Raw genomic sequence first — 44,702 nt, 5'->3', positions numbered from 1 at the left:
AAATTGGGATGTAATCATAATTGGTGGTGGCGCTTCTGGATTAGGAACTGCCGTAGATTCGGCAAGCAGAGGTTACAAAACAATTTTAGTTGAAGCAATGGATTTTGCCAAAGGAACTTCTAGCCGAAGCACAAAATTAGTCCACGGAGGTGTGCGCTATTTGGAACAAGGCAATATTTCCTTGGTTATAGAAGCGTTAAAAGAACGTGGTCTAATGGAACAAAACGCTAAGCATTTAGTTCGAAACCAATCTTTTGTTATTCCAAATTATAATTGGTGGGGAGGTTATTTTTACACCATAGGTCTTACCATTTATGACATACTAGCTGGGCGATTAAGTTTAGGTAAATCTAAATATATTTCGAAGAAAAAAACCATAGAATTACTTCCTACTGTCGAAGAAAAAGGCCTGCGAAGTGGAGTTATTTACCACGATGGTCAATTTGACGATTCCAGAATGGCAATTAATTTAGCACAAACAGCTATCGAAAATGGAGCTTGTATTTTAAATTACACCAAAGTAATTCATCTTTTAAAAGACAAAAATCATCAAGTCATTGGTGTTATTGTAGAAGATCAGGAATCGGGTGAAAAACATGAAGTAAAAGGAAAGGCAGTTATTAACGCTACAGGTATTTTTACTAATTCGATTATGAAAATGAATGACAAAGTATATAAGAAATACATTGTTCCGAGTCAAGGAATTCATTTGGTTTTTGACAAATCATTTTTACCAAGCGAAAACGCATTAATGATTCCAAAAACAAGTGACGGAAGAGTACTATTTGTTGTTCCTTGGCATGATAAAGTCGTGGTAGGAACTACCGATACTTTGATAAAAAGCCATAGTTTAGAACCCATAGCTTTAGAAAAAGAAATCCAATTTGTACTAGAAACCGCCCAAAGATTTCTGTCCAAAAAACCAACAAGATCCGATGTGCTTTCTGTTTTTGCTGGATTAAGACCATTGGCTGCACCCGAAGAAAAAGGGCAAAGCACCAAAGAAGTTTCTAGAACTCACAAAATCATTGTTTCCGAAACCGGATTGATTACGATTACAGGAGGAAAATGGACCACCTACCGAAAAATTGCCGAAGACATTGTAGACAAAGCTATTACAGTACATAATTTACCCAAGTCAAAATGCAAAACAGAACACATTTCTATTCATGGTAACAAAATAACCACTACATTAGACCGAGAAAATCACCTTTATATTTATGGAACTGATATTGATGGGATTTTGAAATTACAAGAAAACGAACCGGAGTTAAAAGAAAAATTACATCCAAATTACAACTATACCATGTCCGAAGTAGCTTGGGCAATCCGTTATGAAATGGCGAGAACGATTGAAGATGTTTTGGCAAGACGCGTGCGACTATTATTTTTGGATGCCCTAGCAGCAATAGATTCTTGCGAAAAAGTAGGTGTGTTAATATCTAAAGAATTAGGACATGATGAAACTTGGAAACAAAATCAAATTGCTCAATTTAAAACACTTGCTAATGGATTTCTTTTAAAGGAATTCCGAGTATAATAAAGTATAAAACTAACCAATCTATGCAAAACAAATTAATCTTAGCCCTTGACCAAGGCACCACTTCTTCCAGAGCAATTCTGTTTAACCACAAAGGAGAAATTATAAATGTATCCCAAAAAGATTTCGAACAAATTTTCCCAAAACCCGGTTGGGTCGAACACAATCCGAACGAAATATGGTCTTCGCAAATTAGTGTTGTTGCAGAAGTAATTGCAAAAACTGGCATTACTTTTAAAGAAATTGCCGCAATAGGCATTACCAATCAACGCGAAACCACCATTGTTTGGGACAAAGAAACGGGCGAACCTATTTACAACGCGATAGTTTGGCAAGACCGCAGAACATCAAAATATTGTGATGAATTAAAAGCGCAAGGGCATATTGACTTAATTAAACAAAAAACAGGCTTAGTTTTAGACGCTTATTTTTCGGCGACAAAATTAAAATGGATTTTAGACAATGTCAAAGGTGCTCGCGAAAAAGCTGAACAAGGAAAGCTCTGTTTTGGAACCGTTGACACTTGGCTCATCTGGAAACTAACAAACGGCAAATCATTTATGACCGATGTTTCGAATGCCAGCCGGACGATGTTATTGAACATACATACTTTAGAATGGGATGATGAATTATTGCAATTGTTTTCTATTCCAAAAGCAATGTTGCCCGAAGTGAAACAAAGTAGCGAAATATATGGAGAAACTTCTCCTACCCTATTTACCACACAAATACCCATTGCCGGAGTTGCCGGAGACCAGCAAGCAGCACTTTTTGGACAATTATGCACCGAACCTGGAATGGTAAAAAACACCTATGGAACCGGTTGTTTTATGCTGATGAATACTGGCGAAAAACCGGTTTATTCCAAAAACAATTTGCTCACCACAATTGCTTGGAAAATCAATGGCGTAACAACTTATGCCCTAGAAGGAAGCGTTTTTGTTGGTGGAGCAGCCGTACAATGGTTGCGTGATGGAGCAAAAATGATTAATTCTGCTGATGAAATAGAAGAATTAGCAGCAAGCGTTCCCGACAATGGCGGTGTTTATTTTGTCCCTGCTTTAACTGGTATGGGCGCGCCGTATTGGGATCAATATGCTCGAGGAGCTATTTTTGGAATTACAAGAGGAACAACAAACGCCCATATTGCAAGAGCAACTTTAGAAGGAATTGCCTACCAAGTGTACGATTTGGTTAAAGCGATGGAAGCCGATTCTGGTACAAAAGGAAAAGAACTTCGCGTTGATGGTGGTGCTGTTGCCAATAATTTATTGATGCAATTTCAATCGGATATTTTTGGATTTAAAGTTATCCGACCAAAAACACTAGAAACAACCGCGCTTGGCGCAGCCTATTTGGCAGGATTGGCTGTTGGTTATTGGGAAAGCGTTGACGATTTACAAGAACAATGGTCTATCGACCGTGTATTTTCGCCAGAAATGGACAAAGAAACAGTTGATGAATTAATTCAAAACTGGGAAAAAGCAGTAGGAAGAACTAAAAATTGGATTGAATAGATTTCAATGGCAATTTCAAAAATCTAAAATCAAATATCTTAAATCGCAAATCATTATGACTCCATTTATAGCAGAAATTATTGGCACAATGCTTCTTCTTTTATTAGGTAACGGCGTTGTTGCCAACGTAGTTTTATCAGGAACAAAAGGAAACAATTCAGGTTGGATTGTTATTACAGCTGGTTGGGCATTTGGCGTTTTTGTTGGTGTCACAGTTGCTGGGCCAGTAAGCGGCGCACACTTAAATCCCGCTGTCACAATTGCTTTGGCGATTGCAGGAAAATTTGCTTGGAGCCAAGTTGGGATTTATATTCTTGCCCAATTAATAGGCGCAATGATCGGTTCGTTTTTGGTTTGGTTGTTTCACAAAGACCATTTTGCCATTACCGAAGATGAAGGCGGAAAACTCGCTTGTTTTTGTACTGGTCCAGCTATTAGAAACACTTTCTCCAATTTAACCAGCGAAATCATTGGGACATTTATCTTGATTTTCGTGATATTTTATATCGCCGGCCCTGAACTTACTTTGAGTGCTGATGCAACGGCAAAAATTGGTCTTGGCACCATTGGAGCATTGCCAGTGGCAATTTTGGTTTGGGCACTTGGATTGTCTTTGGGCGGAACGACAGGCTATGCCATTAATCCTGCAAGGGATTTAGGCCCACGAATTATGCACGCAATTTTGCCTGTAAAAGGAAGCAGCGATTGGAGTTACGCTTGGATTCCTATTGTTGGGCCAATTATTGGAGCGGCATTGGCGGCTGGATTGTATTTGGTTTTACAGTAATTACAAATTAATTTAAAATCTACATAACCTTTAAGGGACTAAACCCTAAAAGGTTTTTTTGTTATAAAACAATGTTAATTCTTCGGCTGACATCTTGTCATATTCATTCAAATAATTGTAACTTTGCATTCTTATTAAACACACTTTTGAAAGTGACTATGGAAAAGATTATTGAAGAAAGCAAGCAAGGCGAAAGTCTTGTTTTAGAACATAAACCTCAGAATACGAAGAAACTTTTCATAGAAAGTTACGGCTGTGCGATGAATTTTTCGGATAGCGAAATAGTGGCTTCCATCCTATCGTCAAACGGATATAATACCACACAAATCCTTGAAGAAGCGGATTTAGTTTTGGTAAATACCTGCTCGATTCGGGACAAGGCGGAACAAACTATTCGCAAACGTTTGGAAAAATACAATGCGGTGAAACGGATTAATCCGAAGATGAAAGTGGGCGTTTTGGGTTGTATGGCAGAGCGATTGAAAGACAAATTTTTGGAAGAAGAAAAAATCGTGGATTTGGTTGTAGGACCTGATGCATATAAGGATTTGCCGAATTTATTAAGCGAAGTTGAGGAAGGTCGTGATGCAATTAACGTGATTTTGTCGAAAGATGAAACGTACGGCGATATTTCACCCGTTCGATTGATGAGCAACGGAATTACGGCTTTAGTTTCAATTACGAGAGGTTGCGATAACATGTGCACTTTTTGCGTAGTTCCTTTTACGAGAGGTCGTGAACGCAGCCGAGAGCCGCAAAGTATTATGAAAGAAATTCAAGATTTATGGGACAAAGGTTATAAAGAAATTACGCTTTTGGGTCAGAATGTGGATAGCTTTCTTTGGTATGGCGGCGGTTTGAAAAAAGATTTTATCAACGCCACCGAAATGCAAAAAGCAACTGCGGTAGATTTTGATCAATTATTAGAAATGGTAGCCGTTGGTTTTCCAAAAATGCGTATTCGGTTTTCGACATCCAATCCTCAAGATATGCACGAAAGTATTTTACATATTATTGCGAAATACGATAATATTTGCAAGCACATTCACCTTCCCGTTCAGTCTGGAAGCAATCGCATTTTAAAGGAAATGAATCGTTTGCATACTCGCGAAGAATATATGACTTTGATTGATAAAATCAGAACTATTATTCCGAATAGCTCGATTTCCCAAGATATGATTACGGGTTTTCCAACAGAAACGGAGCAAGATCATCAAGATACTTTGAGTTTGATGGACTATGTAAAATATAATTTTGGTTATATGTATTCGTATTCGGAACGCCCAGGAACATTAGCAGGACGAAAAATGGAAGATGATGTTTCGGAAGAAATAAAAGCTCGAAGATTACAAGAAATTGTGGATTTACAACAAAAACACGCTTGGTTTCGTTCTGAAGAATTCATTGGAAAAACCGTAGAGGTTTTGGTTGAGAAAGTTTCAAAAAAATCAACTGAGGAATTTTCAGGTAGAAATTCACAAAGTATTACGGTGGTTTTTCCAAAAGAGAATTATAAAATAGGTGATTTTGTAAATGTAAAAATTACGAGTTGCACGAGTGGAACTTTGAAAGGAGTTGCGGTGGGTTTGGCTGAAATGAATTAAAAAAGTTTAAAGTTTTCCTTTATCGAGGAAATTTTAAACAAAAACAAAATGGAAACAAAAACAAAATGGAAACAGTTCAATCAATAAAACAACGATTCGAGATTATAGGGAATGACCCAAAACTAAATCGCTCGATAGAAAAAGCCATTCAGGTGGCTCCTACTGATATTTCAGTACTAGTAGTTGGAGAAAGTGGTGTCGGAAAAGAAAGTATTCCGAAAATTATTCATACGCTTTCGCACAGAAAACACGGAAAATACATCGCCGTAAACTGTGGGGCAATTCCAGAAGGAACGATTGACAGTGAGCTTTTTGGTCACGAAAAAGGATCTTTTACAGGAGCGACAAGCACTCGTGAAGGTTATTTTGAAGTCGCAAGTGGTGGAACCATTTTTTTAGACGAAGTGGGTGAATTGCCTTTGACAACACAAGTTCGATTGTTACGAATTCTAGAAAACGGAGAGTTTTTAAAAGTAGGTTCCTCACAAGTACAAAAAACAGACGTGCGAATTGTAGCCGCAACCAATGTCAATTTATTTGATGCCATAGAAAAGGGGAAATTCCGGGAAGACTTATATTATAGATTAAGCACAGTAGACATTACATTACCTCCTTTGCGCGATCGAAAAGACGATATTCATCTATTATTTAGAAAATTTGCTGCTGATTTTGCCCATAAGTACAAAATGCCTCCTATTAAACTAGACGATAATGCAGTACAACTATTGCAAAAATTTCGTTGGAGTGGAAACATTCGACAACTGCGAAATGTGGCCGAACAAATCTCGGTTTTAGAGACGGATCGAGATATTACGGCGACTACTTTGCAATCTTATTTACCCCAAGAAGGAAGCAATTTACCTTCAGTAATAAAAGATGAAAAAAGCAAAAATGATTTTAGCACTGAAAGAGAAATTTTATACAAAGTTCTTTTTGATATGAAAAGTGACTTACACGATTTGAAAAAACTCACTTTAGAATTGATGCAGAACGGAACTTCAAATGTGCAGGAAACAAATTCACATTTGATTAAAAAAATATACGGTTCAAAAGAAAATGACAGTGAAATAGATTTTGAGGAAGAACCTAGAACAGCTGTAATTACTACTCAAAACAAAGAAAACACATACGAAGAAGACCAAGAAGACAATTACCAATTTTCTGAAAGTGTTGAAGAAGAGGAAGTATTGAAATTAGAACAAAAAGAGGTTGAAATGATTAAAAAATCCTTGGAAAAAAATAAAGGAAAGCGAAAAATTGCGGCTGAGGAACTAGGCATTTCCGAAAGAACTTTGTATCGGAAAATAAAACAATTTGATTTGTAGTTTTAAAAAAAAACAGATTTCACGTATTAATACAGATTAATTTCTTTAAAATAATATCTTTGACACGAGTCTCAATAATTCTTTGAACAAACTGGCAAAGCAATTTTTAAAAAATAAAATGAAATACATTAAAAATATCTTAGTTATTGTAATCCTTTTTACCTTCAGCGGATGTTCCGTTTACAACTTTACCGGAACGGGAAAAATTGACGCAAAAACCTTTCAAGTAAATTATTTTCAAAACGATGCCCAATTAACTGAGCCCGGAATCGACAGAACATTTACTTTAACTCTACAGGATCTTATCCAGAATCAAACTAACTTAAATTTGGCTAAAAACGGTGCTGATTTGACCTATGAAGGAGAAATTGTAGATTACAGAATAAGCCCGATGACCGCCACAGCAGATCTTAAAGCCGCTCAAAATAGGTTGACGATACGGGTGAATGTCCGGTTTACCAATAAAAACAAAGAGGCCGATAACTTCGAAAAGACATTCGACTTTTTTTATGATTACCCTGCCACACAACAACTCACGGGATCGACACTGAGTAGCGCAATAAAAGTGATTTTTGAAAGAATAACTCAGGATGTATTTAATGAATCACTAGCAAAATGGTAAACTAATATACGATTTCTGATATTAGATCTAAAAAATCTATTTCTAATATCAAATACCATAAATTATAAATATTATGAACGTAGTCGATTATACTTATTTAATTAACAAACCAGAAGCAATAAACCAGAAGCAAACAGATGCATTGGGGAAAGTATTGGATGATTTTCCTTTTTTTCAAAGCGCGCGTTCTTTGCGATTGAAAGGGCTCTACAATCAAAACAGTTTCAAATATAATTATGCTTTAAAAGTTACCGCGGCACACACTACCGATAGAACTGTTTTATTCGATTTCATAACTTCTGATACTTTTGTTGCCATCCAAAAAGGATTGTACGATAAAAAAATACTCGAACTTCTTGACATTGATGTGGTTGACATAGAAGTAATCAAGCCTGAGATAAAGCTGGAGCCAAAAACAAACACTTTGGAACAATCCATTCTTACCACTATAAAAGGCGCTTCACAACCAGAAATTGAACAAACTACGAAAATCGCGGTTGACAAACTAGACATTGGTAAACCTTTAGACTTCTCTATAAACGAAAAACATTCGTTTCAAGAATGGCTCCAACTTTCCAGAATTCAACCCATCGAAAGAGATAAAGAAGTTCTCGATAATTCGAAAACTTACTTTACAAATGAAGAAAAAAAGAAAAAATTAGAATTGATTGACAAGTTTATTGAAGCAAGTCCGAAGATTTCACCAATAAATAAAGGGCTAGCATTACCAGTTTATTTTGAACCAAATAAGCACGATAATTCCTCTTTAATGACCGAAACTTTGGCCAGAGTATATTTAGAACAAAAAAAATACCAAAAAGCGATGCAAGCTTATGAGATATTAATTTTGAAATATCCAGAAAAAAGTAGTTTCTTTGCAGACCGAATCTCGGATATTAAGATTTTACAACAAAATAATAATTAAACAATGAGCACATTTTCAATTTTTTTAGTTTTAATAACAATAGTTTGTTTCCTCCTAGTTGTAGTAATAATGGTTCAAAACCCTAAAGGTGGTGGATTGTCATCTTCATTCGGAGGATCAGCTCAAATGGGAGGAGTGCAAAAAACATCTGACTTTCTTGACAAAAGTACATGGACTTTAGCGGCAATTTTAATTGTATTAATAATGCTTTCAAGTTTAAGTTTTGGGGGTTCATTAAGCGACACTGGCTCTAAAATTTTAGACAACACCGAAACTGTAGTTCCAAGCACTACAACTCCAGTAGCTCCAGTTCAAAACGCACCCACAGGTACGTCTCCAGCAAATTAATTTTTTTCAAAATATATAAAAGCGTTAGCAATTTGTTAACGCTTTTTTTGTATGTAAACGGCAAATTTTTAACTACTTTTGCAGAGTTAATTTATCATCAAAATAATATAAAAACAAACAATATGGCTTTAAATATTAAACCTCTTTCAGACCGCGTTCTTATTGAACCTCTGGCTGCCGAAACAAAAACAGCGTCAGGAATTTTTATTCCGGATAACGCAAAAGAAAAACCACAGAAAGGAACTGTTGTTGCTGTTGGAAAAGGAACGAAAGAATACGAAATGACTGTAAAAGTTGGAGATTCTGTTTTATACGGAAAATATGCAGGAACCGAATTGAAATTAGAAGGAAAAGATTATTTGATAATGCGTGAAGACGATATTTTAGCAATCATCTAAAATCAAATACACAAATAAACGAATCAACAAATAAACATTAAAATGGCAAAAGATATAAAATTTGATATTGAAGCACGTGACGGACTAAAACGGGGTGTTGACGCATTAGCAAATGCAGTAAAAGTAACTTTAGGGCCAAAGGGTCGTAATGTAATTATTGGAAAATCTTTTGGAGGACCAACCGTTACAAAAGATGGAGTTACTGTTGCAAAAGAAATAGAATTGAAAGACCCATTGGAAAATATGGGGGCTCAAATGGTAAAAGAAGTAGCGTCTAAGACCAACGATTTAGCTGGTGATGGAACTACAACTGCAACTGTATTGGCGCAAGCAATTGTAAAAGAAGGCTTGAAAAACGTTGCTGCTGGAGCTAACCCAATGGATTTGAAAAGAGGAATCGACAAAGCTGTTGAATGTATCGTTGCTGACTTAGCTAAACAAGCTAAAGTGGTGGGAAGTGATTCTGAAAAAATAAAACAAATTGCCTCTATTTCTGCAAATAACGATGAAGTTATTGGTGAATTAATCGCTAATGCTTTCGCAAAAGTTGGAAAAGAAGGTGTAATTACTGTTGAAGAAGCTAAAGGAACTGATACTTATGTTGATGTTGTAGAAGGAATGCAATTTGACAGAGGCTATTTATCGCCTTATTTTGTTACCAATCCTGAGAAAATGGAAGTGGAATTAGAAAATCCATACATTCTTTTATATGATAAAAAAGTATCTTCTTTAAAAGAATTATTACCAGTTTTAGAGCCTGTTGCGCAATCAGGAAAACCATTATTGATTATTGCAGAAGATGTTGATGGCGAAGCTTTATCGACATTGGTAGTAAATAAATTACGTGGTGCCTTGAAAATCGCAGCGGTAAAAGCACCTGGTTTTGGCGACAGAAGAAAAGCAATGTTGGAAGATATCGCTATTTTGACTGGTGGAATCGTAATCTCGGAAGAAAGAGGATATACTTTAGAAAATACAACAATTGAAATGTTGGGAACTGCAAAAAGAGTAACCATCGACAAAGATAATACTACAATTGTGAGTGGCGCTGGCGAAGCAGATATGATTAAAAATCGTGTCAACCAAATTAAAGGTCAAATGGAAGCGACAACTTCTGAATATGACAAAGAAAAATTGCAAGAACGTTTGGCTAAATTAGCTGGTGGAGTTGCTGTTCTTTATGTCGGTGCCGCTTCCGAAGTTGAAATGAAAGAGAAAAAAGACAGGGTTGACGATGCGCTTCACGCTACTCGTGCTGCAGTTGAAGAAGGAATTGTTGCTGGTGGCGGAGTGGCTTTGTTAAGAGCAAAAAACGCTCTTAAAGATATTAAAGCTGACAATGCTGACGAAGCAACAGGAATTCAAATCATCTCTCGTGCAGTGGAATCTCCATTGAGAACTATTGTTGAAAATGCCGGCCTTGAAGGTTCGGTTGTTGTGGCAAAAGTAGCTGAAGGAAAAGGAGATTTTGGTTATAATGCCAAAACTGACGAATATGTTGATATGCTAAAAGCTGGAATTATCGATCCTAAAAAAGTAACTCGTGTAGCACTAGAAAACGCTGCATCTGTTGCCGGAATGATATTAACTACAGAATGTGCATTGGTAGAAATCAAGGAAGAAAATGGCGGCGGAAATCCAATGGGTGGAGGTATGCCGGGAATGATGTAAAATAATTTTGAAATTTGAAATTTGAAATTTGAATAAAAAAATCCGAAGCTGACAGCTTCGGATTTTTTTTATGAATTATGTTCCTGTTTACAAATGAACTCTTTTTTTTAAAAGTTTGAATAAAACGGGAACGGTTGTTATAAGTACAATTATTATGACAATATATTCGATGTGACTTTTTAAGTCAATATTAAATTTTTCTAAGAATATAGCTGACAAATAATGTCCCGAAAGAATCATACTGAACGACCAAAGAATTGAACCAAGTATATTATTGAACATGAATTTTTTCTTATCCATAGATGCAATTCCGGCGACTATAGGCGCAAAAGTTCTAAAAATAGGTAAAAATCGCGCAAAAATAATTGCTTTTCCGCCATATTTATCGAAAAAATCTCTTGATTGCAAAAGGTATTTTTCCTTAAACCAAAAAGTATCCTCCTTGTTATAAAGATAGGTTCCGCCTTTTACCCCAAACCAATAACCAACCATATTACCAAAAATACCAGCAAAAGAAACAAACGAGGATAACAAAATCACATTAGCAAAATCGTTGCCTACTGAAATTTGTTTCATCAATAACTCACTGTAAATACCTGCCAAAAATAAAAGACTGTCTCCAGGAAGAAAAAAACCTGCAAACAAACCTGTTTCGGCAAAAATTATAAAGAGTATAACCAATAGCCCTATTTTTATCCCGCCTAGTTCCATTAAAATATAAAACTCAGGATTAATTAGTTGAGACCAATCAAAATTACTCATAAAATTATTTTAAATATTATTTTGATCGTGAAAGTAATTATAATTTGGCAAAACAGCACTATTGAGATAATTGATTTCCGGTTTTTTAATAAAAGTTTAATACAATCAAGTCTTGATTGTATTAAATAAAAAAATCTTGCCCCATCAAAGAAACACAACAATCAAAATGGTATCTTTCAGTGATTTTTATTCGAAGTTCATCGGCTGGTTGATTTTCTCAGTGAACCAAAAATACTTTTGTAAGTTTCTTTTCCAAAGCAGAAAGCCAATTAAACAATTTTTTTTGATTACCATGAGTAGACAACGCCCCTATTTTGAGAATATTAGCTAATATGGATGCTGTTTCACGTATGTTTTTATCTCTTTGGCACCTTCTAATAATTTTTTACCTCGCATTCCTTCTGCTTAGCAACCAACCAAAATGATCCAAATGACAGTGGGTGAGCAACCCGAAATCTATAGTTGAGGGCAAAATAGGCAAGGATTCCCAATTGAGTTCCCGCAAAGATTTAACACCTTGAAATTGTCAGCAATCTATCAATATCGGAACACCGTTACTTTCGACTAATGTTTTCGAACCGGTTACGGTTCAGGCTCCACCAATAAATATAATTTTCATTTGTGTTTTATTTTAAATAAACTACCTCGGGGCATAGCCCGCGAGGTATTAGAACGGTTTTAGTTGATTTGAATAGATTTTTTATAAACTTCTTTTGGTTTACCTTGATTTTCAACATACTTCCTTATCACTTCCTCATTAGCATATTGACCTACTGTGTTCAAGTAATAAGAACTTGTCCAAAATTTACCTCCCCATAATTTTAACTTTATTTCTGGAAATTTTTTAAAAGTTCTTTTGCTGTTATACTTTTTATCGTTCGGGTCATTTTCTAGACTGAATTTGAAGGAACGCTTTGAATCAAAAAATGAACGTGATCTTCCTCATAACCAATCTCTACAAAATTAATCTCATGTCTTTCGCTGATTTCAATACAGATTTCTTTTAAACCCTCTCCTATTTATCTTGTTATAACCTTTTCCTGTACTTTAAAGGAAAACCCAAATGATACAACAGCAAAGTCTTATTATGACTCTTATAAATAGGTTCCCCCATTTTACAAAGTTATGTTTTTTCAAAGCATATGAAAACCTAGAGTTTTCAAACTTTCCACTTTACGCAAGAGGCAGAGCCTCGGGAAATCCTTTTTGATTAAATTTATTTTGACAATTCGTTTTTCATATACTTAAAACCTTTTTTTTGGGTATTAATATTTAATAAAAATAAAATAGACCCTATTATGGATACCATATTTAGTTTATTTAGTAATATAAATAAGTTTGTCTACTTAAACTTTGTAACTTTGGATTTCAAAAAAATTAAATTTGATTTCACAAGCCACCATTGACACTGTTTTCGAAACTGCTCGAGTAGAGGAGGTTATTGGCGATTTTGTGCAATTGAAACGCGCTGGTAGCAACTTCAAGGGATTAAGCCCATTTTCAGATGAGCGCTCCCCATCGTTTATGGTTTCGCCTGTGAAACAAATTTGGAAAGATTTTAGTTCTGGAAAAGGTGGGAATTCTGTAGCTTTCTTGATGGAACACGAGCATTTTACATATCCTGAGGCCATTCGATATTTGGCAAAAAAGTACAATATAGAAATCGAAGAAACCATTCAAACTGACGAAGAAAAAATAAATACCGATGTTCGTGAAAGTATGTATTTAGTTTCTGAATTTGCAAAAGATTATTTTCATAACACACTTTTACATTCCGAAGAAGGTAAAGCTATCGGCCTTTCGTATTTCAAAGAAAGAGGCTTTAATGCTGAAACAATAAACAAATTTTCACTTGGATATTCTCCGGAAACTTGGGATGCATTTACCAAAGAAGCTTTGGGAAAAGGGTATAAATTAGAATTTCTTGAAAGTACAGGTTTAACAATCTCCAAAGAAGACAGACCATTCGACCGTTTCAAAGCACGCGTAATGTTTCCCATACAAAGTATGTCAGGAAGAGTTTTGGGTTTTGGTGGAAGAATTTTGTCAAATGATAAAAAAGCGGCAAAATACCTCAATTCACCCGAAAGTGATATTTACCATAAAAGCAAAGTTTTGTATGGAATCTTTCAAGCCAAACAATCAATAGCCAAACAAAATAATTGTTATTTAGTCGAAGGTTATACAGATGTCATCCAGTTTAATCAAGCTGGAATCGAAAACGTTGTGGCTTCTTCTGGAACCGCACTGACCCCAGACCAAATCCGTTTAATCAATAGATTAACAAAAAACATAACCGTTCTTTTTGATGGCGATGCCGCTGGACTTCGTGCTTCTATTCGAGGAATCGACTTGATTCTTGAGGAAGGAATGAATGTAAAAGTGTGTGCTTTTCCTGATGGCGAAGATCCAGATAGTTTTGCTAAGAAAACACCCTATGAAGAGTTGGTTTTGTATTTAGAAAATAATTCAAAAGATTTTATTCAATTCAAAGCATCACTTTTGATGAATGATGCAAAAAATGATCCAATTAAAAAAGCCGATTTAATTCGGGATATGGTCGTGAGTATTTCTAAAATTCCGGATAGAATTCAACGTGAAATCTACATTCAGGAATGCTCTCGAATTATGGATATTTCCGAGCAGGTTTTGATAAGCACATTGGCACAATTAGTCAAAAAAGACATTTCTGAAATTGGAAAAAAGCAAAAACAAGAACAAAAAGCTTTTGAAGTTGTAAAAAATGAAAATCCAATTCAAGTTGAAAAAATTGATATTCTCTATGGGTTAGAAAGAAAAATTATAGAAATTCTTTTGTTGTATGGAAATAAAATTGAAATATTTGAAGACGTTCTTTTAAAGACAAATGAAGAAGGAGAAATTGAGAATAGTTTCGAAAAGAAAGAGTATAAAGTCTATCAAAGAATATATTTGAGTTTGCAAGAAGATGAAGTAGAGTTGGCAAATCCTTTATTTAGGGATATATTCAATAATTTGATAAACTATTATCATCAAAATGAAAACTTTAGTATTGAGCAATATTTAATGCATTTACAGCCAGAATTTGCTCAAGAAGTTACGGATATTTTAATGGAAGATGAGAGGGTAGTTTTGCATAATTGGGTAGGTCAGAGTATTTTTCCGAAGACTAAAAACGATACTATTAGTCAATATGTGTCCGAAACTATTTTGACTTTGAGGTGGTTTCTTGTAGATAAAATTATCGAGGAAATAAAAAGCTCAATATCAACAGAACAAAATTCTGATAATATTGAACCTTTATCTATGGCAATGGATTACTACAAACTAATCAATTCTTTTTCGAAAAAACTAGGTAGAGTAATGTCTCGCAATAACTAAACTATTTCTAGGGTTTTAGCTTTGTTAACTAAATCTACTAAATTGGTAACGTTTAATTTCTGCAACAATCTTAATTTATAAGTACTTATTGTTTTTTCATTAAGACCAAGAATTTTAGAAATCTCTTTATTTTTCTTTCCATCGCTCAAGTATCGCAAAACTTCTACTTCGCGATTAGACAACTTTCTGTACAAACGCTCGCTTTTATTTTGCTTTGCAATTAAGGCAAGGTTTTTCTTGACAGTTTCGTCCATAATGACTTTGCCTTGGTTTACTTTCACAACTGCTTGACCTAAGGTTTCCAGTTTTTCTTTTTTGGAAACAAACCCTGAAACACCTGCTTTAATAGCATTTGGCGCATAAATTTGTTCCGAAATATTACTAAAGATAATCATCTTTGTTTTGGGAAAATTTTTCAAAATGTTTTTGATTTCAAAAATGCTAGAAAGACCTTCCAGTTCCAAGTCAATTATTAAAATATCAATTTCTTTTGTTAGAAGTACATCTCTTACCATCATAAAATTCCCAACATTGGCAACTATGGAAATGTCGTCATGGTCTTTAAAATAGGATTTTACGCCATAATGCACGACTGGATTATTATCCGCTAAACAAACTTTTATCATAATATTAAGTTTTAGAGTAGTTTTTTATTAGTAGGTTTTTTTATAGTAATGTAAATTTAGTAAAAAAAAACAGGAAAATCTAGCAAAAAAAGCAGAAAAACTACTTTAAATCATTAATTATCCAACAAACTGGTACTTTTTTCATTTTGTGTTGATTAATTGCGTTCAGTCTCTTGTATATTGCAAAAACCGTCTTTTCTCTACCTGTAAAATTCGAAGAAATACACCCTTTTTCATCTTCAAGCATAGCCCATTCTAACTCATCATAACTCGCTCCAAGCTGATCTTCATCGGTTCTGTCGTCTCCAAATAATCCATCAGTAGGAGAGGCGGCTAAAATTGTAACGGGAATTTTTAAATATTTTGCTAAGGCATAAACATCCGATTTCATTAAATCAGCTATTGGACTCAAATCAACTCCTCCATCACCATATTTGGTATAAAAACCAACCCCGAAATCCTCCACTTTATTTCCTGTTCCGGCAACTAATAATCCGTGAATACCAGCAAAATAGTATAAAGTTGTCATTCGTATACGGGCGCGTGTATTTGCTAAAGATAAATTGACCTTGTCTGAATTTACATTAGTTGGGACAACAGTTTTAAAAATTTCAAAAACAGAAGTCAAATCAGCTTCAATATTGGTTACATTAGAAAATCTTTTTTTCAACTGTTCAATATGTTCTCTGCCTCTAGATACTTGACTTGGGTCTTGATGAATAGGCATTTCTACACACAATGTTGGCAATCCAGTTTGTGCACAAAGTGTCGATGTGACGGCAGAATCCACTCCGCCAGAAATCCCCACAACAAAACCGTTTACTTTTGCGTTTTCAGCATACGCTTTTAACCAATTGACAATATGTGCATTTACTTTTTCGACTTGAATAGTGCTTTTTTTTGGCATAATAGATTGAGTTTTTAAAAAACAGGAATTGTATATTTGCAAAAATAATAATTTTCAGGAGCTATTCCCGCTATTCATTTCAATCTTTTACTTTTTGAAGAAAAAAGTAAAAGGATTTCCATTAGTATCGGGGCTAAAAAAAATAAAATGAGAAAAATCCTTTTTATAATTACTATAGTATTCACTTTGATTTCTTGCAACAAAAAATCTAAAGTCGAAAAAGAAGTCGAAAGAATTCCTGTTAAACTCAATGTAGAACGTTTTGATAAACTATTTTTCGAAAGCTCTCCAAAAGATTTAGACAAACTAAAAAAAGAATTTCCATTTTTTTTTCCGCCACAAAGCAACGATAGCGTATGGTTAAATAAAATAAAAGACCCACTTTGGCGTGAATTGTATACCGAAGTTCAAAAAAAATATTCAAATTTCGAACCCATTCACAATGAATTAGAAACGCTTTTTAAACACCTGAAATATTACTTTCCCCAAACTAAAAACCACAAAATAATCACCATAATATCAGAAATGGATTACAATAAAAAAGTGATTTACACAGATAGTTTGGTCATTATTTCCCTTGAATTATACCTGGGAAAAGATCATAAATTTTACCAATTTCCAAAATATTTAAAACAAAATTTCGAAGAAAAACAAATTATTCCAGATGTGGTTTCAAGTTTTTCGATTACAAAAATAGCCCCCGTTACGGATAATAATTTATTGAGCCAAATCATATATTTTGGCAAACAATTATACCTAAAAGACCTACTCTTGCCTGGTTATACCGACGCTGACAAAAATGGATATACACCGCAACAAATTATTTGGTGTCAGGAAAACGAAAGCTATATGTGGCGCTATTTTCTGGAAAGAGAAATGCTTTATAGCGACAATCAAAAATTGAATAATCGCTTTATCAATCCAGCTCCATTTTCTAAATTTTATTTGGAAATTGACAACGAATCTCCAGGAAGAGTGGGTACTTGGATCGGCTGGCAAATTGTTCGTTCTTTTATTAAAAATAATGAAGTAAGCGTTGACCAATTATTAAAAATGAATGCTAAAGAAATATTTGAAAAATCTAAATATAAACCAAAAAAAAATGTCGAATAACAACACATCAGAAATTAAAATTCAAATCCAATTAGATGAAAATCGAATTCCCGAAAAATTAGTGTGGTCTGCGGTTGAAGGTGGAGTAAATGCTGAAGAAGCAAAAGCTTTTATGCTTTCCGTTTGGGACAATAGCGATAAAGCTACAAAATGCATCGAATTATGGACAAAAGACATGCCTGTTGATGAGATGAAAATTTTCTTTCACCAAACACTATTGTCTATGACTGAAACTTTCGAACGTGCCACTAGTGATGAAAAAATGGCCGCAACAATGAAAGATTTTTGCGATTATTTTGCCGAGAAACTAGAGCTAAAATTGTAAGTTAATTTAATAAATAAACCCAAAAATAAAATAATTTAGTATTGAAATTTTAGTGTTTTGAAAGAAAAGAGATTCTTTAATATTAAGAATTATTCTTAAAAACTTCTTGGTTCACTTCGTCAATATAATTTAAAACGGCTTCTTTTCCTGTAGCTTCTGTAGCTGATGTCACGAAATAATGAGGCATTTCGGCCCAGTTATTAGCAAACATTTTCTTTTTGTAAGCCGCAATATGTGAATCAATTTTCACCTTGCTAATCTTGTCAGCTTTGGTAAAAACAATGCAAAATGGAATTTCACTTTCACCCATATAAGCCATAAATTCGATGTCGATATTTTGTGCTTCATGGCGAATATCTATCAATACAAAAGCGCAAACTAGTTGTTCTCTTGTTTCAAAATAATCAGTGATAAACTGTTGAAAAACAGATTTAGTTTTCTTTGAAACTTTGGCATAACCATAACCTGGTAAATCGACTAGAAACCAATTATTATTGATTAAAAAATGATTTATCAATTGAGTCTTCCCAGGTCTTCCAGATGTTTTAGCTAGATTTTTATGGTTGGTTAGCATATTTATTAACGATGATTTCCCAACATTGGATCGACCTATAAAAGCATATTCCGGCAAAAAATCTTTAGGACATTTGTCAACTTCTGAATTGCTAATAATAAATTCGGCAGTATTAATTTTCATAATCATGTTTGTAAATTCTTGATTGAAAGCTAGTGGGCATTCAAGTGGGTTTCGTTTAACCAGATTCCCAGCAGACGATTAAACTCCTCTGGATGCTCCATCATCGCGGCGTGACCACATTTATCAATCCAATACAAAGTAGAATTGGGCAATAATTTATGAAATTCATCAGCTACGTTTGGTGGTGTAACATTGTCGTTTTTACCCCAAATTAGACAGGTTTGAACGTGCATTTTTGGCAAGTCTTTTGCCATATTATGTCGAATGGCACTTTTGGCTATAGTTAATGTTTTTATCAATTTTATCCTGTCGTTTACAGATGCGTACACTTCGTCTACAAGTTCTTTAGTTGCTATTTTCGGATCATAAAAAACATCTTCTGCTTTTTTCTTGATGTATTCATAATCCCCTCTTTTTGGGTAACTATCACCCATGGCATTTTCGTAAAGTCCTGAACTTCCTGTTAATACAAGCCCAGCCACTTTTTCTGGATACATTTTTGTGTGATACAATGCGATATGTCCTCCAAGAGAATTCCCTAAAAGGATTACCCTTTCAAACCCTTTAAAAGTGATAAAATCTTTTACATATTTTGCAAAAGCTTTAACATTAGTTTTTAAAATACTTTGCGTGTAAATTGGCAAAGTTGGTATGATTATTTTGTATCCTTTTTCAGAAAAATAGCTAGCTACCGCGTCAAAATTACTCAATCCACCCATTAATCCATGTAAAACAACAATAGGAATTCCTTCGCCAGCTTCAAAATAACTGTATCTACCTTCTTTTTTATAGTATTTTTCCATACTTTTTATTTCGAATTTTCATTTTTCACAAATATAGGTTTTAATAGACAAAAAAGGATTTTTGAAGCCAAATTTTAAAATAAATTTCAATTTTTTATCAAAATTATCTAGTTATTCTTGCTGAAGTTTTCGTTTTTTTTGTTTAAAATAAATTTTAAAACACATAAAATTTCCTTTGAATTTCCAATCTTTCCGCAATTCGATAGTTCTTAACAAAGAGTTTAAAAACGCCGAATCTTCTGATTGACTAAAAACTAAGGTTTCTTCCTTGAAAACAGTAAAACTTATTAACAAAGTGGGATATTGTGGTAAATTGTGGTAATTATTTTTATATTTTTGCTCAACACCATTTAAATTTTTTCTTTTGAATACAATTGTTGGAACATATGAATGTAAGGTTGATGCTAAGGGAAGGGTCCTCTTACCTGCGCCTTTAAAAAAGCAATTGGCATCGTCTCTTCAAAACGGGTTTGTTTTGAAGCGTTCCGTTTTTCAAACTTGTTTAGAATTGTATCCAATGGAAGAGTGGGATTTGATGATGCAAAAAATCAACAAACTCAATCGATTTGTAAAGAAGAATAATGACTTCATTCGAAGGTTTACCGCTGGTGTAAAAGTAGTTGAAATTGATGCTTTGGGAAGAGTATTGGTTCCTAAAGATTTAGTGAGTTTTGCAAGTATTTCGAAAGAAGTCGTGTTTTCATCGGCAGTGAATATAGTTGAAATTTGGGATAAAGATTTATACGAAAAATCAATTGATGGACAAGATGTTGATTTTGCCGATTTGGCCGAGGAAGTAATGGGAAACACAAATAGCGACGACAATGGAATATCATAATCCGGTTTTACTCCAAGCTTCGGTAGATGGGTTGAATGTAAACCCTGACGGAATTTATATTGACGTGACTTTTGGCGGTGGCGGACATTCAAAAGAAATTCTAAAAAGACTTAGTTCAAAAGGAAGACTGTTTGCTTTTGACCAAGATGAAGATGCATTGGAAAATACTTTGTCAGACGAAAGATTTACACTTATCAATGAAAATTTTAGGTTTATAAAAAGGTTTTTGCGCTTTTATGGCGTTAAAAGTGTCGATGGGATTTTGGCTGATTTAGGAGTTTCATCGCATCAATTTGATGTTCCTGAAAGAGGGTTTTCTACTCGTTTTGATGCCGATTTAGATATGAGAATGAGTCAAAAAAATGACTTGAATGCGTATCGAGTGGTCAACGAATATGATGATGCTAACTTGAAAAGAGTTTTCTTGGATTATGGTGAATTAAAAAACGCTCCAGCTTTGGCGCGAACAATTGTAGAAGCTAGAGAAGAGCGGCCTATTAAAACTACGGATGATTTGAAAGAGGTTTTGACAAAATATTTACCAGAAAGAGTTAGAAATAAAATATTGGCTCAAATCTACCAGGCCATTCGGATTGAGGTCAATCAAGAAATGGATGTTTTGAAAGAATTTCTCGAACACTCATTAGAAATATTAAATCCAGAAGGAAGATTAAGTGTAATTTCCTATCATTCCCTGGAAGACCGATTGGTAAAAAGATTTATGAAAAACGGAATGTTCAAAGGGGAGCCAGAGCGTGATTTTTTTGGCAATTTTTCAGTTCCATTTAAAATCATTGGAAAACTAATTGTGCCAGATAATGCAGAAATTAAAATTAATAATAGGGCGCGAAGTGCAAAATTAAGAATTGCAGAAAAGAAATAATCCATATTAAAAATGAAAAACGGGGTTTACGGCATATTAAAAGCACGGTTTCTTATCGAAGATGACGCTATAAAGAGCTGGCGTTTTATCGTTTTTGTTATTGCCTTGTGCATTTTTATGATTGCCAATACACAACGTTTCGAACAAAAAGTATTTGAAATTAACAAATTGACAAACCAGGTAAAAGAACTGCGTTCAGAATTCGTTGACAGACGTTCAGAATTAATGAAGCTAAAAATGGAATCAACAGTTTCAGAAAAAATGGCGGAGAGACTAATTTTTCCATCGACAGTTCCTCCAGTTAAAATAAAAATTAAAAAAGTAGAAGAAAAAAGTTTTTTAAAAAAAATATGGCAGTAGAAGATAAACACATATCCTACAGAATTTATCTAGTAGCTTTCGCTATCTTTTTGATGGCAATAGCTATCGCCGTAAAGTTGACAAATATTCAGTGGGTAGAAGGCGATTATTATAGAAAATTAGCCAAAGATAGAACTGTCAAAAATTTTATCATTCCCGCCAATAAAGGAAATATTTATTCTGCCGACGGGAGTCTTTTGGCAACTTCAATCCCAAATTATGAAATCCGATTTGATGCCGTTGCTCCAAAATCCAATACATTCGAAAAAAATATAAAACCACTTTCTGACTCTTTAGCTTTGCTTTTGGGAAGGCCAAGCAGTTTGTTTCTAAACGAATTTAGAAAAGCTAGAGCAAACAAAAACAGGTATTATTTAGTAGCTCGCGATTTGAGCTACACTGAATTTGTAAAAATTAAAAGTTTTCCTTTATTCAATTTAGGAACTTACAAAGGAGGAATTATCGTAGAACAAGAAACCGTAAGAGAACATCCGATTGGTAAAATTGCAGAGCGCACCATTGGATACGAAAGAAGAAATCCAAATGGGGATTCAAATGGAAAAGGAATCGAGTGGGCTTATCGAAGATATCTTAATGGAAAGGATGGTAAAATCGTGAAACAAAAAATTTCTAAAGGGCAGTGGAAACCCATCCGCGATGTTAATGAAATTGACCCTCAAGATGGCTACGACGTGATTTCGACAATTAATGTTTTTATTCAGGATATTGCACATCACGCTCTGTTGAAACAATTAGAAGAATACCAGGCGGATCATGGTTGTGTAGTGGTTATGGAAACTAAAACAGGGCACATAAAAGCCATTTCTAATTTAGGAAGAGCAACCGATGGCTCCTATTACGAGACCACAAATTATGCTGTTGCCGAATCACACGAGCCGGGTTCGACATACAAGCTTGTTGATTTAATGATCTTGCTCGAAGATAAAAAAATTGATACAAGTACTGTTTTTGATACCCAAGGAGGAATTATAATGTATTCCGGAAAAGCGGTGAGAGATTCCCATAAAGGAGGTTACGGTAAAATAAGTTTGGCTCGTGGATTTGAATTGTCATCAAACACGGTAATGGTTCAAGCTGTTTATGATAATTACAAAAATAATCCTTCCCAATTTGTAAACCACATAAATGACTATGGATTGAATAAAGCTTTAGGGCTTTCAATTAAAGGAGAAGGGATGCCATCTGTCCCACAGCCAACGGATAAAAACTGGTCTAATATTTCACTTCCGTGGATGGCTTTTGGTTATGGAGTTTCTATCACACCATTGCAAACATTGACTTTTTATAATGCTGTTGCTAATAATGGTGAAATGGTAAAACCACAATTTGTTTCAGAAATTAAGGAATGGAATAGAACAATCAAAAAATACGATAAGGAAGTCATCAACCCAAAAATATGTTCCCAGGAAACCATTTTGAAGTTAAAAGCGGTTATGTTAAATGTGGTCAAAAAAGGAACAGGTTCTAAATTGTATTCCAAAGACTTTTCGATGGCAGGAAAAACAGGAACGGCTCAAGTAAATTACGCAAGAAACGGAGGAGCAGAAAAATATTATGCATCCTCATTTGTGGGTTATTTTCCCGCTGAAAACCCAAAATATTCTTGTATTGTGGTGGTTCATAAACCCAACACGGCGAATAATAATTATTATGGTGCTGATGTAGCTGGTCCCGTTTTTAAAAGAATTGCCCAAAAGATTTTTACAGATACTCCTTCGACTAACGAAATAAAAAACATTAGCAGAAAAATACAGAAACAAGAAAATGATTATGGTAATTATGAAAAATTACAAAACCTGCAAACATCAATTGTCCCAAATGTTAAGGGAATGTCAGGAATGGATGCCGTTTCCCTTTTTGGAAATCTTGGAGTCAAAGTAAAAATAATTGGTATTGGAAAAGTAAAAAAACAATCCATTCAACCAGGTGAAAACTTAGATAAAAACACAACTATAATATTAGAATTATCGTGATTATTTTAAAAGAAATAATGTACAAAGTCGCTATTGAAGCCGTTAAGGGCTCAACAGATGTTGCCGTCAACAAAATGGATTTTGATTCCCGAAATGTTGGGAAAAACGATATTTTTATTGCGATTCGCGGTACGATTTCTGACGGCCACGATTATATTGAAAAGGCAATTTTGCGAGGAGCAATTGCAGTGGTTTGCAACAATTTTCCCGAAACAATTGTAGACGGAATAACCTATATTCAAGTAAAAGACACTAACAAAGCATTGGCTTATATGGCCGCTAATTATTTTGGGAATCCCTCGCAAAACTTAAAATTAGTCGGGATTACCGGAACAAATGGCAAAACAACGGTGGCATCATTATTATACCAATTATTCAAAAAAGCAGGTTTCAAAGTAGGGCTTTTATCCACAGTAAAAATATTAGTTGACGAAAAAGAATATAAAGCCACGCATACTACTCCAGATTCAATAACGATAAATCATTATCTGAAAGAAATGAGTGATGCGGGGGTTGAATATTGTTTTATGGAAGTGAGTTCGCACGGAATTCATCAAAAACGTACCGAAGCCTTGTATTTTGCAGGAGGGGTTTTTACTAATTTATCGCACGATCATTTAGATTATCATGCCACTTTCGCTGAATATCGGGACGTGAAAAAAATATTTTTTGACAATTTGCCAAAAACTGCTTTTGCATTGTCGAATATTGATGATAAAAACGGGCAAGTGATTTTGCAAAACACAGCCGCCAAGAAACTCACGTATGGCTTAAGATCTTATGCTGATTATAAAGCACAAATTCTCGAAAATCAACTATCGGGATTGTTGTTAAAAATAAATGGTAACGAAGTTTGGGTCAAACTCATTGGCACTTTTAATGCTTATAATCTATTGGCTATTTATGGAACTGCTGTTAAATTAGGATTGGAAAGCCTAGAAGTTCTAAGACTATTATCTGATTTAGAAAGTGTTTCAGGACGTTTTCAATTTATTGTTTCCAATTCTAATATTACGGCGATTGTAGATTATGCTCACACTCCAGACGCATTGGAAAATGTACTAAAAACAATTAACGACATCCGTACTAAAAACGAGCAATTGATAACCGTTATAGGCTGTGGAGGAAACAGGGATAAAACAAAACGGCCAATTATGGCGTCAATTGCATCTGAACTTAGTGATAAAGTTATCCTTACCTCGGACAATCCAAGAAATGAAGATCCCGATAGTATTATCCAAGAAATGGAACAAGGTGTAGCTGCTCAAAATTATAAAAAATCATTGTCGATAATCGATAGAAAACAAGCTATAAAAACGGCTTGCCAACTCGCTCATTCAAACGATATTATTCTGATTGCAGGAAAAGGACACGAAACCTACCAAGAAATTCAAGGTGTTCGTCACGATTTTGATGATATAAAAATAGTTACAGAATTACTAAACCAACTCGATAAATAGAAATATATGTTATACTACTTATTTGAATATTTAGACAAAATACTGAATGTTTCTGGAACAGGAGTTTTTCAATACATTACTTTCAGATCGGCTTTGGCCCTTATGCTTTCTTTGCTTTTATCTACAATTTACGGAAAAAGGGTTGTTAGTTTTTTGCGCAAGCAACAAATTGGGGAAACAGTCCGTGAGCTTGGATTAGCCGGGCAAAACGAAAAAGCAGGAACGCCTACTATGGGCGGTTTGATTATCATTTTTGCCACTTTAATTCCGGTAATGCTTTTTGCCAAATTGCATAATATTTATATCGTTTTATTGATTGTCACCACTTTGTGGATGGGAACTATTGGTTTCATTGATGATTACATCAAAATTTTCAAAAAAGACAAACAAGGATTAAAAGGAATCTTTAAGGTTTTCGGACAAGTGGGTTTGGGATTAATTGTGGGTTTTGTCCTGTATTTTAATCCCGCTGTAACTATACGAACAGATACGGGCAATAGTGATGTTTTCAAAGTGACTACAGAAAATGTAATTAAACAAGTTCCAGTTTATGAAAAGTCTACGGCGACCACAATTCCTTTTTTCAAAAATAATGAGTTTGACTATGCAGAAGTGTTGGCTTGGACGGGGGAAGGATATGAAAATTGGGCTTGGTTGATTTTTATTCCGGTGGTAATTTTTATTATAACGGCGGTTTCCAATGGGGCAAATTTAACCGATGGAATTGATGGATTGGCTGCGGGAACTTCGGCGGTTTCGGTCTTGGCATTAGGGATATTCACCTTCGTTTCGGGAAATATTATTTTTTCTAATTATTTGAATATTATGTATATCCCAAATTCGGGCGAAATGACTGTTTTCATTGCTGCATTTGTGGGAGCATTGATCGGATTTCTTTGGTATAATTCCTATCCGGCATCCGTATTTATGGGAGATACTGGAAGTTTAACCATTGGCGGAGTGATTGCTGTTCTTGCCATCGCTGTTAGAAAAGAGCTGTTGATTCCTTTATTATGTGGAATATTTTTGGTAGAAAATTTATCGGTTGTGTTGCAAGTGGGATATTTTAAATATACAAAAAAACGGTTTGGCGAAGGCAAAAGAATATTCCTGATGGCGCCATTGCATCATCATTACCAAAAGAAAGGCTACCACGAAAGCAAGATTGTAACCCGATTTTGGATTGTTGCCATAATGCTCGCCATATTATCAATCGTTACTTTAAAATTAAGGTAATGAGATTAGTAGTTTTAGGTGGAGGCGAAAGTGGAGTAGGAACCGCAATTCTTGGAAAGAAAAAAGGATATGATGTTTTTGTGTCCGATTTTGGTAAAATAAAAGACAATTATAAAGAAGTTCTTATCATTAACGAAATAGCTTGGGAAGAAGGGAAGCATTCCGACGACCTGATTTTGAATGCCGATGTAGTAATGAAAAGTCCTGGGATTCCAGAGAAATCTCCAATAGTAAAAAAACTCCTTGCAAAAGGAATTTCGGTAATTTCAGAAATTGAATTTGCCGCTCCATTTACAAAAGGGATTACAATTGGTATAACCGGAAGTAATGGCAAGACAACAACGACAATGTTGACTTATCATTTGTTAAAATCTGCCGGATTGAACGTTGGATTAGGAGGTAATATAGGAAAGAGTTTTGCTTGGCAAGTTGTCGATGATAAATACGACAGTTATGTATTAGAATTAAGCAGTTTTCAGCTTGACGGAATTATAAATTATAAACCGCATATTGCCATTATTACCAATATAAGTCCAGATCATTTAGACCGATACGATTACAAATATGAAAATTATATCGCCTCGAAATTTAGAATTACAAGGAACCAAACCGAGGAAGATTTTCTCATTTATGACGCAGATGACGAGACGATCGCCGAATGGTTAAAAAACAACAAAACAAAAGCCCAATTAATTCCTTTTTCATTGACAAAAACATTCGAAAATGGAGCATTTTTAAAAGATAAAAATATGGAAGTAAACATCATCAACGAGGAAGAATTTATTATGGATACAGAATACATTGCATTGGAAGGGAAACACAACATGAAAAACGCGATGGCAGCAACTTCTGTGGCAAAGTTGATGAAAATTCGAAATGCAACAATTAGGGAAAGCTTATCCAATTTTCAAGGAGTGGAACACCGTTTGGAAAAGGTGTTAAAAATTCAAAATGTACAATACATCAACGATTCAAAAGCGACAAATGTAAACGCCACTTTTTTTGCATTGGATAGTATGAATACCCCAACAGTTTGGATTTTGGGTGGTGTTGATAAAGGAAATGATTACAACGAATTGATGTCGATGGTTCGCGAAAAAGTTAAAGCCATTATTTGTTTGGGTGTTGACAACAAAAAAATTATTGATGTTTTTGGCAATGTGGTCGATATTATGGTCGAAGTTGATAATATGGAAGACGCTGTAAAAATGGGACAACGTTTAACCGAAAAAGGAGATACAGTATTATTGTCACCTGCTTGCGCGAGTTTCGATTTATTCGAAAACTACGAAGACAGAGGAAGACAATTTAAAAACGCAGTGAAGAACTTGTAAAAACATATCCGATATTAGATAAATGATTTTCGATTTGTGTAGTAGAAAAATCTTAAATCATTGTCAAAATATCGTGTTTCAAATATCGTAAATAGCATGTCTAATATCAAATGAAAGAACTAGTAAATAATTTAAAAGGAGACAGAGTAATATGGTCATTTGTGGCTTTATTAGCGTTGTTTTCGTTTATGCCTGTTTTTAGTGCGAGTAGTAATTTGGCTTATATGAACCATGGGACAGGAAACACAATCAGTTTCTTGCTGAAACATTTGGCCCATATTTTCATTGGTTTCATCATTATTTATTGGGTTCATAAAGTGCCATTCCATTACTACAGAGGAATTTCTAAAATTGCTTTGCCCATTGTTTGGATACTTTTGGCTTACACAATGATAAAAGGAACTGTTATCGCTGGGGCCAATGCCAGTCGATGGATCCAGGTACCGTTCATTGGAATAACCTTTCAAACCTCGACATTGGCATCTATTGTTTTGTTAATATTTGTGGCCAGATATTTATCAAAAAAAAGAGAAGAGGAAGTTACTTTTAAAGCATCATTGTTGGAGCTTTGGCTTCCAGTTTTCATAACGTTAATGTTTATTTTGCCGTCTAATTTTTCTACGGCGGCGTTGATATTCTCCATGGTTTTGATGTTGGCTTTTGTTGGAAAATACCCGTTGAAATATATCGGATTTATCATTGGGACTGGAATTGCGGCATTGGCTTTATTTGTTTTGTTGGCCAAGGCTTTTCCGGATTCTCATTTTTTTAGTAGAGTGGATACTTGGACGAGTCGGATCGAAAATTTCAGAACGAACAAACCTGGCGAAGACGATTACCAAATAGAAAAAGCAAAAATCGCAATTGCTTCCGGAGGAATTTATGGACTTGGACCTGGAAAAAGCGTACAAAAACACTTTTTGCCACAGTCATCCTCCGATTTTATTTATGCTATAATTGTCGAAGAATGGGGATTAATTGGTGGCTTGGGAGTTTTGTTTTTGTATTTGCTGTTGTTTTTTAGATTCATTGTTGCGGCGCACAAAGCCAATTCTTTATTTGGAAAATTGCTGGTCGTCGGACTTGGTTTTCCAATGATTTTTCAGGCAATGATCAACATGGCCGTTGCAGTCGAATTATTGCCCGTAACAGGACAGACATTGCCATTCATAAGTAGCGGTGGAAGTTCTATTTGGATGACGAGTATCGCATTGGGAATCATCATCAATGTGACCAAAAAAGACGAAGAAATTGCCGAAGAAATAAAAGACAAAGCAAGAAGAGAATCGGCACTTAAAAAATTAATTGATAAGCAAATAGAAGAAGAAAATGAGGTGGAATTAAATGATTCAGAAGTAAGTTATTCTATCGAAGACAAAGCGAATAATCCAATGAATGCGGTTATTGGTAAATAAATAATTTAAAAATAAAATATAGTTCATTAAAATGGCAAAATACAAATTCATATTAAGTGGTGGCGGAACGGGAGGACATATCTATCCTGCCATTGCTATTGCCAATGAATTACAATTCCGTTTCCCTGATGCTGAAATTCTTTTTGTGGGCGCCAAAGACAAAATGGAAATGCAAAAAGTACCTCAAGCAGGTTACAAAATTAAAGGTCTTTGGATTGCCGGTTTACAACGAAAATTGACTTTGCAAAATGTAGTTTTTCCATTCAAATTAATCGATAGTTTATGGAAATCTAGAAAAATAATTAAACAATTCAATCCCAATGTAGTAATTGGAACTGGAGGTTTTGCTTCAGGTCCACTATTACAAATGGCAAATATGCTCAACATACCAACGGTGATTCAGGAACAAAATTCGTTTCCGGGAATAACCAATAAATTATTGGGTAAAAAGGCAAACAAAATTTGTGTTGCCTACGAAAATTTAGATCGGTTTTTTTCAAAAGAAAAAATGATTTTGACCGGAAATCCAGTCCGTCTGGATTTAATTGACATCGGAAGTAAAAGAGAAGAAGCAATTAAGTATTTAAATTTAAATACTGACAAAAAAACTTTATTAGTTCTTGGCGGAAGCCTAGGTGCGAGAAGAGTTAACCAATTAATTGAAAAAGAATTTGAAAATATAGTTTTTCAAAATGTGCAGATAATTTGGCAATGTGGTAAATTATATTTTGAAGAATACAAGAAATACAATTCGAATAATGTTCAAGTTTTGGCATTTATTGACAGAATGGATTTGGTTTATACTGCTGCTGATATTGTGATTTCTCGAGCTGGCGCATCATCGGTTTCTGAATTATGCATCGTAGGAAAACCAGTAATCTTTATTCCTTCTCCAAATGTTGCCGAAGATCACCAAACCAAAAATGCAAAATCGATAGTCGATAAAAATGGTGCGATTATGATAAAGGAAAGTGAGCTTGAGACAAAATTTAGTCTGGTTTTTGAAGACTTACTTAAAGATCAAGAAAAACAAAATCAGTTAAGAAAGAACATCAAACGATTGGCTTTGCCAAACGCCACAAAACAAATTGTTGACGAAATCGTGAAACTAATACAACATCAATCGCAATGACAATGTCAATGTGAGTAATAAAAAAGTAAATAATTAATACAGTAGTAAAATGTCAATTCTAAATCTTTTGGACATTGTCATTGCTATTGAAATTGAAATTAAAGATGAATCTAAATCAAATACATAACGTCTATTTCATAGGAATCGGAGGAATCGGAATGAGTGCTTTGGCGCGTTATTTCAAAACCATCGGTAAGAATGTATCGGGTTATGACAAAACCGAAACGCAACTAACAAATGAGTTGCAACAACTTGGAATTGGTATTCATTTTGAAGATAATATTGATTTAATTCCTGCCGATTATTACATTGAAAACACTTTGGTAATTATTACTCCAGCAGTTGCAGTGCAACATTCAGAGTGGAATTATTTCATAGAACGCAATTTTGAAGTAAAGAAAAGAGCCGAAGTTCTTGGAATAATTACAAAAGACACTTTCTGTTTTGCAGTTGCAGGAACCCACGGAAAAACCTCGACTTCAGGAATTTTAGGGCATATTTTATTTGAAAGTGGAGTTAATGTTACCGCTTTTGTTGGCGGAATTGTCGAAAATTATAATTCGAATTTAATAGGAAATGGAAAAACAGTAACAGTTGTCGAAGCAGATGAATTCGACCGGTCCTTCTTGCATTTACATCCTAATATTGCTTGCGTGACCTCGATGGATGCGGATCATTTGGATATTTATGGAGACAAATCAGCAATAGAAGCATCGTTTGTGGAATTCGCGGATAAAGTAGAAGACAAAAGCAAACTTTTTATTACCAAAGACTTGCCAATTAATGGCATCACTTGTGCCGTAAACGAAGAGGCTAATTTTTCTGCGTTTAACATCAGGATTGTTAACAGTCAATACGTTTTTGATGTGCGAACACCTATGGAAATCATTCAAAATTTAGAATTTGGCTTGCCTGGAAAACATAATTTAATGAACGCACTTATGGCATTGGCAATGGCAAAAACTTTCGGCCTATCAAATGAAGACATTGCTGCTGCCTTACGTTCATTTAAAGGAATAAAACGACGATTTTCGTACCAAATTAAAAGAGAAAATTTGATTTATATAGACGATTACGCACATCATCCAACTGAAATAAATGCGGTTCATCAAGCCGTTCGAGAACTGTATCCCGAAAAAAAAGTTTTGGCGATTTTCCAGCCACATTTATTTAGCAGAACCAGAGATTTTGCCGATGATTTTGCAAGAAGTCTTGCCGCTTTTGACGAAGTGATTTTATTAGATATTTATCCAGCTCGTGAATTGCCGATGGAAGGAATTACGTCAACTTGGTTATTGGAAAAAATAAACAATAATCATAAGAAATTAGTTTCAAAACAGGGATTGATTTCGTCAATTTTAGCAAGTGATGCAACAATTATTGTAACTATTGGAGCAGGAGATATTGGAGAAATGGTACCATTAATCAAAAAAGCGTTATATGAAACTATTTAATTGGTCAAATATTCGATTAGTGCTAATGTTTGGATTAGTTATTTTCCTTTTTTCATTCACTTCAAAACGAAATGAAAGTAGGAAACTAAAAAAATCAGTTGTTATTTTTATAGGAGAAAACGCACCTTTTGTGAACCAAGAAACGGTTAATAAATTGTTAATAGAAAATAACAAGGATGCGCAAAGTATTGGTAAAGATAAATTAGATTTGAATAAACTGGAAAAGGCTTTAAATACACAGGAAATGATTGAGAGGTCAGATGTGTTTGTAAGCATTGATGGAATTTTAAAAGCAGTAGTTAAACAAAAAACTCCAATAGCTAGAGTTTTTGACGGTGATGATTCTTTTTACATTGATTACGAGGGAAATAGAATGCCGTTATCAACAAATTTCACAGCTAGAGTTCCACTTGTTTCGGGAGAAATTAATAAAAAAAATAGCGAGGATTTAGCTGAATTATTTCGCATAATTCATGACGATGAATTTTTGAAAAAAAACATCATTGGTGTTCAAATTATGCCAAACGGAGGCTTGAGGATGCTTAATAGGAATTTTAATTATCAAATTGATTTTGGCAAAACCATAAGAGTGAAATCAAAATTCAATAATTACAAAGCTTTTTTTCAAAAAGCAGTTTTAGATAGTTCGTTATATAAATATAAAACAATTGACCTCAGGTTTGCGCAACAAGTCGTGTGTTCTAAATAAGAGATAATGGAAAAAGAGAATATTGCAGTAGGTCTAGATATTGGAACAACAAAAATTGTTGCCATGATAGGCAAGAAAAATGAGTACGGAAAACTTGAAATTTTAGGCGTTGGAAAAGCTAAAAGTTTAGGTGTCGCAAGAGGTGTTGTAAATAACATTACTCAGACAATACAATCTATTCAGCAAGCTGTATTAGAGGCCGAAAATAAATCGGGTTATAAAATTAAAGACGTTGTTGTGGGAATTGCAGGTCAACATATTCGCAGTATTCAACATAGCGATTACATCATTAGGAGTAATGCCGAAGAAGTAATTGGAGGAGATGACATTCAACTTTTGATTGATCAAGTAAATAAATTGGCAATGTTGCCTGGAGAAGAAATAATTCATGTTTTGCCACAGGAATTTAAAATTGATGGGCAATCCGAAATAAAGGAACCTATTGGAATGTATGGCGGAAGATTAGAGTCTAGTTTTCATGTTGTAGTGGGACAAGCGGCCTCTATTAGAAATGTGGGTAGATGTATTCAAAGTTCGGGAATAGAATTGTCAGGTTTAACCTTGGAGCCATTAGCTTCAGCTGATGCGGTTTTGAGTCAGGAAGAAAAAGAAGCTGGAGTTGCTTTAATTGATATTGGTGGTGGCACAACAGATTTGGCCATTTTTAAAGACGGAATTATTCGTCACACAGCCGTAATTCCTTTTGGAGGAAACGTGATTACCGACGATATTAAGGAAGGCTGTTCAATTATCGAAAAGCAAGCCGAATTATTGAAAGTTAAATTTGGTTCAGCTTGGCCAGGAGAAAACAAGGACAATGAAATTGTTTCGATTCCGGGATTAAGAGGAAGAGAACCAAAAGAAATTTCATTAAAGAATTTATCCAAAATAATTAACGCCCGTGTTGTTGAAATTATAGAACAGGTTTTCACCGAAATAAAAGACTATGGTCATGAAGATCCGCGTAAAAAATTGATTGCGGGAATTGTGCTAACAGGCGGTGGAGCTCAATTGAAACATATTAAACAATTAGTGGAGTATATCACTGGCATGGACACGAGAATTGGATATCCAAACGAACATTTAGCCGGAAATTCCGATGAAGAAATATCAAGTCCTTTATACGCTACAGCCGTAGGATTGGTAATGAACAGTATCGAAAACAAAACACAAAGTGCTATCATGATTGATACAGGAGTTCCGGAAAAAACCTCTGTAGTGAGAGCGCCAGTTATTCAAAAACAAGAAATTGAAGAAGTTGAAAGTCAAGTTGAAAGACAAAACGGAAATAAGAAAGAAGAATCTACGGATGAAAAAATAAGAAGATCGTTTTTTGATAGATATGTAGACAAGATTAAAGATTTTTTGGACAACGCAGAATAAAAAAACAGGAAAAAAAAAATTAAAAACAATAAATACTAAAACCCAATAAGATGATGAGCAACTCAGAATTTGGAAGCATTTCATTTGATTTACCTAAAAACCAATCAAATGTAATAAAAGTTATTGGAGTAGGTGGAGGCGGAAGCAATGCTATAAACCACATGTTTAAACAAGGCATCAAAGGAGTCGATTTTATCGTTTGTAACACCGATTCACAAGCCTTGGATAACAGTTCTGTACCCAATAAAATTCAGTTAGGAGTAAACTTGACCGAAGGACTTGGTGCCGGAGCAAACCCAGATGTAGGACAACAATCGGCTATAGAAAGTATTGCCGACATTGAAAAAATGCTCGACAGTAATACCAAAATGGTTTTCATCACAGCAGGAATGGGTGGAGGAACTGGAACGGGTGCTGCGCCAGTAATTGCACAATTGGCCAAAGAAAGAGATATTCTGACTGTAGGAATTGTCACGCTGCCTTTCTTGTTCGAAGGAAAAGTGCGTCAAGAACAAGCACTTATAGGGATAGAAAAATTACGCAAACAAGTTGATTCTTTAATTGTTATTAATAATAATAAATTAAGAGAAGTATACGGAAATCTTGGTTTCAAAGCAGGATTTTCAAAAGCAGACGAAGTCTTGGCGACAGCCTCAAGAGGAATTGCAGAAGTAATCACACATCACTACACCCAAAATATCGATTTAAAAGATGCTAAAACAGTTTTGGCAAATAGCGGAACTGCCATAATGGGATCAGCTACAGCTTCGGGCGAAAATAGAGCCAAGGACGCAATCATGTCGGCTTTAGATTCTCCTTTGTTGAACGATAATAAAATCACCGGTGCCAAAAACGTATTGTTGCTCATCGTTTCCGGTTCTGATGAAATTACGATTGATGAAATAGGTGAAATCAACGATTTTATCCAAGTAGAAGCAGGTCATAATGCCAATATTATTATGGGTGTTGGTGAAGATGAAACCCTCGGAGGTTCTATTTCGGTTACAATAATTGCAACTGGATTTGATGTTGAACAACAAAATGAAATTGTAAACACAGAACCTAAAAAGATTATTCACACCCTTGAAGACGAACAAAAAAACGAGTATGATTTGACAAAAAAAACAGTTGCAGCATTCAATTTGGACAATGAATCTAAAGTATCAAATTCAACCGAAAGAATTGTTTTTGAATTGTTAGAAGATACCGTTGTTGAGCCAGCTGTTGTCTCAATAAATAAAGAAGAGTTAATGGTTATGTCTGAATTTATTAAAAATTTAGACGTGACTTTCGAAATAGTTTCTCCAATAAATGATGTCGATTTTATGGTTGAGTCCCCAAAAATAATTGACACGAACATAAGCGAATTGGTGAAACAAATAGAAGTTGTGGCACCAAAAGTTTTTGAAAATGAAGAACAAACTACTTTTTCTTTCGACTTGCCTCTTTTTAAGAAAGAAACAGTTGTAAAAACCGAGGATAAAATTTTATTTGAACTTACTAATGAAACTCGGGATATTGAAGTTAATGAACCTGTACAATTTGTTCCGGTAACTGAATTGACCGACAAAGGAATTATTAGATATTCACTTGAAGAATTCACCGAATTAGAAAACATTCTTTTAGATGCAAAACCATCAATGACAACCGTTGAAGAAGTGATTCCCGAAGAGATGAATATTACGATGAAAAGGGTAGATACGTTTGAAAATAAAACTTCTACTTTCGAAAACGTTTCTCCAATGGAAATGACTATTGAAGAAACATTAAAGTTCAAGGCTGACGAAAGAAGAAAAAAATTAAAGGAATTTAACTATAAATTCCATAATAATATTTCAAAAATTGACGAATTAGAAAAAGAGCCAGCCTATAAGAGAGTGGGAATCGATCTTTCTAACACTCAAACGAATAGCGCGAATTCTAGGATTTCTGTGGGAACGGATAGTAATGACGATCTTCAGTTACGCTCTAACAATTCGTACTTACATGACAATGTTGACTAACTAACCAAAACTAATGTTACCCAACCCGAAAATTGAATTCAATTTTCGGGTTATTTTTTGTCTTTATTAGTAACAAAACAGTCTATTGCTAATCCCATTAAAATTTTTTAAATTTGTCGGGCCTTAATCCGGCTGTTCGTTTCAAGCTTTTTCCGTAAATGCTTTTTTCCAAGAAACTAAAAGAGCTTCCTTTGGTCGCTTTTTAACTTCAGGAAAAAACACATTTTCTCTAAAAGGGCTTTTCACTTCCATCTGGGGCAAAAAAGGAATCAGTTTACAGTCTGCCTGTCGGCATACAAGTATTCAGTTTTTAATAAAATCATAAATCGTAAATTAATATGAGTTTATCAACACAAATCATGGAGGACATCAAAACCGCCATGAGAGCCAAAGATACTGTGGCATTAGAAGCGTTAAGAGCTATTAAATCCGAAATCCTTTTAGCTCAAACAGCTACAGGATCAAAAGAGGAAATATCAGTCGCAGACGAAATTAAATTGCTTCAAAAATTAGTAAAAACCCGCAAGGAAAGCGCCAAAATTTTCACAGAACAAAACCGTTTGGATTTAGCGGAACCAGAATTGGCACAAATAGCTGTAATTGAAAAATTCCTTCCAGCACAATTAAGCGAAGCAGAAGTGGAAGCTATCATTGCAAAAATCATTGCAGAAACTGGAGCGTCTGGTATTGCCGCAATGGGAAAAGTGATGGGGTTAGCCGCCGCACAATTAGGCGGAACCGCCGAAGGAAAAACCATTTCGACAATCGTTAAAAAACTTTTAGTATAAATAATTACGAATTTCAAATTACGAATTACGTTCACATAATTCGTAATTTGAAATTCGTAATTAAAATATTGGCTGCGTAGTTCAACTGGATAGAATTTCAGATTTCGGCTCTGAAGGTTGCAGGTTCGAACCCTGCCGCGGTCACCACAAAAAAACCCAAAGATTTAGTCTTTGGGTTTTTTTATTTAAAGCTATCTCTGAATTTTTAAAAAGCAGTCAATTTCTTTAAGTCTGCAATAGTTTGTGTTGGATTTTCTGCTTTGAAAACAAAGTTTCCAGCAACAAGGACATCGGCACCAACTTCTACTAATTGAACTGCGTTTTTATTGGTAACGCCGCCATCAATTTCAATAATAGTTGAAGCGCCTTTTTTATTGATTAATGCTTTTAGTTTTCGAACTTTCTCATAAGTGTTCTCTATAAACGATTGTCCTCCAAATCCAGGATTTACGCTCATAACACAAACCAAATCGATGTCGTTGATGATGTCTTCCAATAAGTCAATGTTTGTGTGTGGATTTATGGCAACTCCCGCTTTCATTCCTTCGGCTTTAATGGCTTGTAGTGTTCTATGAAGATGCGAACAGGCTTCGTAATGAACGGATAATACATTTGCGCCTAAATCGGCAAAGGTTTTAATGTATTGGTCTGGATCTACAATCATCAAATGCACGTCGATTGTTTTCTTGGCGTGTTTTGCAATGGCAGCCAAAACTGGCATTCCAAAAGAAATATTGGGAACAAAAACACCATCCATAATATCAATATGAAACCAGTCGGCTTCGGAATTGTTTATCATTTCGATGTCACGTTGCAAATTGGCAAAATCAGCTGCAAGGATTGATGGAGCTATGAGTGTATTTTTCATTGTTTATTTGTTATGTTGATACGCACTGCAGTGCGTCTTTACAAGTTGTATTGTTTATGCAAAGGTATATATAAAAAATAAAACTCCAGATACCCGAGCAAAGCGAACTTAGCTGATTTATATTATTAAAAAATAAAACCTCGGTAATCAGCCGAGGTTTTAACCATCAATCAAAAAACGAACAGCGTATCAGACCGTCGTTACTATTATGTTAACCTAAATAGGTTTTTAATATTTTACTTCTTGAAGTATGCTTCAATCTGCGAATGGCTTTTTCTTTAATCTGACGAACGCGCTCCCGAGTTAGGTCGAAAGTTTCTCCTATTTCTTCTAATGTCATTGGGTGTTGATCACCAAGACCAAAATACAAACGAACGACGTCGGCTTCTCTTGGAGTTAATGTTTCCAATGAACGCTCGATTTCGGTACGTAATGATTCTTGAATTAGGTTTCTGTCTGGATTTGGAGATTCGCCTGAACGCAATACATCGTAAAGGTTTGAATCTTCTCCTTCAACAAGTGGCGCATCCATAGAAAGATGACGCCCTGAGTTTTTCATAGACTCTCTAACATCATTTACGGTCATGTCTAATTCCTTGGCAATTTCTTCTGCTGTTGGCGGTCTTTCATTAGATTGCTCTAACAAAGCATACATTTTGTTGATTTTATTGATAGAACCAATTTTGTTCAATGGCAAACGAACGATACGAGATTGTTCTGCCAAGGCTTGCAAAATCGATTGACGAATCCACCAAACGGCATACGAAATGAATTTGAAACCACGTGTTTCATCAAAACGTTGCGCTGCTTTTATCAATCCTAAATTCCCTTCGTTTATTAAATCGGGAAGCGTCAAGCCTTGATTTTGGTATTGTTTGGCCACCGAAACCACAAAACGTAAATTGGCTTTCGTTAATTTTTCTAATGCTGCTTGATCACCTGCTTTAATCTTTTGTGCCAATTCTACCTCTTCATCGGCAGTAATCAAATCTACCTTTCCAATTTCCTGTAAATACTTGTCTAATGATGCAGTTTCACGATTGGTTACCTGCTTGGTGATTTTAAGTTGTCTCATGTTTTTGTGTACTCAATTTTAAGTGTACAAGTGATTATACGTATAAGGTTTGTAAAAAGTTACAAAAAGTATAAAATAATTTTTTGTTTAACGAAAAACCCCATTTCAAACAAATGAAACGGGGTTTCCTATAAAGAACCTTTAGTAAACTAAGATCTGATTACTCACGTGGAGGTCTTGGCAAAAGTGCTTTTCTTGACACTTTTTCTTTTCTCGTTTTCGGATCCATACCAAGGTATTTAATCATAAAAACATCACCCATATTTACCACATCAGAAACATTTTCAGTACGTTCCCAAGCTAGTTCAGATACGTGAAGCAATACTTCGTTTCCGGGTACTGCTGTATATTCTACAACTGCACCAAAATCAAGCATTTTAATTACTTTCACTTCGTATGATTCGTTCATTTGTGGTTTAAAAGTGATCGATTCAATTTTAGCCAATACTGCTGCAATTCCAGCAGGATCAGTTCCTAAAATTTCGATAACCCCTTGTTCATTCACTTCATTGATAACGATAGTTGTTCCAGTAGCTTTTTGTAATTCTTGAATTACTTTTCCTCCAGGTCCAATTAATGCACCAATAAATTGACCAGGAATAGTTCTGGTGATAATTTTTGGAGCATATGTTTTAACATCTTCTTTTGGAGCCGCTAATGTATCGGTTAGAATTCCAAGAATATGCAAACGGCCATCTCTAGCCTGAGCTAAAGCCGCTTCCATAATTTCGTACTTCAATCCGTCAATTTTTATGTCCATTTGACAAGCAGTAATTCCTTCTGAAGTTCCAGTTACTTTGAAATCCATATCACCCAAGTGATCTTCATCACCAAGAATATCTGATAAAACTGCGAAACGATCACCATCTGTAATCAATCCCATTGCAATTCCAGAAACAGGACGAATCATTTGAATACCAGCATCCATTAATGATAATGTACCCGCACAAACAGTAGCCATTGAAGAAGAACCGTTAGATTCTAACACTTCAGAAACTACGCGAATTGTATAAGGACAATCAGCAGGAATCATATTTTTCAAAGCACGTTGGGCCAAGTTTCCGTGACCTACTTCTCTTCTTGAAGTTCCTCTTAAAGGTTTAGCTTCTCCAGTTGAGAAAGGAGGGAAGTTATAGTGTAAGTAAAATTTTTCTTCACCTTGTTGTGATGGAGAATCAATCTGGTTTGCCTCTCTTGAAGTTCCTAAAGTGGCTGTTGCCAATGCTTGCGTTTCTCCACGAGTAAACAATGCTGATCCGTGTACCGATGGTAAATAATCAACTTCACACCATATTGGTCTAATTTGGTTCGTTTTTCTACCATCTAAACGTGTTCCTAAATCTAAGGTTACATTACGAACCGCTTCTTTGTTAGTTTTGTAAAAATATTTACTCACTAAATCACCATCAGCCGCTAATTCGTCTTCAGTAAACAACCCTTTTACCTCTTCTTTTACTTCTGCAAATGCAGCAGTTCTTTCTTGTTTTGAAGAACCAACTTTTGCAATTGCATATATTTTATCATAAGCTGCCGCTTTTACTTTAGCGTAAATAGCATCATCTTCTCTTTCTAATTCGTATGTACGAACTTCTTTTTTACCAAAAGCAGCAACTAATCTTTCTTGAGCTGCAATTTGTACTTTGATGTGTTCGTGAGCAAATTTAATGGCTTCAACCATTTCAGCTTCTGATATTTCTTTCATTTCACCTTCTACCATTGCGATAGAATCTGTTGAAGCACCAATCATCATATCGATATCAGATAATTCCAATTGGGCACGACTTGGATTGATGACAAATTGACCGTCAACACGTCCTACACGAGCTTCTGAAATTAAAGTTGCGAATGGAATATCAGACAAAGCCAAAGCTGCCGAAGCGGCTAATCCTGCTAATGCATCTGGCATGATATCATCATCGTGTGACATTAATTGTATCATCACTTGTGTTTCAGCATGATAATCACTTGGGAAAAGTGGACGCAATACACGGTCAACTAATCTCATGGTCAACACTTCGTTGTCACTTGGTCTAGCTTCTCTTTTGAAGAAACCTCCAGGAAAACGGCCTGCTGCTGCAAATTTTTCGCGATAATCTACCGTAAGAGGTAAAAAATCTACTGGACTTGCTTTTCTTGCGGAAACTACTGTTGCAAGCAACATACATTTTCCAATTCTTACTACTACAGCACCGTCAGCTTGTTTAGCTAAACGTCCTGTCTCGATTGTGATGCTTCTTCCATCACCTAAATCGATGCTTTCTACGAACAATTGTGGAATCATAATTTTTCCTTTTTTAATTTTACATTGGTTTTTCTGCCTGTCAGCAGAATAGTTGTGTTGTTGTAGTTGTTGTGTTCCAATGAAAAACCAAACTTTTTTAAAAACGTATTAAAACAAAAAGAGGCACTTTCGCACCTCTTTACTATTGATTATTTTCTGATATTCAATACTTTGATAATCTCACGATATCTGTTGATTTCTGTTTTCTTCAAGTAATCCAACAAAGATCTTCTTTTACCTACCAACAAAACTAATGAACGCTCTGTGTTATAATCGTGACGATTTTTTTTCAAGTGCTCTGTCAAGTGGCTAATTCTGAAAGTGAATAAAGCAATTTGCGCTTCTGACTTCCCTGTGTTTGTTACTTCTCCGTGTTTAGCGAAGATTTCTTCTTTAACTTCTTTTGTTAAATACATTCCAATATTATTTAAATGATTATTATGTATGTCATACAGCTATTGTAAGACGGCTGCAAAGGTACAAAATAATTATGACACGAACAAAACAAACATTTGTTTATTTTGAGAAGTGGCAAAGCAATCATAAATTATTTTAAATCTTAATACAGTTTCGCAATTTCCTGATTTACAAACTCCAAAAAGCGTTCGTCTGCTGTGGTAAATGGATTTATGACGTGGCTGTCAATATCTATCTGGCCAATATTTTCCCCGTTTACAAATAAAGGAACCACAATTTCTGATTTCACCGTGAAGCTACAAGCAATGTAATTATCTTGAGCCGCTACATCTGGGACCACAAAATTTTCATTGGAAACAGCCACTTGTCCGCAAATACCCTTTCCATATGGAATAATTTTATGGTCTGTTTCTGCGCCAACATAAGGCCCAAGATGTAATGTTTTTGTCTCTAGATTAGCGAAATAAAAACCAACCCAATTATAATATTCAATGGAGTTGTTGAGAAGCTCGCAGATTTTTAGCAACTTTTCGTCTCTTGAAAGAACTGAATTTGAAATAATATAGGTCACTTTGGGTTTTAAGTCTTCAAAAGTCATAGGAGTATTTTTTTGTAAAAGTATTTAAATGATGTTACCTATTTTTATATAAATTTGTTAAAAATTCAATTTGAAAAAATATTTTATTACATACAAGCCGTTTCTGCTGTTTTTAGGAAAGTTTTTATTGACTTATTTGTTATTAACTTTTATATATGAAAGTTACCTAGGGCAATTTAATGTTCAAAAATTCGAAGTAGATGATTTAACTGAATTAGTTGCAAAACAAGCTAAGGATGTGCTTTTGGTATTTAATCAGGATGCTTTTATAGTTCCAAATACGAGAGAACCTGCTGTAAATTTCTTCTTTAATGAAAAACAAATGGCTAGAATAATTGAAGGTTGCAATGCATTAAGCGTAATTATTTTATTTTCGTCTTTTATTATTGCATTTTCAGGAAAAGCAAGAACAACTATTTTATATATTATTGGAGGGAGTTTACTAATTCATATTTTAAATGTCATACGGATTTCAGCTCTATGTGTTTTGATGTACTATTTTCCAAAACAGCAACACTTTTTACACGGAGTAGTTTTTCCGTTGTTTATTTATGGAGTAGTTTTTCTTTTGTGGATTATTTGGGCCAATAAATTTTCTTTATATGCTTCGAAAACTGTCAAATAATAAAGGAAAAACTGTAGTATTGATGATGCTTTTGCTTTTATTGGTTCTAATAAGAGCCTATGAAGATGATTTGTTTTACGACCCTTTTTTAAATTATTTTAAATCCGATTATTATAATTTGCTACTACCAGAAATCGATAATTTTCAATTATTTCTCGGCTTATTTTTCAGATATTTTATTAATACGTCACTATCTCTAGCAGTAATTTATGTCTTGTTCAAGGATTTTGTAGCCGTAAAATTTGCCTCATTATTGTATCTGTTATTTTTCATAATTCTTGTTATCGCCTTCTTTTTTGTGTTTTCTTTTTTTGGCGAAGCAAATAAAATGACCTTGTTTTATATTCGGAGATTTCTCATTCAACCTCTTTTTTTACTATTGTTTCTTGCTGCTTTTTATCACCAAAAGCAAGCTAAGTAATTTTCCCCCGTATCTTTATTAGCCTATTTGATTTGATAACCAATGAATAACCCCGAAGCAGAGCTTCGAGGAATTCTTTTGATTAAATTACTGGTCGAAGTAGGAATAGTATCAATTGAGTTTAGAAAATCAATTCCTTGCTGTTTTACTTTTTCGAGGATATTTTCTATGTCGAATAAATCTTGTTGAAGGATTGGGTGCGTTTTTTTATTTGAATTTAAATACCTGTCAGGTCTAATTGAAGTTACGATTGCTTCGTTCCCCGCAATGACTTTAAAAAACCTTACTCGCTATTTGCCTAATATTTTCTGATTTTCCCATAGAATAATAATGTAACACAGGAACACCAGCAGCTTTCAATTCTAATGATTGTTGGATTGCCCATTCCACGCCCACTTGACGAATATCGGCTGAAGTTTTGCATTTCTCCACAGCATGTATTAAATCTTCGGGTAAATCAATTCGAAAAATTTGCGGCAAAATTTGCAAATGCCTTTGTATGGCAATAGGTTTGATTCCCGGAATAATTGGAACGGTAATTCCCATATCTCTGGCTTTTTTTACAAACTCAAAATATTTTTCGTTGTCAAAAAACATTTGGGTTACAACATAATCTGCTCCAGCATCTACTTTTTCTTTTAGTCTTTTCAAGTCTGAAATCAAGGATGGCGATTCTAAATGTTTCTCAGGATAACCCGCAACACCAATACAAAAATCAGCCTTGTTGTCAATGTGCATTACATCGTGCAAGTATTTCCCCTGATTCAATTGGTGGATTTGTTTTACCAAATCTACCGCATAATTATTACCGCCTTCTTTTGCCACAAAAGATTGTTCATCTTTCATTGCATCGCCACGCAAAGCCATTACATTATTGATTCCTAAATAATGACAATCTACTAATAAATACTCTGTTTCTTCCTTTGTAAATCCTCCACAAAGCACGTGAGGAATTGTGTCAACAGAATATTTATGTTTTATGGAAGCGCAAATTCCCAAAGTTCCGGGACGCATTCTGGTTAATTTTTTGTCCAATAATCCATTGCCTTTATCCACATAAATATATTCTTCGCGAGAAGTCGTCACGTCTATAAAAGGTGGCTTGAACTCCATTAACGGATCAATATTGTCGTATAATTCCTGGATACTTTTCCCTTTTTGTGGCGGAATAATTTCAAAAGAAAACAATGTTTTCCCTTTTGCTTCATCTATATGTTCTGTTACTTTCATTTTATTAGTCTGCTATATTAGGATTCAACCATTTTACTGCTGTTTCCGTTGGAATATTTCTTCGTTTGGCGTAATCGACAACTTGATCTTCTTTTATTTTTCCGAGTCCAAAATACTTGCTTTCAGGATTTCCAAAATAATATCCTGAAACCGAAGAAGCCGGCCACATTGCCATACTTTCGGTCAAAGTTACTCCAATTTCTTGTTCTACATTGAGCAATTTCCAAATTGTTGGTTTTTCTAAATGGTCGGGACAAGCTGGATAACCTGGTGCCGGACGAATTCCTTTGTAGATTTCTTCGATTAAAGCTTCGGTTGATAAAACTTCGTTTGCGGCATAACCCCAAATTTCTTTTCGCACTTTTTCGTGTAAATATTCGGCAAATGCTTCGGCAAATCTATCCGCCAATGCTTTGACCATAATTGAATTATAATCATCCAAATCTTTTTGGAATTCGGCTGCCCATTCGTCAACACCAAAACCAGTAGTTACACAAAATGCACCCATATAATCGGTTTTACCTGTCTCCTTTGGCGCAATAAAATCAGCCAAAGCGATATTTGGAGCTCCTTTTGTTTTCTGTGCTTGCTGACGTAAAGTCAAGAATTTCTCTAATTCTTTTCCTTTTTCATCATACAACTGAATATCATCATCATTGACTTGATTTGCTGGAAAAATTCCGTAAATCCCTTTGGCAGTCAATTTTTTTTCTTTCAAAATAACCTTCAACATTTCTTGAGCATCGTGAAAAACGGAGTGTGCGTGTTCGCCCAAAACGGCATCAGTCAGAATCGCAGGATATTTTCCGAACAATTCCCAAGTTCTGAAAAACGGTGTCCAGTCAATATACGGAACCAAAACATCCAT

Annotated in this window: 41 protein-coding genes, 1 tRNA gene and 1 pseudogene (1 of these 43 running past the window's edge); 30 read left to right on the top strand and 13 right to left on the bottom strand. The window is 34.8% G+C overall.

Features of this window, described 5'->3' with window-relative positions; all coding sequences use genetic code 11:
- From AABM59_RS02965 to groL, 10 genes are all read left to right on the top strand, one after another.
- A partial coding sequence (locus AABM59_RS02965) for a glycerol-3-phosphate dehydrogenase/oxidase (protein ID WP_338407481.1) occupies positions 1–1,540 on the top strand: 1,540 nt, incomplete at its 5' end.
- Between the two features lie 23 nt (positions 1,541–1,563).
- Positions 1,564–3,057, top strand: coding sequence for a glycerol kinase GlpK (gene glpK / locus AABM59_RS02960; protein WP_338407480.1), 1,494 nt, complete (start codon positions 1,564–1,566; stop codon positions 3,055–3,057).
- Between the two features lie 55 nt (positions 3,058–3,112).
- Complete coding sequence (locus AABM59_RS02955; RefSeq protein ID WP_338407479.1) at positions 3,113–3,844, top strand: MIP/aquaporin family protein; 732 nt, start codon at positions 3,113–3,115, stop codon at positions 3,842–3,844.
- Between the two features lie 158 nt (positions 3,845–4,002).
- On the top strand, positions 4,003–5,448 hold the full coding sequence (gene miaB, locus AABM59_RS02950) for a tRNA (N6-isopentenyl adenosine(37)-C2)-methylthiotransferase MiaB (protein ID WP_338407478.1): 1,446 nt from the start codon (positions 4,003–4,005) through the stop codon (positions 5,446–5,448).
- A gap of 65 nt (positions 5,449–5,513) precedes the next feature.
- Positions 5,514–6,773, top strand: a complete 1,260-nt coding sequence (locus AABM59_RS02945; protein WP_338407477.1) for a sigma-54 dependent transcriptional regulator — start codon at positions 5,514–5,516, stop codon at positions 6,771–6,773.
- Between the two features lie 118 nt (positions 6,774–6,891).
- Positions 6,892–7,395: an LptE family protein gene (locus AABM59_RS02940; RefSeq protein WP_338407476.1), complete on the top strand. Its 504-nt coding sequence runs from the start codon at positions 6,892–6,894 to the stop codon at positions 7,393–7,395.
- A 73-nt stretch (positions 7,396–7,468) separates the two neighbouring features.
- On the top strand, positions 7,469–8,320 hold the full coding sequence (locus AABM59_RS02935) for a tetratricopeptide repeat protein (protein ID WP_338407475.1): 852 nt from the start codon (positions 7,469–7,471) through the stop codon (positions 8,318–8,320).
- 3 nt (positions 8,321–8,323) lie between these two features.
- Complete coding sequence (secG, locus tag AABM59_RS02930; RefSeq protein ID WP_338407474.1) at positions 8,324–8,668, top strand: preprotein translocase subunit SecG; 345 nt, start codon at positions 8,324–8,326, stop codon at positions 8,666–8,668.
- Between the two features lie 122 nt (positions 8,669–8,790).
- The gene (locus tag AABM59_RS02925) at positions 8,791–9,066 is read left to right on the top strand and encodes a co-chaperone GroES (RefSeq protein ID WP_338407473.1); all 276 of its coding nucleotides are present in this window, start codon (positions 8,791–8,793) and stop codon (positions 9,064–9,066) included.
- Between the two features lie 42 nt (positions 9,067–9,108).
- A complete protein-coding gene (gene groL, locus AABM59_RS02920; protein ID WP_338407472.1) occupies positions 9,109–10,737 on the top strand; it encodes a chaperonin GroEL in 1,629 nt (542 codons plus the stop codon).
- An 87-nt stretch (positions 10,738–10,824) separates the two neighbouring features.
- On the opposite strand, the gene AABM59_RS02915 is transcribed toward groL, so the two are convergent.
- Positions 10,825–11,499, bottom strand: a complete 675-nt coding sequence (locus AABM59_RS02915; protein WP_338407471.1) for a VTT domain-containing protein — start codon at positions 11,497–11,499, stop codon at positions 10,825–10,827.
- A gap of 678 nt (positions 11,500–12,177) precedes the next feature.
- Positions 12,178–12,613: pseudogene (gene tnpA / locus AABM59_RS02910) on the bottom strand (IS200/IS605 family transposase).
- A 269-nt stretch (positions 12,614–12,882) separates the two neighbouring features.
- Here tnpA and dnaG point away from each other — a divergent pair.
- Positions 12,883–14,859: a DNA primase gene (gene dnaG, locus AABM59_RS02905; RefSeq protein WP_338407470.1), complete on the top strand. Its 1,977-nt coding sequence runs from the start codon at positions 12,883–12,885 to the stop codon at positions 14,857–14,859.
- Here dnaG and AABM59_RS02900 read toward each other — a convergent pair.
- Together AABM59_RS02900 and nadE are read right to left on the bottom strand one after the other, a co-directional pair.
- Positions 14,856–15,485, bottom strand: a complete 630-nt coding sequence (locus AABM59_RS02900) for a response regulator transcription factor (protein WP_338407469.1) — start codon at positions 15,483–15,485, stop codon at positions 14,856–14,858. The genes dnaG and AABM59_RS02900 overlap by 4 nt on opposite strands.
- 100 nt (positions 15,486–15,585) lie before the next feature.
- Positions 15,586–16,392, bottom strand: coding sequence for an NAD(+) synthase (gene nadE / locus AABM59_RS02895; protein WP_338407468.1), 807 nt, complete (start codon positions 16,390–16,392; stop codon positions 15,586–15,588).
- Between the two features lie 147 nt (positions 16,393–16,539).
- On the opposite strand from nadE, the gene gldB reads away from it, so the two are divergent.
- Together gldB and gldC are read left to right on the top strand one after the other, a co-directional pair.
- The gene (gldB, locus tag AABM59_RS02890) at positions 16,540–17,505 is read left to right on the top strand and encodes a gliding motility lipoprotein GldB (RefSeq protein ID WP_338407467.1); all 966 of its coding nucleotides are present in this window, start codon (positions 16,540–16,542) and stop codon (positions 17,503–17,505) included.
- Positions 17,495–17,830 carry a gliding motility protein GldC gene (gene gldC, locus AABM59_RS02885; protein WP_338407466.1) on the top strand — a complete coding sequence of 112 codons (336 nt, stop codon included), beginning with the start codon at positions 17,495–17,497 and terminating at the stop codon, positions 17,828–17,830. The genes gldB and gldC overlap by 11 nt, the downstream gene beginning before the upstream one ends.
- An 82-nt stretch (positions 17,831–17,912) precedes the next feature.
- Here gldC and yihA read toward each other — a convergent pair whose 3' ends face one another.
- Complete coding sequence (yihA, locus tag AABM59_RS02880; RefSeq protein WP_338407465.1) at positions 17,913–18,527, bottom strand: ribosome biogenesis GTP-binding protein YihA/YsxC; 615 nt, start codon at positions 18,525–18,527, stop codon at positions 17,913–17,915.
- A gap of 29 nt (positions 18,528–18,556) precedes the next feature.
- Entirely contained in the window at positions 18,557–19,330 is a 774-nt protein-coding gene (locus AABM59_RS02875; protein WP_338407464.1) for an alpha/beta hydrolase, read from the bottom strand.
- A 364-nt stretch (positions 19,331–19,694) separates the two neighbouring features.
- Between AABM59_RS02875 and mraZ the strand changes: the two genes are divergently transcribed.
- The 15 genes from mraZ to AABM59_RS02800 all read left to right on the top strand — a co-directional run bounded on the left by mraZ (position 19,695) and on the right by AABM59_RS02800 (position 36,466).
- Positions 19,695–20,168: a division/cell wall cluster transcriptional repressor MraZ gene (gene mraZ / locus AABM59_RS02870; RefSeq protein ID WP_338407463.1), complete on the top strand. Its 474-nt coding sequence runs from the start codon at positions 19,695–19,697 to the stop codon at positions 20,166–20,168.
- Positions 20,143–21,051, top strand: coding sequence for a 16S rRNA (cytosine(1402)-N(4))-methyltransferase RsmH (gene rsmH, locus AABM59_RS02865; protein WP_338407488.1), 909 nt, complete (start codon positions 20,143–20,145; stop codon positions 21,049–21,051). The genes mraZ and rsmH overlap by 26 nt, the downstream gene beginning before the upstream one ends.
- 12 nt (positions 21,052–21,063) lie before the next feature.
- The gene (locus AABM59_RS02860) at positions 21,064–21,411 is read left to right on the top strand and encodes an FtsL-like putative cell division protein (protein ID WP_338407462.1); all 348 of its coding nucleotides are present in this window, start codon (positions 21,064–21,066) and stop codon (positions 21,409–21,411) included.
- A complete protein-coding gene (locus AABM59_RS02855; RefSeq protein WP_338407461.1) occupies positions 21,402–23,405 on the top strand; it encodes a penicillin-binding protein in 2,004 nt (667 codons plus the stop codon). The genes AABM59_RS02860 and AABM59_RS02855 overlap by 10 nt, the downstream gene beginning before the upstream one ends.
- 17 nt (positions 23,406–23,422) lie before the next feature.
- Positions 23,423–24,865, top strand: coding sequence for a UDP-N-acetylmuramoyl-L-alanyl-D-glutamate--2,6-diaminopimelate ligase (locus AABM59_RS02850; protein WP_338407460.1), 1,443 nt, complete (start codon positions 23,423–23,425; stop codon positions 24,863–24,865).
- A gap of 6 nt (positions 24,866–24,871) precedes the next feature.
- Complete coding sequence (gene mraY / locus AABM59_RS02845) at positions 24,872–26,101, top strand: phospho-N-acetylmuramoyl-pentapeptide-transferase (RefSeq protein WP_338407459.1); 1,230 nt, start codon at positions 24,872–24,874, stop codon at positions 26,099–26,101.
- A complete protein-coding gene (gene murD / locus AABM59_RS02840; RefSeq protein WP_338407458.1) occupies positions 26,101–27,435 on the top strand; it encodes a UDP-N-acetylmuramoyl-L-alanine--D-glutamate ligase in 1,335 nt (444 codons plus the stop codon). Before mraY ends, murD begins: the two co-directional genes overlap by 1 nt.
- A 110-nt stretch (positions 27,436–27,545) precedes the next feature.
- On the top strand, positions 27,546–28,850 hold the full coding sequence (locus tag AABM59_RS02835) for an FtsW/RodA/SpoVE family cell cycle protein (RefSeq protein ID WP_338407457.1): 1,305 nt from the start codon (positions 27,546–27,548) through the stop codon (positions 28,848–28,850).
- 31 nt (positions 28,851–28,881) lie between these two features.
- A complete protein-coding gene (murG, locus tag AABM59_RS02830) occupies positions 28,882–29,982 on the top strand; it encodes an undecaprenyldiphospho-muramoylpentapeptide beta-N-acetylglucosaminyltransferase (protein WP_338407456.1) in 1,101 nt (366 codons plus the stop codon).
- A 104-nt stretch (positions 29,983–30,086) separates the two neighbouring features.
- Positions 30,087–31,436: a UDP-N-acetylmuramate--L-alanine ligase gene (murC, locus tag AABM59_RS02825; protein ID WP_338407455.1), complete on the top strand. Its 1,350-nt coding sequence runs from the start codon at positions 30,087–30,089 to the stop codon at positions 31,434–31,436.
- Positions 31,423–32,145 (top strand): cell division protein FtsQ, encoded by a 723-nt coding sequence (locus AABM59_RS02820; protein ID WP_338407454.1) that lies wholly within the window; start codon positions 31,423–31,425, stop codon positions 32,143–32,145. Before murC ends, AABM59_RS02820 begins: the two co-directional genes overlap by 14 nt.
- A 6-nt stretch (positions 32,146–32,151) precedes the next feature.
- The gene (gene ftsA, locus AABM59_RS02815; RefSeq protein ID WP_338407453.1) at positions 32,152–33,528 is read left to right on the top strand and encodes a cell division protein FtsA; all 1,377 of its coding nucleotides are present in this window, start codon (positions 32,152–32,154) and stop codon (positions 33,526–33,528) included.
- Positions 33,529–33,578: 50 nt separating this feature from the next.
- Positions 33,579–35,531 (top strand): cell division protein FtsZ, encoded by a 1,953-nt coding sequence (ftsZ, locus tag AABM59_RS02810; RefSeq protein ID WP_338407452.1) that lies wholly within the window; start codon positions 33,579–33,581, stop codon positions 35,529–35,531.
- Positions 35,532–35,869: 338 nt separating this feature from the next.
- Entirely contained in the window at positions 35,870–36,319 is a 450-nt protein-coding gene (locus AABM59_RS02805) for a GatB/YqeY domain-containing protein (protein ID WP_338407451.1), read from the top strand.
- 70 nt (positions 36,320–36,389) lie between these two features.
- Positions 36,390–36,466, top strand: a tRNA-Arg gene (locus tag AABM59_RS02800).
- 58 nt (positions 36,467–36,524) lie between these two features.
- On the opposite strand, the gene rpe is transcribed toward AABM59_RS02800, so the two are convergent.
- From rpe to AABM59_RS02775, 5 genes are all read right to left on the bottom strand, one after another.
- A complete protein-coding gene (gene rpe, locus AABM59_RS02795; protein ID WP_338407450.1) occupies positions 36,525–37,187 on the bottom strand; it encodes a ribulose-phosphate 3-epimerase in 663 nt (220 codons plus the stop codon).
- Between the two features lie 211 nt (positions 37,188–37,398).
- Positions 37,399–38,262, bottom strand: coding sequence for a sigma-70 family RNA polymerase sigma factor (locus tag AABM59_RS02790; protein ID WP_194312649.1), 864 nt, complete (start codon positions 38,260–38,262; stop codon positions 37,399–37,401).
- Between the two features lie 160 nt (positions 38,263–38,422).
- Entirely contained in the window at positions 38,423–40,543 is a 2,121-nt protein-coding gene (locus AABM59_RS02785) for a polyribonucleotide nucleotidyltransferase (RefSeq protein WP_338407449.1), read from the bottom strand.
- Positions 40,544–40,692: 149 nt separating this feature from the next.
- Positions 40,693–40,959 carry a 30S ribosomal protein S15 gene (gene rpsO, locus AABM59_RS02780; protein WP_291104783.1) on the bottom strand — a complete coding sequence of 89 codons (267 nt, stop codon included), beginning with the start codon at positions 40,957–40,959 and terminating at the stop codon, positions 40,693–40,695.
- A 143-nt stretch (positions 40,960–41,102) separates the two neighbouring features.
- Complete coding sequence (locus AABM59_RS02775) at positions 41,103–41,558, bottom strand: GAF domain-containing protein (RefSeq protein WP_338407448.1); 456 nt, start codon at positions 41,556–41,558, stop codon at positions 41,103–41,105.
- Positions 41,559–41,628: 70 nt separating this feature from the next.
- Here AABM59_RS02775 and xrtF point away from each other — a divergent pair, with 70 nt between their 5' ends.
- Both xrtF and AABM59_RS02765 read left to right on the top strand, forming a co-directional pair.
- Positions 41,629–42,183 (top strand): exosortase family protein XrtF, encoded by a 555-nt coding sequence (gene xrtF, locus AABM59_RS02770; RefSeq protein ID WP_338407447.1) that lies wholly within the window; start codon positions 41,629–41,631, stop codon positions 42,181–42,183.
- Positions 42,161–42,604, top strand: a complete 444-nt coding sequence (locus AABM59_RS02765; protein WP_338407446.1) for an exosortase F system-associated protein — start codon at positions 42,161–42,163, stop codon at positions 42,602–42,604. The genes xrtF and AABM59_RS02765 overlap by 23 nt, the downstream gene beginning before the upstream one ends.
- Before the next feature lie 273 nt (positions 42,605–42,877).
- Here the strand turns inward: AABM59_RS02765 and metF are convergent, their stop codons facing one another.
- Positions 42,878–43,834: a methylenetetrahydrofolate reductase [NAD(P)H] gene (gene metF, locus AABM59_RS02760; protein ID WP_338407445.1), complete on the bottom strand. Its 957-nt coding sequence runs from the start codon at positions 43,832–43,834 to the stop codon at positions 42,878–42,880.
- A 4-nt stretch (positions 43,835–43,838) separates the two neighbouring features.
- Positions 43,839–44,702: the final stretch of a methionine synthase gene (gene metH / locus AABM59_RS02755; protein ID WP_338407444.1), read on the bottom strand. 1,815 nt of this gene lie beyond the right edge of the window; only the last 864 of its 2,679 coding nucleotides appear in the window; its start codon lies beyond the right edge, outside the window; its stop codon occupies positions 43,839–43,841.

Origin of the sequence: uncultured Flavobacterium sp. (assembly GCF_963925185.1) — a bacterium.
Lineage (GTDB): Bacteria > Bacteroidota > Bacteroidia > Flavobacteriales > Flavobacteriaceae > Flavobacterium.
Note: the sequence above shows the minus strand (reverse complement) of the source record. Positions and strands in the feature narration are given on the sequence as shown.

What these genes read in the sequence shown, in the direction of transcription:
- glpK (WP_338407480.1), top strand. Translation starts at nt 1,564, where the DNA reads ATGCAAAACAAATTAATCTTAGCCCTTGACCAAGGCACCACTTCTTCC.
- AABM59_RS02955 (WP_338407479.1), top strand. Translation starts at nt 3,113, where the DNA reads ATGACTCCATTTATAGCAGAAATTATTGGCACAATGCTTCTTCTTTTA.
- miaB (WP_338407478.1), top strand. Translation starts at nt 4,003, where the DNA reads ATGGAAAAGATTATTGAAGAAAGCAAGCAAGGCGAAAGTCTTGTTTTA.
- AABM59_RS02945 (WP_338407477.1), top strand. Translation starts at nt 5,514, where the DNA reads ATGGAAACAGTTCAATCAATAAAACAACGATTCGAGATTATAGGGAAT.
- AABM59_RS02940 (WP_338407476.1), top strand. Translation starts at nt 6,892, where the DNA reads ATGAAATACATTAAAAATATCTTAGTTATTGTAATCCTTTTTACCTTC.
- AABM59_RS02935 (WP_338407475.1), top strand. Translation starts at nt 7,469, where the DNA reads ATGAACGTAGTCGATTATACTTATTTAATTAACAAACCAGAAGCAATA.
- secG (WP_338407474.1), top strand. Translation starts at nt 8,324, where the DNA reads ATGAGCACATTTTCAATTTTTTTAGTTTTAATAACAATAGTTTGTTTC.
- AABM59_RS02925 (WP_338407473.1), top strand. Translation starts at nt 8,791, where the DNA reads ATGGCTTTAAATATTAAACCTCTTTCAGACCGCGTTCTTATTGAACCT.
- groL (WP_338407472.1), top strand. Translation starts at nt 9,109, where the DNA reads ATGGCAAAAGATATAAAATTTGATATTGAAGCACGTGACGGACTAAAA.
- AABM59_RS02915 (WP_338407471.1), bottom strand. Translation starts at nt 11,499, where the DNA reads ATGAGTAATTTTGATTGGTCTCAACTAATTAATCCTGAGTTTTATATT.
- AABM59_RS02900 (WP_338407469.1), bottom strand. Translation starts at nt 15,485, where the DNA reads ATGATAAAAGTTTGTTTAGCGGATAATAATCCAGTCGTGCATTATGGC.
- nadE (WP_338407468.1), bottom strand. Translation starts at nt 16,392, where the DNA reads ATGCCAAAAAAAAGCACTATTCAAGTCGAAAAAGTAAATGCACATATT.
- gldB (WP_338407467.1), top strand. Translation starts at nt 16,540, where the DNA reads ATGAGAAAAATCCTTTTTATAATTACTATAGTATTCACTTTGATTTCT.
- gldC (WP_338407466.1), top strand. Translation starts at nt 17,495, where the DNA reads ATGTCGAATAACAACACATCAGAAATTAAAATTCAAATCCAATTAGAT.
- yihA (WP_338407465.1), bottom strand. Translation starts at nt 18,527, where the DNA reads ATGAAAATTAATACTGCCGAATTTATTATTAGCAATTCAGAAGTTGAC.
- AABM59_RS02875 (WP_338407464.1), bottom strand. Translation starts at nt 19,330, where the DNA reads ATGGAAAAATACTATAAAAAAGAAGGTAGATACAGTTATTTTGAAGCT.
- AABM59_RS02860 (WP_338407462.1), top strand. Translation starts at nt 21,064, where the DNA reads ATGAAAAACGGGGTTTACGGCATATTAAAAGCACGGTTTCTTATCGAA.
- AABM59_RS02855 (WP_338407461.1), top strand. Translation starts at nt 21,402, where the DNA reads ATGGCAGTAGAAGATAAACACATATCCTACAGAATTTATCTAGTAGCT.
- AABM59_RS02850 (WP_338407460.1), top strand. Translation starts at nt 23,423, where the DNA reads ATGTACAAAGTCGCTATTGAAGCCGTTAAGGGCTCAACAGATGTTGCC.
- mraY (WP_338407459.1), top strand. Translation starts at nt 24,872, where the DNA reads ATGTTATACTACTTATTTGAATATTTAGACAAAATACTGAATGTTTCT.
- murD (WP_338407458.1), top strand. Translation starts at nt 26,101, where the DNA reads ATGAGATTAGTAGTTTTAGGTGGAGGCGAAAGTGGAGTAGGAACCGCA.
- AABM59_RS02835 (WP_338407457.1), top strand. Translation starts at nt 27,546, where the DNA reads ATGAAAGAACTAGTAAATAATTTAAAAGGAGACAGAGTAATATGGTCA.
- murG (WP_338407456.1), top strand. Translation starts at nt 28,882, where the DNA reads ATGGCAAAATACAAATTCATATTAAGTGGTGGCGGAACGGGAGGACAT.
- murC (WP_338407455.1), top strand. Translation starts at nt 30,087, where the DNA reads ATGAATCTAAATCAAATACATAACGTCTATTTCATAGGAATCGGAGGA.
- AABM59_RS02820 (WP_338407454.1), top strand. Translation starts at nt 31,423, where the DNA reads ATGAAACTATTTAATTGGTCAAATATTCGATTAGTGCTAATGTTTGGA.
- ftsA (WP_338407453.1), top strand. Translation starts at nt 32,152, where the DNA reads ATGGAAAAAGAGAATATTGCAGTAGGTCTAGATATTGGAACAACAAAA.
- ftsZ (WP_338407452.1), top strand. Translation starts at nt 33,579, where the DNA reads ATGATGAGCAACTCAGAATTTGGAAGCATTTCATTTGATTTACCTAAA.
- AABM59_RS02805 (WP_338407451.1), top strand. Translation starts at nt 35,870, where the DNA reads ATGAGTTTATCAACACAAATCATGGAGGACATCAAAACCGCCATGAGA.
- rpe (WP_338407450.1), bottom strand. Translation starts at nt 37,187, where the DNA reads ATGAAAAATACACTCATAGCTCCATCAATCCTTGCAGCTGATTTTGCC.
- AABM59_RS02790 (WP_194312649.1), bottom strand. Translation starts at nt 38,262, where the DNA reads ATGAGACAACTTAAAATCACCAAGCAGGTAACCAATCGTGAAACTGCA.
- AABM59_RS02785 (WP_338407449.1), bottom strand. Translation starts at nt 40,543, where the DNA reads ATGATTCCACAATTGTTCGTAGAAAGCATCGATTTAGGTGATGGAAGA.
- rpsO (WP_291104783.1), bottom strand. Translation starts at nt 40,959, where the DNA reads ATGTATTTAACAAAAGAAGTTAAAGAAGAAATCTTCGCTAAACACGGA.
- AABM59_RS02775 (WP_338407448.1), bottom strand. Translation starts at nt 41,558, where the DNA reads ATGACTTTTGAAGACTTAAAACCCAAAGTGACCTATATTATTTCAAAT.
- AABM59_RS02765 (WP_338407446.1), top strand. Translation starts at nt 42,161, where the DNA reads ATGCTTCGAAAACTGTCAAATAATAAAGGAAAAACTGTAGTATTGATG.
- metF (WP_338407445.1), bottom strand. Translation starts at nt 43,834, where the DNA reads ATGAAAGTAACAGAACATATAGATGAAGCAAAAGGGAAAACATTGTTT.